This is a genomic window from Arthrobacter liuii (genome assembly GCF_014639275.1).
Taxonomy (GTDB): Bacteria; Actinomycetota; Actinomycetes; order Actinomycetales; family Micrococcaceae; genus Arthrobacter; species Arthrobacter liuii.
This window is the reverse complement of the sequence record NZ_BMFW01000026.1, coordinates 1-54,814: the sequence shown is the minus strand read 5'-3', so window position 1 is coordinate 54,814 and position 54,814 is coordinate 1. Positions and strand designations below refer to the sequence as shown.

The 54,814-nt window shown below is 62.6% G+C and carries 55 protein-coding genes; 18 read left to right on the top strand and 37 right to left on the bottom strand.

The features are described from left to right. Positions 1–115: 115 nt before the first annotated feature. The 5 genes from IEW19_RS18560 (at position 116) to IEW19_RS18540 (ending at position 3,676) form a co-directional block, all read left to right on the top strand. On the top strand, positions 116–1,777 hold the full coding sequence (locus IEW19_RS18560) for a sensor histidine kinase (protein WP_229748580.1): 1,662 nt from the start codon (positions 116–118) through the stop codon (positions 1,775–1,777). Positions 1,778–1,905: 128 nt separating this feature from the next. Continuing rightward, complete coding sequence (locus tag IEW19_RS18555) at positions 1,906–2,298, top strand: nuclear transport factor 2 family protein (protein WP_188573064.1); 393 nt, start codon at positions 1,906–1,908, stop codon at positions 2,296–2,298. A gap of 26 nt (positions 2,299–2,324) precedes the next feature. Beyond that, positions 2,325–2,615: an antibiotic biosynthesis monooxygenase gene (locus IEW19_RS18550; RefSeq protein ID WP_188573063.1), complete on the top strand. Its 291-nt coding sequence runs from the start codon at positions 2,325–2,327 to the stop codon at positions 2,613–2,615. Between the two features lie 137 nt (positions 2,616–2,752). After that, the gene (locus tag IEW19_RS18545; RefSeq protein WP_188573062.1) at positions 2,753–2,926 is read left to right on the top strand and encodes a CsbD family protein; all 174 of its coding nucleotides are present in this window, start codon (positions 2,753–2,755) and stop codon (positions 2,924–2,926) included. 123 nt (positions 2,927–3,049) lie between these two features. Beyond that, entirely contained in the window at positions 3,050–3,676 is a 627-nt protein-coding gene (locus IEW19_RS18540; protein ID WP_188573061.1) for a helicase-associated protein, read from the top strand. Here the strand turns inward: IEW19_RS18540 and IEW19_RS18535 are convergent. After that, positions 3,647–4,582 carry a DMT family transporter gene (locus IEW19_RS18535; protein WP_188573060.1) on the bottom strand — a complete coding sequence of 312 codons (936 nt, stop codon included), beginning with the start codon at positions 4,580–4,582 and terminating at the stop codon, positions 3,647–3,649. The genes IEW19_RS18540 and IEW19_RS18535 overlap by 30 nt on opposite strands. Here IEW19_RS18535 and IEW19_RS18530 point away from each other — a divergent pair. The 3 genes from IEW19_RS18530 to IEW19_RS18520 all read left to right on the top strand — a co-directional run bounded on the left by IEW19_RS18530 (position 4,581) and on the right by IEW19_RS18520 (position 9,356). Then, positions 4,581–5,993, top strand: a complete 1,413-nt coding sequence (locus IEW19_RS18530; protein WP_188573059.1) for an aminotransferase-like domain-containing protein — start codon at positions 4,581–4,583, stop codon at positions 5,991–5,993. The two genes, IEW19_RS18535 and IEW19_RS18530, sit on opposite strands and share 2 nt — an antisense overlap. A gap of 186 nt (positions 5,994–6,179) precedes the next feature. Next, positions 6,180–8,681 carry a hypothetical protein gene (locus IEW19_RS18525; RefSeq protein ID WP_188573058.1) on the top strand — a complete coding sequence of 834 codons (2,502 nt, stop codon included), beginning with the start codon at positions 6,180–6,182 and terminating at the stop codon, positions 8,679–8,681. 165 nt (positions 8,682–8,846) lie between these two features. Beyond that, complete coding sequence (locus tag IEW19_RS18520) at positions 8,847–9,356, top strand: AAA family ATPase (protein WP_188573057.1); 510 nt, start codon at positions 8,847–8,849, stop codon at positions 9,354–9,356. An 83-nt stretch (positions 9,357–9,439) separates the two neighbouring features. On the opposite strand, the gene IEW19_RS18515 is transcribed toward IEW19_RS18520, so the two are convergent. Continuing rightward, positions 9,440–9,856 (bottom strand): ankyrin repeat domain-containing protein, encoded by a 417-nt coding sequence (locus IEW19_RS18515; RefSeq protein ID WP_229748579.1) that lies wholly within the window; start codon positions 9,854–9,856, stop codon positions 9,440–9,442. A 2-nt stretch (positions 9,857–9,858) separates the two neighbouring features. Then, positions 9,859–10,218: a DUF2750 domain-containing protein gene (locus IEW19_RS18510; RefSeq protein ID WP_188573055.1), complete on the bottom strand. Its 360-nt coding sequence runs from the start codon at positions 10,216–10,218 to the stop codon at positions 9,859–9,861. A gap of 231 nt (positions 10,219–10,449) precedes the next feature. Between IEW19_RS18510 and IEW19_RS18505 the strand changes: the two genes are divergently transcribed. Continuing rightward, entirely contained in the window at positions 10,450–10,842 is a 393-nt protein-coding gene (locus tag IEW19_RS18505) for a hypothetical protein (RefSeq protein ID WP_188573054.1), read from the top strand. Between the two features lie 136 nt (positions 10,843–10,978). Here IEW19_RS18505 and IEW19_RS18500 read toward each other — a convergent pair whose 3' ends face one another. Continuing rightward, positions 10,979–11,437, bottom strand: a complete 459-nt coding sequence (locus tag IEW19_RS18500) for a hypothetical protein (protein ID WP_188573053.1) — start codon at positions 11,435–11,437, stop codon at positions 10,979–10,981. Positions 11,438–11,870: 433 nt separating this feature from the next. Here IEW19_RS18500 and IEW19_RS18495 point away from each other — a divergent pair, with 433 nt between their 5' ends. Together IEW19_RS18495 and IEW19_RS18490 are read left to right on the top strand one after the other, a co-directional pair. After that, the gene (locus IEW19_RS18495; protein WP_188573052.1) at positions 11,871–12,395 is read left to right on the top strand and encodes an RNA polymerase sigma factor; all 525 of its coding nucleotides are present in this window, start codon (positions 11,871–11,873) and stop codon (positions 12,393–12,395) included. Continuing rightward, positions 12,392–13,594, top strand: a complete 1,203-nt coding sequence (locus IEW19_RS18490; protein WP_188573051.1) for a muramidase family protein — start codon at positions 12,392–12,394, stop codon at positions 13,592–13,594. The genes IEW19_RS18495 and IEW19_RS18490 overlap by 4 nt, the downstream gene beginning before the upstream one ends. Positions 13,595–13,665: 71 nt before the next feature. Here the strand turns inward: IEW19_RS18490 and IEW19_RS18485 are convergent, their stop codons facing one another. Continuing rightward, positions 13,666–14,463 (bottom strand): hypothetical protein, encoded by a 798-nt coding sequence (locus IEW19_RS18485; protein WP_188573050.1) that lies wholly within the window; start codon positions 14,461–14,463, stop codon positions 13,666–13,668. Between the two features lie 202 nt (positions 14,464–14,665). On the opposite strand from IEW19_RS18485, the gene IEW19_RS18480 reads away from it, so the two are divergent. Further along, positions 14,666–15,034, top strand: coding sequence for a hypothetical protein (locus IEW19_RS18480; RefSeq protein WP_188573049.1), 369 nt, complete (start codon positions 14,666–14,668; stop codon positions 15,032–15,034). Positions 15,035–15,096: 62 nt separating this feature from the next. Here the strand turns inward: IEW19_RS18480 and IEW19_RS18475 are convergent, their stop codons facing one another. Continuing rightward, on the bottom strand, positions 15,097–15,486 hold the full coding sequence (locus IEW19_RS18475; protein WP_188573048.1) for a tautomerase family protein: 390 nt from the start codon (positions 15,484–15,486) through the stop codon (positions 15,097–15,099). A gap of 678 nt (positions 15,487–16,164) precedes the next feature. Here IEW19_RS18475 and IEW19_RS23975 point away from each other — a divergent pair. Beyond that, positions 16,165–16,287: a hypothetical protein gene (locus IEW19_RS23975; protein ID WP_268236296.1), complete on the top strand. Its 123-nt coding sequence runs from the start codon at positions 16,165–16,167 to the stop codon at positions 16,285–16,287. A 40-nt stretch (positions 16,288–16,327) separates the two neighbouring features. Here IEW19_RS23975 and IEW19_RS18470 read toward each other — a convergent pair whose 3' ends face one another. From IEW19_RS18470 to IEW19_RS18375, 21 genes are all read right to left on the bottom strand, one after another. Beyond that, on the bottom strand, positions 16,328–16,867 hold the full coding sequence (locus IEW19_RS18470; RefSeq protein WP_188573047.1) for a GrpB family protein: 540 nt from the start codon (positions 16,865–16,867) through the stop codon (positions 16,328–16,330). A 40-nt stretch (positions 16,868–16,907) separates the two neighbouring features. Beyond that, positions 16,908–17,042 (bottom strand): hypothetical protein, encoded by a 135-nt coding sequence (locus IEW19_RS23970; protein ID WP_268236294.1) that lies wholly within the window; start codon positions 17,040–17,042, stop codon positions 16,908–16,910. Positions 17,043–18,141: 1,099 nt separating this feature from the next. Further along, positions 18,142–18,477 (bottom strand): hypothetical protein, encoded by a 336-nt coding sequence (locus IEW19_RS18465; RefSeq protein WP_188573046.1) that lies wholly within the window; start codon positions 18,475–18,477, stop codon positions 18,142–18,144. A 156-nt stretch (positions 18,478–18,633) separates the two neighbouring features. Continuing rightward, positions 18,634–18,831 (bottom strand): hypothetical protein, encoded by a 198-nt coding sequence (locus IEW19_RS18460; RefSeq protein WP_188573045.1) that lies wholly within the window; start codon positions 18,829–18,831, stop codon positions 18,634–18,636. Positions 18,832–19,112: 281 nt separating this feature from the next. Then, the gene (locus IEW19_RS18455) at positions 19,113–19,760 is read right to left on the bottom strand and encodes a leucine-rich repeat domain-containing protein (RefSeq protein WP_188573044.1); all 648 of its coding nucleotides are present in this window, start codon (positions 19,758–19,760) and stop codon (positions 19,113–19,115) included. A 222-nt stretch (positions 19,761–19,982) separates the two neighbouring features. Then, positions 19,983–20,669, bottom strand: a complete 687-nt coding sequence (locus IEW19_RS18450; RefSeq protein ID WP_188573043.1) for a DUF2625 family protein — start codon at positions 20,667–20,669, stop codon at positions 19,983–19,985. A gap of 339 nt (positions 20,670–21,008) precedes the next feature. Then, the gene (locus tag IEW19_RS18445) at positions 21,009–21,935 is read right to left on the bottom strand and encodes an aminoglycoside phosphotransferase family protein (RefSeq protein ID WP_188573042.1); all 927 of its coding nucleotides are present in this window, start codon (positions 21,933–21,935) and stop codon (positions 21,009–21,011) included. Positions 21,936–22,082: 147 nt separating this feature from the next. Further along, the gene (locus IEW19_RS18440) at positions 22,083–22,307 is read right to left on the bottom strand and encodes a hypothetical protein (protein WP_188573041.1); all 225 of its coding nucleotides are present in this window, start codon (positions 22,305–22,307) and stop codon (positions 22,083–22,085) included. Between the two features lie 1,084 nt (positions 22,308–23,391). Further along, entirely contained in the window at positions 23,392–24,504 is a 1,113-nt protein-coding gene (locus tag IEW19_RS18435; RefSeq protein ID WP_188573040.1) for a hypothetical protein, read from the bottom strand. Positions 24,505–24,665: 161 nt separating this feature from the next. Continuing rightward, positions 24,666–24,866 carry a KTSC domain-containing protein gene (locus IEW19_RS24280; protein WP_373283624.1) on the bottom strand — a complete coding sequence of 67 codons (201 nt, stop codon included), beginning with the start codon at positions 24,864–24,866 and terminating at the stop codon, positions 24,666–24,668. A gap of 509 nt (positions 24,867–25,375) precedes the next feature. After that, positions 25,376–26,182 (bottom strand): hypothetical protein, encoded by an 807-nt coding sequence (locus tag IEW19_RS18425; protein WP_188573038.1) that lies wholly within the window; start codon positions 26,180–26,182, stop codon positions 25,376–25,378. A 390-nt stretch (positions 26,183–26,572) separates the two neighbouring features. After that, positions 26,573–26,899: a histone-like nucleoid-structuring protein Lsr2 gene (locus tag IEW19_RS18420; RefSeq protein WP_188573037.1), complete on the bottom strand. Its 327-nt coding sequence runs from the start codon at positions 26,897–26,899 to the stop codon at positions 26,573–26,575. 719 nt (positions 26,900–27,618) lie between these two features. After that, positions 27,619–28,854, bottom strand: a complete 1,236-nt coding sequence (locus IEW19_RS18415) for a hypothetical protein (RefSeq protein ID WP_188573036.1) — start codon at positions 28,852–28,854, stop codon at positions 27,619–27,621. A gap of 436 nt (positions 28,855–29,290) precedes the next feature. Beyond that, positions 29,291–30,265 carry a class 1b ribonucleoside-diphosphate reductase subunit beta gene (gene nrdF, locus IEW19_RS18410; RefSeq protein WP_188573035.1) on the bottom strand — a complete coding sequence of 325 codons (975 nt, stop codon included), beginning with the start codon at positions 30,263–30,265 and terminating at the stop codon, positions 29,291–29,293. 98 nt (positions 30,266–30,363) lie between these two features. Next, the gene (gene nrdE / locus IEW19_RS18405) at positions 30,364–32,484 is read right to left on the bottom strand and encodes a class 1b ribonucleoside-diphosphate reductase subunit alpha (protein ID WP_188573066.1); all 2,121 of its coding nucleotides are present in this window, start codon (positions 32,482–32,484) and stop codon (positions 30,364–30,366) included. 20 nt (positions 32,485–32,504) lie between these two features. Continuing rightward, positions 32,505–32,975, bottom strand: a complete 471-nt coding sequence (nrdI, locus tag IEW19_RS18400) for a class Ib ribonucleoside-diphosphate reductase assembly flavoprotein NrdI (protein WP_188573067.1) — start codon at positions 32,973–32,975, stop codon at positions 32,505–32,507. 110 nt (positions 32,976–33,085) lie between these two features. Continuing rightward, complete coding sequence (gene nrdH / locus IEW19_RS18395; RefSeq protein WP_043451057.1) at positions 33,086–33,331, bottom strand: glutaredoxin-like protein NrdH; 246 nt, start codon at positions 33,329–33,331, stop codon at positions 33,086–33,088. A 369-nt stretch (positions 33,332–33,700) separates the two neighbouring features. Continuing rightward, positions 33,701–34,222 carry a TspO/MBR family protein gene (locus IEW19_RS18390; protein WP_188573034.1) on the bottom strand — a complete coding sequence of 174 codons (522 nt, stop codon included), beginning with the start codon at positions 34,220–34,222 and terminating at the stop codon, positions 33,701–33,703. Positions 34,223–34,254: 32 nt separating this feature from the next. Then, positions 34,255–35,634, bottom strand: coding sequence for a class I SAM-dependent methyltransferase (locus IEW19_RS18385; RefSeq protein WP_188573033.1), 1,380 nt, complete (start codon positions 35,632–35,634; stop codon positions 34,255–34,257). After that, positions 35,631–36,362 carry a DUF1365 domain-containing protein gene (locus tag IEW19_RS18380; RefSeq protein ID WP_188573032.1) on the bottom strand — a complete coding sequence of 244 codons (732 nt, stop codon included), beginning with the start codon at positions 36,360–36,362 and terminating at the stop codon, positions 35,631–35,633. Before IEW19_RS18380 ends, IEW19_RS18385 begins: the two co-directional genes overlap by 4 nt. After that, the gene (locus IEW19_RS18375) at positions 36,359–37,756 is read right to left on the bottom strand and encodes an NAD(P)/FAD-dependent oxidoreductase (protein ID WP_188573031.1); all 1,398 of its coding nucleotides are present in this window, start codon (positions 37,754–37,756) and stop codon (positions 36,359–36,361) included. The genes IEW19_RS18380 and IEW19_RS18375 overlap by 4 nt, the downstream gene beginning before the upstream one ends. 96 nt (positions 37,757–37,852) lie before the next feature. Here IEW19_RS18375 and IEW19_RS18370 point away from each other — a divergent pair, with 96 nt between their 5' ends. The 3 genes from IEW19_RS18370 (at position 37,853) to IEW19_RS18360 (ending at position 39,951) form a co-directional block, all read left to right on the top strand. Further along, positions 37,853–38,770 carry a LysR family transcriptional regulator gene (locus IEW19_RS18370; RefSeq protein ID WP_188573030.1) on the top strand — a complete coding sequence of 306 codons (918 nt, stop codon included), beginning with the start codon at positions 37,853–37,855 and terminating at the stop codon, positions 38,768–38,770. A gap of 45 nt (positions 38,771–38,815) precedes the next feature. Then, the gene (locus tag IEW19_RS18365) at positions 38,816–39,322 is read left to right on the top strand and encodes a DUF2004 domain-containing protein (RefSeq protein ID WP_188573029.1); all 507 of its coding nucleotides are present in this window, start codon (positions 38,816–38,818) and stop codon (positions 39,320–39,322) included. Positions 39,323–39,426: 104 nt separating this feature from the next. Continuing rightward, on the top strand, positions 39,427–39,951 hold the full coding sequence (locus IEW19_RS18360; RefSeq protein WP_229748578.1) for a hypothetical protein: 525 nt from the start codon (positions 39,427–39,429) through the stop codon (positions 39,949–39,951). 89 nt (positions 39,952–40,040) lie between these two features. Here IEW19_RS18360 and metE read toward each other — a convergent pair whose 3' ends face one another. Both metE and IEW19_RS18350 read right to left on the bottom strand, forming a co-directional pair. Then, positions 40,041–42,383, bottom strand: a complete 2,343-nt coding sequence (gene metE / locus IEW19_RS18355) for a 5-methyltetrahydropteroyltriglutamate--homocysteine S-methyltransferase (protein WP_188573028.1) — start codon at positions 42,381–42,383, stop codon at positions 40,041–40,043. A 63-nt stretch (positions 42,384–42,446) separates the two neighbouring features. Then, positions 42,447–43,412, bottom strand: a complete 966-nt coding sequence (locus IEW19_RS18350) for a methylenetetrahydrofolate reductase (protein ID WP_188573027.1) — start codon at positions 43,410–43,412, stop codon at positions 42,447–42,449. Positions 43,413–43,971: 559 nt separating this feature from the next. Between IEW19_RS18350 and IEW19_RS18345 the strand changes: the two genes are divergently transcribed. Beyond that, positions 43,972–44,175, top strand: a complete 204-nt coding sequence (locus IEW19_RS18345) for a hypothetical protein (RefSeq protein ID WP_188573026.1) — start codon at positions 43,972–43,974, stop codon at positions 44,173–44,175. Here the strand turns inward: IEW19_RS18345 and IEW19_RS18340 are convergent. The 6 genes from IEW19_RS18340 to IEW19_RS18315 form a co-directional block, all read right to left on the bottom strand. Then, on the bottom strand, positions 44,172–44,960 hold the full coding sequence (locus IEW19_RS18340; protein ID WP_188573065.1) for a carbohydrate ABC transporter permease: 789 nt from the start codon (positions 44,958–44,960) through the stop codon (positions 44,172–44,174). The two genes, IEW19_RS18345 and IEW19_RS18340, sit on opposite strands and share 4 nt — an antisense overlap. A gap of 89 nt (positions 44,961–45,049) precedes the next feature. Continuing rightward, a complete protein-coding gene (locus IEW19_RS18335; RefSeq protein ID WP_188573025.1) occupies positions 45,050–45,931 on the bottom strand; it encodes a carbohydrate ABC transporter permease in 882 nt (293 codons plus the stop codon). Between the two features lie 2 nt (positions 45,932–45,933). Further along, positions 45,934–47,286, bottom strand: a complete 1,353-nt coding sequence (locus IEW19_RS18330) for an extracellular solute-binding protein (protein ID WP_188573024.1) — start codon at positions 47,284–47,286, stop codon at positions 45,934–45,936. 7 nt (positions 47,287–47,293) lie between these two features. Next, entirely contained in the window at positions 47,294–48,493 is a 1,200-nt protein-coding gene (locus IEW19_RS18325) for an ROK family transcriptional regulator (RefSeq protein WP_188573023.1), read from the bottom strand. 166 nt (positions 48,494–48,659) lie between these two features. Then, positions 48,660–49,826 carry a class I SAM-dependent methyltransferase gene (locus tag IEW19_RS18320; protein WP_229748577.1) on the bottom strand — a complete coding sequence of 389 codons (1,167 nt, stop codon included), beginning with the start codon at positions 49,824–49,826 and terminating at the stop codon, positions 48,660–48,662. A gap of 50 nt (positions 49,827–49,876) precedes the next feature. After that, on the bottom strand, positions 49,877–50,959 hold the full coding sequence (locus IEW19_RS18315; RefSeq protein ID WP_188573021.1) for an FAD-dependent oxidoreductase: 1,083 nt from the start codon (positions 50,957–50,959) through the stop codon (positions 49,877–49,879). A gap of 46 nt (positions 50,960–51,005) precedes the next feature. Here IEW19_RS18315 and IEW19_RS18310 point away from each other — a divergent pair, with 46 nt between their 5' ends. Then, positions 51,006–52,367, top strand: coding sequence for a class I SAM-dependent methyltransferase (locus IEW19_RS18310; protein ID WP_188573020.1), 1,362 nt, complete (start codon positions 51,006–51,008; stop codon positions 52,365–52,367). A gap of 70 nt (positions 52,368–52,437) precedes the next feature. Here the strand turns inward: IEW19_RS18310 and mctP are convergent, their stop codons facing one another. Further along, positions 52,438–54,114 carry a monocarboxylate uptake permease MctP gene (gene mctP / locus IEW19_RS18305; RefSeq protein ID WP_188573019.1) on the bottom strand — a complete coding sequence of 559 codons (1,677 nt, stop codon included), beginning with the start codon at positions 54,112–54,114 and terminating at the stop codon, positions 52,438–52,440. Then, the gene (locus tag IEW19_RS18300) at positions 54,111–54,488 is read right to left on the bottom strand and encodes a DUF3311 domain-containing protein (protein ID WP_188573018.1); all 378 of its coding nucleotides are present in this window, start codon (positions 54,486–54,488) and stop codon (positions 54,111–54,113) included. The genes mctP and IEW19_RS18300 overlap by 4 nt, the downstream gene beginning before the upstream one ends. Between the last annotated feature and the right edge of the window lie 326 nt (positions 54,489–54,814).

Below are 54,814 nucleotides of genomic sequence, written 5' to 3'. Positions count from 1 at the left end.
GGGGACTCTCATGATCCGGACCCCTCTGTGCCTGAACCGGCCTTGCTGTTGATTGCGCGCTGCGCGGGGTAGGTTTCGACGTGAGAGGCGATCAGGGCAAGGACAAGGGGAGGCCATGCTTTTTGAGCCGTTGTATGCGTACTACCGGACGCTGGGGCACAGGGGCCGGGCGGTGCTGTTTCAGCTTCCGCTGTCCACTACGATGCTGCTGGTTGTGGTCCTGACGATGGTCCTGCATCCGCAACTCGATGTGGGCGGCTCATTTTTGTACAGCCTGGGAATCCATGTTCTCCTGCTTGCCGCGTGCTCCCTGGTGCCGTGGGGCCGCCTCCCGGAACGGGCCGTGCTCATCATACCGGTCCTTGACTGCATAGCCGTGGGGATCTCCCGCGAGGCCGCCGACGAGTACCTCACCGTCCTGGGCTTCCTCCTGGTGTTTCCTGTCGTGTGGCTGGCGGCGGACCGGCGCCGGACCGGTGTCCTGCTCGCCGTCGTCGCCACCATCCTCAGCGCCGTGCTGCCCCCGGTCATTCTCGGTACGGGCTTCGACGGGCCGGACTTCATCCGGATCGTCCTGCTGCCCGTCATCCTCGGAGCAACCGCGCTCACCGCCCACGGAATCGTCAACGCCCTCACGTTGCAGCGGCAACAGCTGGAAGCCCAGGGCTGCGAGGTCCGGGACCTCCTATCTGCCAGCGAGGACCGGGAGCGGCTCCTCAACACGGTCATGGACACTGTGAGTGTCGGAGTCTGCGCCCTCGACGCCCAGGGCCGCGTCGTCCTTATGAACCATCAACTCAGCAGTCATCTGGGCCGAACCATCACGGGCACACCCACGCCCGATGATCACGCCGAGTTCCCCGTCTACGGCGCCGACCGGAAGCTTCCCCTTCCTATGGAGCGGCATCCTGCGTTCCGCGCCTCAAGTGGTGAGTCCTTCACGGACGAACTGATCTGGGCCGGCGACAGAACCGGTCAGAAGGCGTATTCCACGACATGCCGACTGATCGAGGGCACCAACGGCCAGCACTCCGGGGCGGTCCTCGCGTTTACCGATGTCACGGCGCTGGTTGAAGCACTGTCGGCCAAGGACCAGTTCGTCTCGAACGTCTCGCACGAGTTGCGGACCCCGCTGACGTCCATCCTCGGCTACCTGGAGTTGGGCCTGGCGGAAGAGGGCGTTGATCCCGAGATGGAGTTTTACCTGACAGTGGCCAGGCGCAACGCCGAACGGCTGCTGCACCTGGTCGGAGACCTGCTCACCATCGCCTCCGACGCCATCACCATTGAACCCCGTGACGCGGACTTGACCGAAGTCGTCCGCCACAGCGTCCAGGCCGCCCAACCCAGGGCCAAGGCCGGCGGCCTCACCCTGGAACTCCTCCCCAGCGGAACCGCGCCCGGCCACTTCGACCCCGACCGCATCACCCAGGCTGTCGACAACTTGATCTCCAACGCCATCAAATACACCCCGCGCGGCGGTACCGTCACCCTCCAAGTCAGCAACGACGGCCACGAACTCCGCTGCGAAGTCACCGATACCGGCGTCGGCATGACCGAGGAGGAACTGGATCAGGCCTTCACCCGCTTCTTCCGGGCCGCAAACGCACACTCCTCGACCATTCCCGGCGCCGGGCTGGGCCTGGCAATCACTAAATCCATCGTCGAAAACCACCGCGGCTACATCACCCTCTCCAGCAGGCCCGGAGAGGGCACCACCGCAACCCTGACCCTGCCGGCCGCCGATGCGGATGCCGCATCCATGGTGACCGCCTAGCACGTGGAATCCCCTACAGAGCACCGGGCGGAAGGGGAGAAATAGGGGGCCGCTCCCCCTCGACTGGTCACCTGTCCGGGCCTATTCTGTCCTCGCAAGATCCCGACAATGATGACGGAGGTGTCGACATGGGAGCACAGGAAGACACAGCATTGGTGCGGCGCGGCTATGAGGCGTTCACCGCCGGCGACATGGACACGCTCAGGGAACTGTTCACCGAGGACGCCGTCTGGCATATTGGCGGCACCGGGCCCCTGTCTGGAGACAAGAAGGGCCGGGACGCAATCCTTGCCTATTTCGGTGAGCTGTACTCACGCTCGAACGGCACTCTCAAAGTCACCCTGGACGACGTGGCCTCGGGCGACAAATACACGATCGGCGTCCAGTCGGGCCATGCGGAGCGCGACGGTAAATCCCTGGACCAGCGGATCGTCATCGTGTTCACGATCGCTGGCGGGAAGGTGACTGAAGTCCTGGAGGCGCCGGACGATACGGCCAAGGCATCCGACTTCTGGGCATAGCCAAGATCAGCACTGGAGGAAGCCCGATGTTCGCCAGAGTCAGCACCTACAAGACTGATCCCGCCGCCACGGCGGATGCACCCACGGAAGAGACAGTAAAGCGGGTCCTCGAGATCCCCGGATGCCGCGGGATCTACTTCCTCTACGCGAAAGACTCCCAGAAGGCGCTGTCCATCACCTTATGGGAAAGCGAGGAAGCCCTTGATGCCAGCCAGCAGGCCGCGAATGCCATCCGCTCAGACAGCAGCAAAGAGCAGAACAGCCAGATCGTTGACGTTGAACAATTCGAGGTCACGGTCAGCAGCATCAAGAATTGAGAATCGCCCGGGGTGCGACTTTCCCTTGCCCGGCGTCCTCAGCCGGAAGCGGATTACGCTTGCAATCCAAACCCTAAGCATGCTTACTGTTGGTGCAGCCGAATGCGAACGGCTGCCGAACCAGAGGAGGAAACACCATGGGACTGGGCGACAAGATCGACAACGCTGCCGAGAAGGCAGGCGGCAAGGCCAAGGAGACGGCCGGCACCGCAACAGGCGATGAAAGCCTGCGCACCGAAGGCCAGGCTGACCAGGCCAAGGGCGATGTGAAGCAGGCCGGCGAAAAGGTCAAGGACGCCTTCAAACACTGACAGACATCACGGGAAGGGCGCGCTCAGCGAACGGGGCGCGCCTTTTCTGTGTCTCCGGAGCGATCGTCTTTCTCGCGTAGCGTAGGGGCAACGACAATGGGGGTATCTCGTGGAGGTTGACCGATGACGCAGATCAAGCGCCGTGCACCGGACCCCGAGTGGGTGCAGATGTACCGGCAAGGTATCCCGACGCCGAAGATCGCTGCGGGCGCTGGAGTCGCAGAAACCACCGTCCGCTACCACCTGGCCATCGCCGCCAATCAGGACCCGAAACTGCGCGCGGAGCACAAGGCCGCCCTGCCGCCGGCTCCCCCGCAGGCGACTGCTGCCGGCCGGCGGAACCTGGAGGACGTCCTGGCCTTTTACGCCGTTGAGGGCCGACTGCCCGTCCACCGTCGCTCCCAGCGGGAGTCCGCGCTGGCAGGGTGGCTGGCCTGGCGGCGTCAGGAAGCCGACAACGGCAGCCTCTCCCCCGTCTACGCCGACGCCCTGGACGCCATTCCGGGCTGGCGGACATACCCGACCAAGCGGGACGCCGACGCGGCCCGGTGGAAACAGCGGCTGGGCCAGGTGGACGCCTATCTCAAGGCTGGCAACGAATGGCCCCGGCACAACAAAACCGATGACCGGGAAGAGCGCACCCTGGGGGTCTGGTTGCACACCCAGCGCATCTTTTACCGGACGCTAAGGCGGCCCTCCAACCACTACGATCCTGGTTCCTCAGCGGGGTGCCGGCGCGGGGCCAGCTAGTCGTAGTCGAACGGCGACACCGGCGCAGAGGACGACGGCGGTGCCTCCGAGGATTGTGGCCCAGGTGAGTTGTTCGTGGAGTAGAAAGGCGGCCCATAGGATGCTGAGGACGGGTTGGGTGAGTTGGACCTGGCTAACCTGTGCCATGGGGCCGATGGCGAGCCCGCGGTACCAGGCGAAAAAGCCAAGGAACATGCTCACGACAGCCAGATAGGTGAACGCGGCCCACTCGATCGGGGTCCCGCTGGGTGGTTGCTGCGCTAGGGCTGTGATGGTCAAGCCGAGCATCAGCGGGGACGCGATCGCGAGTGCCCATGAGACGGTTTGCCATGCCCCGAGTTCACGGGCGAGTAGGCCGCCTTCCGCGTATCCGATGGAAGCAGCCAGGACGGCCGCGAAGAGCAGCAGATCTGATGAGGTGAGGTGTGCGAGGCCGCCTCCCTGGAGCGCGGCGAACCCGATCGCCACGATGGAGCCGACAGCTGCCAGAACCCAGAACGAGATTGGTGGTCGTTCTTTGCCCCGGATGACTGCCATGACGGCAGTCGCAGCGGGCAGGAGTGCGATCACCACAGCTCCGTGACTGGCCGGTGCTGTCGTGAGGGCGAAGGAGGTGAGTAGGGGGAAGCCGATGACGATACCGCCGGCGACGACGGCCAGTCGTATCCATTGGACGCCGGTGGGGAACCGTTGCCGGGTAATGGCCAGTGCTGGGATAGCGAGGGCTGCGGCGATCACTGCCCGCCCTGATCCGATGAATAAGGGTGAGAGCCCGCCGACTGCTACACGGGTGAAAGGCACGGTGAAAGAGAACGCGAGAACGCCGAGCAATCCCCAGGCGAGTCCTGCCCGAGAGGCTGGTAGCACGGCCGGCTTTTCGAGAGTAGCGCTACTATTAGGGTTCATGACTAACGATAGCAGTACGAGAATCGTGGTGGCTCTGCGGGAGTGGATCGCAATCGCTCCTGCCGGCGCGAAGCTTCCGTCGACCCGCTCGTTGGTGATCCGTTATGAGGCCAGTCCCGTCACCGTACAGAAAGCACTGCGCACCCTGAGCGGGCTGGGACTGATTGCGAGCAGACCCGGAGTTGGTACCTTCGTTCGGGCCGTCCGCACCGCGAAGCCCTCGGATTTTGGCTGGCAGACCGCTGCACTCGGATCCCCGCGCAACCGATTCTCCGCATCGCCGGCGACGATGCGGCCCACACCAGCTGACGCTATCGCTCTTCATGGTGGATACCCCGACCGGGATCTGCTGCCTGAACGCCTTATACGTGCTGCCCTGGCCCGGGCGGGACGCAGTGACGCCGCGTTCACGCGTTCTCCCGTCGCTGGTTTGCCTGAGTTGCAGTCGTGGTTTGCCTCCGAACTGGCTACTGCTGCCCCTGTCGGAGTGACTCCGCCCCTGGCCGGTGACGTCATCGTGCTTCCCGGCAGTCAGAGCGGGCTCAGCTCGATCTTTCGGGCGCTGGTCACTGACGGCCGGCCGCTGCTGATCGAGTCGCCTTCCTACTGGGGTGCGATCCTCGCAGCAGCACAGGCCGGTGTCCGCCTGGTCCCCATCGCCTCCGGCCCCACTGGCCCTGACCCGGAAAACGTCGCCCAGGCGTTCGAAGAAACCGGTGCCCGAGCGTTCTATGTACAACCGAACTACGCCAACCCGACCGGAACCCAATGGTCGGCCGGGGCCGCGCGCCAGATACTTGACGTGGCCCGGACCTATGGTGCGTTCCTCATCGAGGACGACTGGGCCCACGACTTTGGCATCACCACCGACCCAACACCGGTAGCAGCCAAAGATGACAACGGGAACGTCGTCTATATCCGTTCACTGACCAAAAGCGTGTCACCCGCACTCAGGATCGCCGCGATCATCGCCCGCGGACCGGCCCGAGAACGGATCATCGCTGACCGGGCTGCCGCGTCCATGTACGTCAGTGGAGTCCTACAGGCCGCTGCCCTGGACATCATCACTCAGCCCGGTTGGCAGACTCACCTCCGCGGTCTCCGTCAGCAGCTCCGGTCGCGACGGGACCTGCTCGCCGACAGCCTCACCCAGCACGCGCCTCTCGCGCATATCACGGCCATCCCACCCGGCGGATTAAACCTCTGGGTCCGCCTCCCCGACACGACAGACCTGCCCTCCTTCACCCGTGAGTGCGAGTCAAACAACGTCCTGGTTGCTCCCGGTGGCGAATGGTTCCCCGCGGAACCCACAGGACCCTTTATCCGCCTCAACTACTCCGGCCCAAATCCTGGCGCCTACCCGGAGGCAGCTCGCATCATCGGCCGAACCCTGGAAAAAGCCAACAACTAGGGGACGAACGTCCATGCGCTGGTGCGGGCGTCGGCCCCAGAAATAATGAGAAACACGCCCACGAGGGCCAGTAGCAAAAGAGCGATGCTTACCTGGTGTGCGCCTACAAGGCGATGGGCGTAGCAAGCTCTGCGTCGCGCGCTGGCAGGCAGCGCTTTTTCAGTTCACCATGTTCAATTGGTTCTCGTGGAACCTCTCGAAGATACCTACACCAATGCCACCGTCATCTTGCGCCCGGCGCGGGTCGCTGTTCTGTTCCGCGGCGGTGATCATTGGCGCTCGTCGGCTCGCTTGGCAATCTCTGTTACCGGAAAGTATTGGGGTGGAGCTGGGTTCATTCTTGTCCCTTTCAAAGATGACGGGACGGTTGCCCCCGAAATTATTGACGTTGTTGCAGCTTATGATCCTGACCACGTAGTTACCGTGCGCCTGCCGCGTAGAGAGATGGAGCGAGTAAATCCGGGGTTTATCGCCCTTCGCTCCGAGGATGGCAAACTTCTCGTCGAGGCTGAGGAACGCAGGTCCTATCTGACTCGCCCCGATGTTATTGACCTGCCTATACAGGACTCCGTGGCTTTGAAGGCCCGGGCTTTCGTGGCGGCGGCGTGTACCCCGTTTCGTTACGGCGATCCGGGTGAGGTTCAAAGTGAGAGCATCGAACACTTGGATTTCGAGGTGGGCCCACGACCGGGCCGCCTCATTGCCGCGGCGCGTCCGATGCCCTCTGAATCGGTCGTTCTTGCCGGTTCGGAGACTTGGACGGGGTCGGGGTCGCTCTCCCTCGCGATCCGCACAGGAGTGCTGCCCTACGCGCTCGAGAAAGACCAGAATGAGCGCGAAGAACCTGATGAGGCCCAGATGATGAGGCTCGCTCTCGACCCCGAAAGGTGGTCCAGGAAAGCGCCAGGTGATCTCGTGGAGAGAATGAACGTAGGCGGGGCATCAACCGGCGAAAAGACATTTTTTTGGTGTGACGAGCCGGACGGCGGCTTAACCTCACTGCGGTACCGCTTTTCGATCGACGCCGGCGCCGTTGTTGTTGGTGACACCGCTGAGGATTTCGCGCTGGCTTATGCCTACGAGCGGCTGCTCGGCTTTGGCGTCTGGCTCAGCTCCGAGATGCTGACGAACGAAACCGTTGCCCGCACAATCCGGTTAGAACTCGCAAATGCAGGGATGCGTGTCCAGGGGTGGGCCGGCCGCCTCCTATTGTCCTCAAGCTCACTCGATAGAGCAGAATTGACGGGGCTTACGGAGGTGCTGTGTGGGGACAGCTGGGAGGCTAACCCCTTCCCTGATGCTTCTACGGACGCGATCGGAAGAAGCAAAAGTTTGCCTGACGGGGTAGAACTTGGCGTGCCTGAACTCCGTCTAGGGCTCCATCAAATGGCCGTGGCGGAGCCGCCTGAGACGCAACTCTCTGTCCCTGTCTCGGTTGCCCAGGACGGCACCACGTTTATGCGTGCACCGCTCGCAACCCCGCAGCCCGCGGCACTAATAAGGCCAAAGAACGGACCAGTGAGGCCGTACTGGTATGTAGGCGTGAACTTCTGGGAGACGTCAATGCCACACGGTCGAGGAGTCCCACAGATTTTCGTTCAACCAGAGCGGCAGCCTTTCATAAATAGCGGGGTCAGGAGCAGCAGGGACGGGTTTGTCTTCCACTCCCAAGCCGGGGGACTTATTGGAGCCGGGGCCTCCTTGACGAGCCAGATTTCACAACCCAGGCTCAAGATTCTTGGCATGCAACCTTGGGTGCAAGCCATGGCTAATCAGGCAGGTCTTGAGGCAAAGTCATCTGTCCCTGGAATGCATGCCCAGCTCCTGGCCCGTCGGCTCGGGGGAAGGCAGGCATTGGCTGAGATGGTTTCGGGGCCGTTTCACCCTGCACTTAGAAGGTTCGCGTCAGGCGATCCGAAAAAGCCGGCCGAGCGTACGAGCAAAGTCTTCCCTCTAAGGGACGGAGTTGCACTCGGGTACGACCCATATCCAAGGTTTGAAGCGCTGTGCAGGTGCGTTCCGGGACTGCGAGATGAGGATGTGCGAAGTTGGATCGATCAGCTTGCACAGGCCGATCTCCTCCGGCGTGGATTTATCCTTGATTGCTCCGACTGCACGCGGCCCTCGTTCGTGGGGATCGATCAGATCGGGCAGCGTTTTCTCTGCGTCAGGTGCTCTGCAGTAAATGAGCTGACAGCTACACGGTGGAACAATGACGGCAACGAGCCTGCCTGGTTCTACGACCTACATGCATCGTTTAGGGAGCTTATGACGACCCACGGGGATGTTGGGCTGTTCGCAGCACAACACCTGAGACGGGGAACCTGGGAGTACTCAGACACTTCGGAAATTGAGTTCCTCGCCGCCGGCACTGGCAAACCGGTGGCAGAAATGGATCTGATTGCGCACGTCAACGGTGAAGTCGTGGTCGTTGAAGCGAAGTCCAACGGGAAATTGGGAAACGGCCCAAGAGAGGCACGCTCAGCGGCGAAAAAGAAGATCGATATTGCGTTGGCCCTGCACGCAGACAAAGTTCTTCTCGCCACTACAAGGCCAAGGATGGCAAACTCGGCAAAACAGATGCTTCGCGAGGCTGCAACACTAGCGGGAGCTAGGAATTTACGAATCGATGAAATAACCGGTCTCGGACCGGAACTCTTTGAGACAGAGCCGACATTCGATATTTGAGTTCGCGAACAGCTTTGAAACTTCGCCCTTAGCCCGACCGCATACTCATCCGGCGTCAAGACCCTGCCCGTAAGCCGGTCCCTCACCGCCCCTCAGGTAAAGAAAGGATCCGTTGACGGATCAGTGGCAGAGGATTCCGCTGGACTTCCTGAGAGGATCGGGTCTATGGATTCGATCTTCGTGAATGGAACAGTCGGCGTGGGAAAGTCAACCCTCGCGGATGCGCTCAGCGCAGCTGAACGGGGTAGCCACGCCGTCATCGATCTTGACGCCATTCGAAAACTGAGGCCAGCGCCGAGCGCGGATCGGTTCAACCACGAGCTCGAACTGCTCAATCTCAAAAGCCTCGCCGAAAACTACCGAGCTGCGGGCGCAAAACGATTCATCGTCGCAGGGGTCATCGAGGAAAAAGCCGAACTACCTCGTTACATTGATGCACTGGGTTCTGAAGGATTGTTTGTCTGCCGTCTCGTGGCTCGTTCCGACGTCTTGAAGGCACGTTTGCGCTCCCGCCATCGTGAGGATCCTGAAGGACTGATATGGCATCTCAATCGGGTCGGCACACTTACGGACATTCTTGAGGCTGCAGGAATTGATGACCTGGTAATAGATTCCTCGGACATTCCACCTGCGGAGCTTGCCGCGGCTGTTCGACGAGCAGCCGGTTGGGACTAGACCCACCAGCGCCCACATCAGGGACGCGTTGAGGGATCCCTCAGCGTGCCAATGAGGGGGCTGTCAGGAATGCCGCCAGGCTGCTATTCGGGTATGTCCTGGAAGTACTGCGCTACGTCGTAGTTGCCAATGAGCCTTGCTAGGCCGACCGGCGTCTGCCCGCTTGCGTTGACGTGCAGCGGGTCAGCGCCGTGGGCACGGAGCAGTCCGATCAGCTCACCCCGACCTTTGGAATTAAATACGGCGATCCAAAGTGATGTGTTGCCGAAGACGTTCTCCACGTCGACCTTTGCTCCTGCATCGATCAGAGAGGCAGCCGCCGCAGGGGCGAATTCCTGCGCTGCGAGATGAAGCGGCGTGAAGCCCTGGCGGTCCACAACGTCAGGCGATGATCCCGCGGCCAGCAACCGTGCTATTGCCTCGGCATCGTCTTCCAGCGCAGCGTAGTGGAGTGGAGAACGGCCGGCAGGGTCCACCCGGTGCCTCGGCTCGTTGTCCACGTTCATTCCATATTCTCGATAGCGCCAAGTCGGGTGCGCACTTCCGCTGATCTGATGTCATAACCGGTCGCCCGAGCACCTGTCCAATTGAGGCCCACGAGAATCCCGTCACCCTCGAGGCCGTCGATCCAGCGGGTGCGCCACGCGTCCAAGCGGATGGCCATCGGTTCGAAGTCCCTGTAGTCGGGGACATTCGCGATAACGCGCTCTGCTCTGCTCCGAAGGGACCAGAAAGGCATGCTGCGATCACCATCCCCGTTGAGCGGGGCCGGGAGGCCCCCTGCATCGCGGATCGCCCACACCTCACCGTTCTTGACGATCTCTTCGTAGAAGACAGTTGCATGCGCTGCGCTGACACTCATTCCCACAGCCTATGACGCTAGGGAGGCCAGCAAGCAGCCCACGAAACCCTCATAGGCGCCGGACCGTGGACAGGGCCAAGGCGGCCCGGTGAAGGATCCCGAAATGGAACCCTGTTCTGGTCCATACGGTTCTCATTGCTGGGCACGTTGCCATCCGTCGGCGTCCAAGAGGGTGCCTCTGCCCGGCGCAGCCCCTTATGGCACGCAAGAATAGAGCCTAGGCTGACGTTCGTGGAGGACACCGATAACGGCATCTTTGCTCGGGGAGTGCGATACGAGTTCATCGGCGGGGGCTACAGCAACTACCAGTTTCAAGCCGGCACTCCCTGGCTCCGTTTCGTCGTCACCCCGGAGCAGCTGGAGTTTCACGGACGCGGCCTGAACCTTTTCCGCATCGGCCCTTGGATTGTGCCGCGGAGCAAGGTCAAGGAGGTCTTCTCTAAGCGCCGGCACCGCCTGTTCCCGCCCGTCATCTGGGAAGTCGAGATTGTCACCGCGGACCCAAGTGTGTGGTTTACCTTCTGGTCGCCCCACGATTCCGGTCCGGTCCTCCTCTCGATGGAGGAATGCGGTTATCCCGTGGACTGGACCCCGCACAACTGGGTAGGCATGCCGATCGAGTGACCTGGCGAAGCTTTCGTAACTTCATTGTCCCTAGACAACGAATTCTGCTGAAAGGCTTCAGCCTGGCGTGGACCGTGCGTAAGCCGATCCCCACAGGGCGGGTGAGCCTTTCTTGCTATGACCAGCCCTCGACGGACTACCAATCCATCAACACTTCGTGCGCCGTCTCCACAATCTTGTTGGAAATATCCTCCCGGCTTTGCGGCATGTCGTCCCAGTCGTCACGAAGGACAACCAAATAGTTCAACTCCGCGGGCTGCCCTAGTTCGTGCCAAGCATGGCCCAGAATGAGATTTGCCCCGTTGTAGGGTTCGAGGACGCCGGCAACGATTTGTTGGAGCCAGTGCCGAACCAATGCGCGCCGGGCTTCGCCGTCGTCCTCATAGGGCTTGCCCAACTCCTCCCGGACCTGGACCCATAAATCAGCGGCCCCACGTGGGTCATTCCGTAGGTGTCCGGCCAGTTCGCGAAGCGTGGGAGAGTCATAGCCCTCAACAAGCAAATCCGCCGCTACATCCGGATAGTTCTCGCTGGGTACCAACCCCACTTGGTCGCGCAAGAACATCAGGCGCACATTTCCAGTTTCCTGTTTCATGGGAAAACCCTAGTCCCGGTGCCGCCCGGCCCCTCACCTCCGGAATGAATGTCCCACAGGGTGATCGTTGAGGGGCGGTCAAGGATCTTCTAGCGAACAGCAAAAGTCGCGTTTGCCATCTTCAGTGTGGATAGCGGCGTGCTCAAGCGGTATGACTTGCAGGGTTAGGCTCTGAGCAGTCGCAGCGGCGAGTGGACCGTCGGACCCAAGATCCCAGTATGCGTCGGCGGCGCATACCGGTGGAGAGCAGGCAACGAGCCGGGCAGTCGTTCCTTGAGCGCTCTCGCCTCGGCTGGCCTGCCGGCCCGGAAACGTTCTCGCCTCGGCTGGCCTGCCGGCCCGGAAACGTTCTCGATCTGCGGAATTACGTGCAGCATTCAAATTTTTTCGAAATTCTCGTTACAGTTTGCTGGCTGCCGGACATTAACAGGGCATGAGCTTGCAAACGATGGGGGAACGCGTGGATCCGGAGAGGGAAAACCGGTTCCTAGCCGCTCACGCAGCGACCCATGACCGCATCTACCGCTATTTCCGCCGCAGGACGGAGGGTGCCGCTACTGCCGAGGACCTGTGCGCGGAGGTCTTCAGGATCGTCTGGGAGAAGTCCGCGCACGGTGATGACCTCTCGGCGATCGTCCTCTTCGGCGTGGCCAAGAACGTTCTCCGGAACCATGACAGGTCACAGTCCCGATCGGCGGGACTTATCGGAGCGTTGCGTTTGGAGCGCAGCCATGAAGCCCGTGTGGACGAATCCGTCGTCCTGGAGGCCATCGAGAACTTGGCTCCGAAGGAGCGGGAAGTATTACTGCTGACGTACTGGGACGGACTGAGCGCCGTTGAAGTGTCCCAGCTCCTCAACACATCGGCGACTGCCGTGCGGATGCGCCTGCACCGGGCCCGCAAGGAACTTGGCCGCCTACTTCAGAAACAGTCAGTGTCAGAAGGAGCAGCAGAATGAGCCACGACCAATCCGTCGCCGGGCTGCTCTCAGCCGCCGATCCTGCCCTCACGGTCACCGAGGACGAACTGATTCGCAGCCGCCAGCGGTCCCTGTCGTTCGTAAACTCCGAAGTCACCCACCTGACCACAGGGGGATCCATCCACGACTTCCACCGCGCACCCGCCAAACGCCACTGGGGACGTTTCGCCGTCGCCGGGCTCGGCGCAGCGGCAGTCGCGGCAAGTGTCCTGGTCGGCTCGACCATGGCATCACGTCCGGACGACAATGCTGCGGCACCCTCAGCCACGTCAACGGCGCGGACGACACCCTCCAACGCGGCGAAGACTTCCCTGACGGGGGAAACGGTCACCGATTCCTTTGGGAACGTCGACTACTACACCACGGACCAGGGCGACACATTGGCGGGAGTTGCAGCAAACTTCCACATCACTGAGAAGGAACTCGCGGAATTCAATGAGGTCCAGCCCGGAAGTGCGCTGCCTCCGAACACGAAGCTTCGACTGATCCCGCCCCCCGGTCCGATCAACGGGGCGAAAGGGACTGCCACCGTGGATGCGAACGGCATCCCCATCAGTTACACCATCGAACCAGGTGACACCCTTGCCGGGATCACCTACCGGTTCGGAATCACCGACAAGCAACTGGCCGAAGCAAACAAGGTCGCGTTCACCTACGAGAAGGGCAATACCTACTTCGTGCGCGCCGGGAACCACATCCAGCTGCAGAAAAACCCTGTCGACAGCAGATCCGGCCGAGGAACGAGCGTCAACAATTCCTTCGGCCAAACCATTTACTACACCACCGTCGACGGAGACTCATTCGACAGCATCGGCTACCAATTCCGGTGCACCACGGACCAGTTGCTCCGGTGGAACACGACCCTTTCAGCAGACCGTCCCATCCCCGCGGGAACCAAGATAAGACTCATGCCCGGCGAAGTCACGGTCGAGGGTGCGCACGGCACCTTCACCGTGGACGCCGACGGGATTCCTCTGACCTACACCACGGCACCTGGGGACACCCAGACTCAGATCGCCTTCCGCTTCGGAATCCCCTCGATCGCGGATCTGGCATGGGCGAACCGCCCGCTCACCGGCACAGGCAGCGTCTGGTACACCTTCGCGGACCTGACCTCCGGGGAGCTGAACCCGGGCCAGACCATCAGCCTCAACCTGACCAAACCCATCCATCAATAACCCGTCGAAGTCACAGAACATGCCGTTGCGCACTGACGACCCTCATTTCCCCACGCCCGATGAAGGATCCCTCACCGGACGGAAGAGGGGGCGCACTCCTGCTGCGGTTCGGTCCAGTCCACCGTCTCGAGGAGGGGATCGTTTCGGACCCTCGTTATCAAACGTTCGGGGCCGCTTACTTTTGTGGCCTGGAGGTCGTAATCAGTTAGGACGAACCAGGTGCGGTCGGCCGACCACCAGTTCGTGGGGGTAAACCGGTAGTCGTAGTCATTCCGTTCCAGGAGCGTCGGAAGTGTGCCCAAGCGGCCCTTCCAGAGGTGATAAAGGTCTTGGGGGTCCATTCCCGTCGGCAAGCCGGCCATGAAAGCGAAGCACTCCATGTCCCTGCCTGTCGCTTCGAAAGAGGCGATCGCGCTGATAAGCGCTTCGAAACTGGCAAGATCCATCGACCCTTCCGGCGGCGGCTGGATGGAAAGGGGCCAGGAGCCGGACGGGAACCAGCGGTAGCCCGGGGGTGTCAGGTGGGGGCCAGTTAGGGTGCGCCCTTCTCGGGCCAGATAATCCGCCCAGGTCAGCCGTGACCAACCGGGGCCGGGGTTAGAGGTGTACCCGAGGGGGATGCCGACGTCAATGGTCATTTCGTCCATATTGACGTCGCCGATCATCGCCGGCTCGGCTCCAGCGGTGAGTCGGCGCCGCTTCAGGTCCTCGTAGGTCCCCGGTTTGTGGAGTCGAGGATTTTCGTACATGGCGTGGAGCACCCAAACCGATGCCGGCCAGCCTACTGGATCCAGGCCGGTGCAGACGTCCATATCTGGCCGTTCAAGCAGCCACGCGAGTTCCCGCTCCTGATCCGTCACGCGCTTCATCTGTGCACGCGAAGGCTCCGGGCCCGCGCTCACCTCCCACATCCCATGCCGAAAGCATAGAGGACCAAGATGCGCACGGTTCGCTGTGCCCGTTAGCCGATCCAACACCGGACGCCGTGAGGAAATCGTGACCAGCCCTAGTATTGTGGCGCTCTTTCCCGCGGCATACTCTTGAGCCTGCTCGGGATTGGGGTGCGATCGAATGGCCGGAAAAATCAGATTCTCGCTGCTGGCTGTTACGCTATTGGCCGTCCTGGCTGCGTGTGCAGGTCCTGCCACCCCGGTGACCGAAGCCTCGCCGGAGTCGCCGGCGCCTACTGCGTCCGGCATGGCAACCATGCTTTACACCCACTGCGGAATCAAGGAATTGCGCGTCGACGACACATTCTTCCTCGCCGAAACACCACTGGATGACGGCCAGGGCAATCCCCCTCCGGGATGGGGGAACCCTTATCAGGCCGGCACTGTGACCGTGTCCGGCTCAAAAGCTGTATTTCGGGATGACAATGGCCACATCATCACTTTCCTTGCTCGTCCGGGTGCGACAGCATTTCTCAAAGTCTGTTCCTAGGAGCAGATGGGCGGCGCGGTAAAGGATGGCTCACCGGAGGCTCCCGGCCGAGCTGCTGCTGGTCAGACTTCGACCTTGTACCCAAGAGCGAGGTCAGCAGCGTTCACTCCTCTGATACCCCAGTTCACTTTTGGTGTCTCAGAGATAGTGATCTCAAGACTGTGCGGCGCGATTCCCGCTTCCGCATCAACGCGCTGGAATAGCTCAGCGATCAGCATGCGTTTGGCATCGATGGATCGACCCTCGAACATGGAGATTTCGATAATCGTATAGTCGCTGCCGCGGTCTTCGGGGTGGATGAAGTCGGCATCGTCAAGAGCAATAAAGCGCTGGAAACACTTCTCGGCCGGATATTCGAGAGCAATCATGATCGCTCCATGAATCGCGTTCCTCAGAGCTGTCCGCCGCTGGTCAAGGCTCTCTCGATGCCCATAAACGATAATTTGTGCCATGCGAGCACGATACTGGAAGCAAGCTCCCCGTTGCCCTTAAGGCGATCCTTCAGTGGACCGTTCACCCACGTTCAGCCGGGAATGCCTGCTGATTCATAGTTTCCTGCCACGACGGTCCCACTCTGCCCTCTGACTTTCCTCATGGTCCCAGAAAGTGGCATCGTTCCGGCGGACTCGGAGAAGGTAAAGGAAATAGACCGCATTAACCAGGACGGCTGCGGAGTAGATCCATAGTGCCGCGATGTCCCTATCAACTGCAGTGAAGCCCCGGATTGCCAGGACGGAGAAACAAAGAACCAACAGGCCCGATGACCAGGCGGAGAGACGCCAACTGCCACGCGTCATTCTCGGCTGAAGACGCTTACCCTCCGGCTGTGACATGGCCGCAGCCTACAGCAGCAAACAGTGACACGATAGGCCGCCCATTCACGGCATTCTTCTGGACAAACGTGCCGCCCGTAAGCCGGTGGATCGACGGACACTCGTGTTCGTTCAGGGATGGCCAGATGGGGTGCTCAGAGCGGCAGAAACGCTCGGCTACCCAGTGCGCCACTAGACATGATCAACGCCGCCGAAAAGATCGAACCGAACGTGCCCTTACGGGATCGTAAAACCTGACAAAAGAAAGTTGCATTACGGGACAGCCGGATTGCTGATGCCTAGCGGGGCCATGCGTGCTTGAGCTGGTACCTGCAGTTGGAACTCCAGATCGAGGCGCTTCGCAACCAGCGTGCCGCCATGGAGCTTGCCGCAGATCCTGACGCCTATTCGCGTTTCCGCGAAATGTACCCGGGTAGCTAGCTGTAACGTCCACCCAAGCCGTTCGTTTAGAAGCGTTCCCTCAGCGGCTTTCTTCAGCCCAGCGCCTTGCTTCGACCATGAGGGATTCGACGATCGGCTGTTTCCGTTGCACGTATCCATCCCGATCATCATGAAATCGGTCAGCCAGTTCGAGCTTTGCGCGTTCGTATCTCACGGCGGCATCGGGATGGGCGCGAAGGTAGTCACGAAATCTCAGGCGCTGAATCCAGGTGTTCGAGCCGAGCCGCATGACGTGTACATGGTCCGTGCGATGGTCTGCGATTATCCGCTGCAGGAAAGCGTGGTCGGGATCCTCGGCAAAGGAGGCCGGAACGTACTCGAATCCCAACCGGGTGAGCGATCCGACGGCGGCCGGCGATAATGCGGCTGCCACGTCGGGTACGCCGACGGCCACATCGATCGTGTCCTTTGATGACAACCCGTGCACGCTCGTAGACCCGATATGTTCGATGGATGCGCCGTGGAACACGGTTGAGAGCAGTGTCCGGGTGCGGAGAAACCGATCGGACCAGCCCGTTTCGAAGGGAACAATTTCCACCACAGCATTCGCCCTGGTCATGCAGCCACGATACTGCCTCAGTGCAACATGACACTCTTATTTATTCGACGACGTCTTCAGTTAGCCGGGTGGGGTTGATGTCGGTGAGGGATCCCTCAGCGGGCACCCCGCAGGTGATGGTGCTCATCGCCGGATCATTTCCTAGGTGGTCCTTCTGCCCGGCGGAGCCAGCCAATAAGAAACATGATGCCCAACACCAGGTAAAGAATCCCAAGGGCAATTCGCCAAGGGCCGGCCGGTCCATCTAGACCTGTCAAAGCGGCTATCAGCCAAGCAATACCGAGGACGAGCCACCCGAAACCCAATAAGGGAAACAGCCTCCGTTTCGGTCGAGGAGCAACCCCTTCGGAGGCACTTTGGCCTGCGTCCTCACCAAATCGGTCCTCTGGCATGCGCGAACTCTACCGACGATGCCACGCCGCAGTCTAGGAGTTGATCATATGAACGGAGGGTCTGCGAGTTCTTCAACGAGAACCGACTGGAGCGCTGGGTCTTTGTGAATTGTGCGCCGTGATCTTGCCCGTAAGACGATCGGCTTACGGGACGAGAATCAGGGTCCTGTGGGACGCCGTAAGCGACAAATCACGTCCAATATTTTCCAGCGCCGGTTAGTCTGCGGGTATGAAACCCCGCGGAATTCTCATCGCTGCTCTCGTCCTGGTGGTTATCCGTGGTTTCCGTAATTGTGGCTTGGGCAAGTTTCGGTGACGGCCCAAGCCCGATGAGCACTATGGCGCTCATTAGCGCACGGTGACTGGCTAGGTGCTTGTATCCGGAGCGTCTTGGGATGAACGCCTCTCCAATTCGTTGCGTTCACGCCTTGCAGCGACAGCTAGCGGCGTCATTATGGCGACTATGGGCAAGGCCCATATGACCATAGAGGGCCAGAAGCCAAGCCAGCCCCGTGTGAGCGATGACCCGACCATCGCGACCCAGAAGAGCCAGAAGCCGGTCCATAGAAGCCGTTTCAACTTCGGCGTACGAGTCCCCTCGTCATTGCTCATGGCACACCGTAGCGTCCCGATTCTTAAAAACGATCCCCCTTTGTTCATACCGGAGTGTAACCACGAGGATGCCGCGGGCAATAGAAGCCGAGGTTTTACTGCCGAAGCACCCATAGGGCCTGCACCGTAAGCCGGTCGATCATCGTGCCCCAAAATCCCTCCGCGCCGTCCCACGTTGTGACTCGCGCCGATAAATGGCGGTGTTTTTGCGGCGCTGTTTGGCGCATGGTTCAGCGCGAAAGGGGATCGACCAACGGGGATCCTGGGTCTTTAGAGCTGGAAGGTCAACTGGGCGTTGGCAGAGGAAAGCGTCAGCGGGGAGGTGAGATCGAGGCCTGCGTCCAAGGAATAAGAGAAGTCGACGAGCCCGAGAAAAAGTCCTGAAGACGAACTACTCTGGACCATCGGCGCTAAGGCGCCGTGATTGTCTGAGAGCGTAAGCCCTTCGCCTGCGATTGCCGGAAAGACTGCACTTGCGTGATGTCTTCCTGGGATCATCTCCGTCGATCGCACGCGAATAAGAATGTCGGTGTCAGTTGTCTCCAGGGTCTGCACGGTGAATTCGATCCCGCTCTGACCCAGAACCTTCGGCATGCTGGCGAACATGCTCGAATCCTACGTCTATGCCCGGCCAATGTTCGATCGCAGCTGCAGGACGGCGTGTGAGGATCCCTTATAGGGCCGCCGGCAACAAGCTCCCCTGGGGCATGTGTACTCTGGAGCGGCGTGTGGGCGCGTCGTTGTATGAACTGAGCAGCCGCTTCATTGCTCGTGGCTGGAGCGTCTTACTGCTTTTGCTTTCCTGTCGACGATGTAGGTGCTGACGACAATTAGCAGGCCGCCTAAGCCGGTAAAGACTCCTGACAGGACATTCCCTTCGGGCCTGAGCATGTTGAACAAGCCCGCCAGGATGCCGAAACTGCCAACGACCAGAGCAATGACGTAGCGGGACTTCTTCATGTCCTAAGTATGGTCCCACTCCTGCAGCGCACTGCTGGCTTGATCCATTGTTGAGCAGCTTCAGGCGCCCACTCTTCGTTGTTCACACAAAGGGACGCGTTATGCCCACCCGTTCACACCCAGTGCCCTTTAGCCGGTGGCCGACCGTGCGATTCAGAGCACGGTTATGGATCCTCTACCGTGCTGGCCGAAGGTTTGCTTTGATGCGGCTCTCAAGGAGGCCGTCTTCCATTCACCCCTCTTCTAGCGAAGCAAAGACGCTGGACTGGACTTCTGCTGGATCACGGGTTCTGCTCGAACCAATCCGAAGCACTCAAAGCTTTAGCTTTTGGGCGCCCTACTCGATCAACGACCGGAACCCAGGTCATGGCCGGTACATCTTCCGCGAACCATTCAAAGGCCTTCAGCGAAGGGTGGGCAGCAATCGCCTCCGGATCAGTACCACCCAAAGCGACTTCTCTCGTAAGCATCAGTTCCTCCAGATGCGGCGCCTCCAGGAGCGGACCCAACCCGACCAGCCCTTTCATCGATCCAATCTCGACGCGTTTGAGACGCAGAAGGTTAGCGAGCGAAGGAAGAGTCCGTACTTGTGGCAGTCCGTAAAGGCTCAACAGCCGAAGATTCGTTTGAGCACTTAGAGCCGACAGATCGTGCAGACCACGGATCTGATTGACAGCAAGGTAGCTCAGATTAGAGCAACCATTAACGACGTCGATGGACGCCCCAGAACCCCCGCGGAGGTCTAACCACTCAAGCTGAGGTAGCGAGGCCAACAAGTTCGAAGGCATCTTTACCGCCCAGAGGGTCAGGCGACGGACACCTGATAGCCACTCCAGATCGGAGAGGTCGAGCGATGCGTGGTCGATCCACACGTCGTCCTCGGAGCGCCACTTGGCAGCAGACTGAGCGGACTTCCGTTGAGCAACCATGACTCGAGTATGCCGCAGAACCTCACGCCAAGACGCACAGAGACTGCCCGTGAGTCCGCGGGGACTAGCAAGAAGAGAACAGACATTGCTATTACGATTCGGGCCACACGCCTTCACAGAAGAACGCGAACGGACGGGACCATCACCAGCTCAGAATCGTCCCGCTGGCCGGTCGGCGTGCGCCCGGTGGAGGATCGCTCACCGGATGCCAGTTGGCGGCCCTTATTCTGATCTCGCGCTGAGGCTTTTGGCCATGTGTTCGTTCAGATAGAGCAGTTCCCGGAAGGGCACGGCTTTTCTTGCCGCCGTCGCAATGTTCCGCCCCTCTTCCGTGAAGAGGAACGGGTAGACGCTGATGCCCTCGTCGAGGGACAGAGCGGCGACCTCTTCTTCCCATCCCGGCCATCGCAGCTCGCAGTAGAACTCCGTAGCTCCGCCCCTCACGAGCCACTCGACGAATGCCGTGTGGCCAGCTCGCAGGGATGTCCACTCCAGAGTGTCCGGACCCCAATAGCAGACTTCACCTGGCTCGGCAGGAAGATCATGGTGATTGATAGCGAAGACACCACCCAGAACGTCGTAAGCGATGACGAGATGACCTGGGAGCGCTGCACGATGATCGGGATCACCTAAAGCGTTTACTGTAGCGATGTCCTCGATTCCATTGGCGCCAGCGCCGAGAACGCGCACCCATCCGTGATCGATCACGATAGCCGCGCAGTTCGACGCAATTGCTCCCAGCGTCGACGCGGCTGTCACCTGTAGACGGAAGAGAACGTTCCTTTTCGACGTGTCGTCCGCTAACAACACTTTGAAGTCGACGACCGCGCCAGCCAAGAGCGTTTCCAGCCACGGCCACGCGGGAGAATCGACGCCAAGAAGCTCATCAGCAGATCGTGTTGGAGTCATAAACAGATGCTGTCACAGGTGGCGCTTGCCCGGTTGCCGCCGACTCCCGGAAGGACAGACCAGCCGCACACGTTCCGGCGGCGCGCTGATCCCCTCCATCCGCACGCTGAAGGATCCATCAAGGTGCACGCCATGTGGACGGTATGAGCCAACATTTAGTGCAGCCAGGCTCGGCCGCGTACGCCGAAGACTTTGGCGATTGCTGTTCGAAATCCGGGCCTCCGGGCTTAAGTATGTAGACCCGATCCCGGACCACTGCGGGGGTCTGGTCCAGGACCACCATCCTGCGGACCAGAGCCGTGAATTCGGCTCAGATCCGTGGCCGCCCGGGTGCTATCGCTAGTTGCGCCAGCGCTGTTGGATCCAGCCTAGGGTGCTTTTGTTAGAGAACTCACGACGGCGCTTTAGCTCGGCTGGAACATCGTGGGTGAGCGTGGCAGCGTGCCGCCAATAGCTGGCCAGAATGGTTAGGAATGCGTCAACAGCCTCCGGATCCGCTTTCTTAGCCAGTGCGCTTTGGTGGAATAGGCGCTCCAGATTTGTTGACCCGACGTCGGATTCCAGAAGCAAGCACACGACATCAACCCAGCCTGGACCTATGCACGCCCGGCCCCAATCAAGGACGGAGATCTGCCCCCATTCGTCTATTTTTAGGTTGTCGTGCCTCAAATCGAAATGAAGCAGCGTTTCCCCCTGGACCAGGTTCTCCCATGAGCTTTCGAGCCGGGCGAGCTCCGAAAGATGTAGCAGTTCCCACTGGTTCAGTTCCTCTACGGACAGCAGCCCACAGGATCCAGTCGTTAGGAGCTGGGACCATGTTGAACAGCGTCCCCTCATCCGGTCAGCGACGGTAGGCAGACTCGCCACTGGGCTCGGCGTGAGCCGGGGCGAGAACTCATCCAACATGTCGATGACACTCAAGAGTTGATCGCGTTGCCACGGTTCTTCTGGTGTTTGCCCCTCGGCGGCCTCGAACACCAGAACCACCCAACCATCCAGCGATCCGTCGAACAGCAACCGCGGCGTCCTGACTTTAGAAGCAAGCGCTCTGGCCACACGCGCCTCAGTGATGTAGTCGGCCGCTGGCGGCGAATCCAGGGGAACGGCCTTCACGAAGAACTCATCCTCGGAGACAGTCAACAGTCCGGTCACCCCACCGGAATATCCACCAATTGTGGACGTAAAGGTGAGCGTCTCGTCTTTGAGTTGCTTCCGCAACCAGTCGTGCACTGCCAATGGCAGCCGACTCCAGTGATCTTCGTCCACGAAGTCATGCAATCAGGCCTGGTCGATGACTTCAACAGGTCCAGGTGCATCATGTCGCCCTCATCCAGCGGGGCTGGCAGTAGATTGCGAGATCGCTCCGCTTGCCTGCGGCTTGTTCAGCGATCCTTCACCGAACACCTCGGCGGCCTACCCGAGCATCGTGTGGAGAACTATCAACAACACACCTGCAACAAAGAGCAGCGCGCCGAACAGCGTGCCCAACAGTTCCATGCCCCGCAGCTGCTCAGCTTTGTCTCGACCGGGAAGGATTTTGAACTTCTCCGTAATCAGGAATACCTGATAAGCCGCTATCCGCTTACGGAAGACAAACCAAGCGGCGGCCACCAGCACGAAAACTACGGCTTCACCCATTCCCACCCCCCGAGATGATTAACAGGTTCAGCCAGGCCAGAGCCGGCCCCTCCCACTGGTCCACCCAGTGTTGCAGACCTCGTGTCTAGAAGACGTACGCTTGCCGATCCCCCAGCGGGCACACGGTCACGGACATCAAATGACGGACCTCTTTGCGATCCATGCGGCAATTGGAGACCACTCCGTGGGCGGACGATTCCTCGGGTAGGTACTCCAGTGTCGTTGGGCGTATGACGATCGCCGCGAGTGGCCTCATGAGTACTAGTCAGCCTCCCCTATTCAGTTCCTTGCTGGACGGCCACGTCGTATAGCCGAGCTTCCGCTCCGCCCGGTAGGGTCGGGCCGCAAACACACAGATCAGGATCATGGCGATACCAGGGACGACGATCAGTACAAGAACAATGGACACAAGCCATTCTGGAGGTCGACCTATGGTCACAGATGAGATCGCAATGATTGCCATGACCCCCAAAGCTGCAAGCAAACCAACCGATAGGCGCCTCAGAATTCGCCATAGATAGCCGGCCGGTGGCTGGATCGGAAGGGTGTCCCACTCGTGAGGGTACGCAATCTTGATTGCTTCTGAGTCATCCCAGATCTTTGGCACGTCTTCTTTAGCCCTCCGTCAGGGTCAGGTAGTGCTCAAAGCATATTCGTATAAGTCAGTGGGCGTGCGGCGATTCTTACGCTCCTGAAGTGATTGCGAGTGGACCTATGTCGCAAGCAACTGAGCACTCACAGGGGGGCAGCCTATGGGTGTCATTCCTTAAGCCCAGGGTCATCGCTGGGTTCATTTCGGTGTCCGCGGCCCCACTGGGCTTTGGAATAAAAGGCCTTGCCGAGATAAGTCCGCGAGGGATCCCTTACTGCGCGTCATCCGTACTACTTCTCTAGGATGCCTTCGGTTTATTGCCGCTGGTCTTCTTGGCGGTCATTCCCTTCGTGCCTTTAGCCTAGAACTCCTCAAGGAACGGTGCCTCTCCTATCCAACACCGGATCTCTGATACTGGGTGCAGGGTTCGTAGGAGGATCCTCAACCGGACAGTCTCAAGGATGTTCAGCGGGCTTGAGAGTATCGCTCAAGTTAGCCCACGCCGCTTGCCCTAGGCCCAGGCCTCCTTGGCTCTTTCGTCGAGCCGACGTATGGCGGCTGCATCATCACGGGCAAATTGATATTTGCGAGCACCTTACGCGCCCGAGCAATCATGTACTCCCACTCGGCGGGTTCGGCCCACTCGGGCCGCTCGAGATCCATCCACGGCTCCCGAAGGACCTCGCCCCCACGGCGGGCAAAGGTCTGGACCGCCCCCGTTATCTCACTGGGAAAGCTATCCGCAGGCGCGAGGATACCTCGATAGACATGTTCGATTCCAACGCTGGTCAGCGCCCAATTGCCTGGACCCATCTCGATCAATTGGCCCTTGAGCTTGCCATCGTTCCTCTTCGAGTCGAATGCCAAAGTAAGCGCGGTCGTAAGCCTGTCGATTGTCTCCGGCCAGAAGACTTTCGAAGCCACGTCCTTGAGATCGGCATTCTGGAGCTCCTTCATCATGTAAGCGCCGAATTGCTCCGACGTCGCCCCAGGTTGCCACGCGTACTCCGTCGGCCACGGGAACCTGCCGTCCGGCCGGTCCTCTAGGACGGTCGCCTTTATCCGAAGGACGTCCCGGCGGCCGTTTCCCACCGGGGTGGCGTAGTGGAACCCGACCACGACACTTGGGATTCCCTCCGATGCCGGGACTGTGACACCACGGAAGGGATCGATCGTGCGTGCCCTGTTCGCAGCGACTAAAGCGCCCGCGATCGTGTAGAAGTCGGGCCGGCCACTCATGGTTACGACCGCTTCATCTTCGGCGTCCATGTACTGCCTGAACAGCGCCTGCGAGCTCTCCACGCGTTCTTCGAGTTCTTCAACGCGGGCATCGACCCGGGCTTCGATTTCCTCTGTCGCCGCCTCAATCTTCCTCGTCGTCGCCTCGATGTAGTTCTTGCGCAGACGCGGCTCGATAAACCCAAGGAGACTGGAGAGGGCCACGGCTGAGCCGATGTTGATCAAGGCCGACTGCCACAGCCCGGTCTGGGCTGAGCTGTCCGCAGCCGCGATCGTAATACTTAAGACCGCACCGCCGATTAGAAGGGTCCCGAGGATCCACGGGAGGTTCATCTTGGTCTTTTTAGGCTCGCCACGAGATGTCATGCGTTGCCCCTTCCCGCAGTCCCTGAACCGCGCGCCCCTGCCCTTCCTCAATCATGAAAGCTCGGCCGCCCACCACGGCTGCCCTAGGAGAGCCTTGCCGCAGCTGCGCATCTCGGTATGCGGATCGTCGTTTGGACAGGCAAACATTGGATATTTCAGGTTCAGCCGACGCGGTTGCAACGGTGCTCTCTGACCAAGCGACCTAAACGGCGCCAGGGGTTGGGGAGAAGCATGCTCTCGACTAGTTCGGGCGAGACGCCGTAGTAGTCGTAGACGCCGCCATTTTTGAACTCAACCCGCATCGTCGCTGTGAGTCGGTCGTAGCCAACACTTCGGACGTTGGTGGACACGACAGGGGTCATGTTCATGGCTTCCTCCCAAGAGCCCCGCAGGCGGACCTAACTTCCACGTTCGTAATTACCTGAATGTGACTATCATCTCGAATCTGTTGACAACAGGCAAACTAATGAGTAGCAGGGTCAGGGAAGTCGCTTGAACAGTTGCCCATAAGCCGGTCCGTTGGCGTGCGGACGGGAAGGGATCCTTCGCTCGGTTCCGTATTTGGCCTCTACACGTACGTTTAGCCCGCACGATGAAATGCACGGTTACGGTGCCCTAACCGCTACATTCCAGACCGCCTCGAAATCCCTAGGGTACGAGACGTCTCACGGACGAGGCCGGCTTTCACTTGCAGCTCGTCGGCGACTTGCTAGATCGTCAGGAATCGGCGCGTGGATTCATCAGTAAATGGTAACCCCATGTGCCGACCCCGTAATCAATCAGCCGAGACAGGCTTCCCAGGCTCGATGAAGGCGCTGTGCATCGGTGGAGTTGGCCTCAGCATGGTCCGTCCATGCCAACACCCCTTGTTTCAGCGCGCTGGCAGCCGGGCGGCAACGGGCCAGATCAGGCCTAGGCTTTCGCCCCAGTGCCCGGGAAGCGCCACTAGGACCTTGCCGCTGCCATCCCCTGCCAGACGAAGAGAGAGTGTGCTTCCGGGCGCCGGCACGGGGAAGAAGCTGATGCCGCGTGTGCCAAACCTCATACCGATGGCAGAGGCTCCTTCGATGACAAGTTCAATAGCCAGACCGCCCGGTTTGAGGGACGCGGACCGGACAACGCCGGTGACCTCCTGCCACGGAGAGGCTCCGAGGCGGGTCACCTTCCGCAGCCTGCGGACCGCTAGCACTGCCCACAGGGTACAGCCGGCAAGGGGGAAGCTCAGCAAGAACCCGGTGAATCCGACGGTAAAACCGCCGGCGCACTGGCACAGGGGCAAATGGACCCATCCATGGTCGTCCGGGGAGTAGCTCATGGTGACCACGGAACCGATGGCCGGCGCTTGTCTACAGGGGTCCCCGAACGTAACGTGATTGCGCTGTGGGCGACCATCGATGACAGAGCTGAGCCCGAGATCGCAGTCTACGTATTTCGCGACGAATTCGCGCTGGCTGACCACGGTGGCATCGACATGCGGCCAGTTGCCCCAGAACGGCTGGCCGATGTGCCAGATGATCCCTAGGGCCGTGCAAGCGAGGATGATGAGGACGATTACGGCGATCCTGGCTCTTCGTGCCATCCGTCGGCGAAGGTTGTCGACATCCCGCGCAGGAGTCTCCCCGAACGGCTTGCCGGTAACGGTTAACTCAACGCCAGGCGCGAAAAGGACGGTGCTCATATTCCCCCGTTACCGTGCACCGGTCGGCGCAACTATCGCGAGTATAGCCTTATGACTTCGACGCTATTTGGCGGCGTTTCATAAACGTGAATTTGCCCAGAGCGACGGAGTGAGAGCTTGGCCTAATCCCACGCCAATATCCTGAATGCTTAGAGCTGAAATCGTCTACGAGACACTTTTTTCTATGGCTGCTGGACTGCTGTGAATAGCGGAGTCATCGGAATCGTTTTTAGCAGCGCTACATAGCATAGCCCGCAAACCACCTTCCGAAGAACGGTTGCTGAATGCATAAGACCTGCCTGCGAAACTGTCCGGTGAAGGCGCACTAGACGCACGCTGTTCAAGAGCCAGGAGACACTCGACGTTTGCTGCGCGCGCTGGCCGCCCAGTTCAGCCAAAGCTAGCCAGGTAGCGCTTTACGACGTCCTCCCTGACGCGTCCACGGGCGTTGACCTCGATGCCTTTCTCGGCTGCCCAGGCCCGGACGGCCTTTGTGTCAGCCGACGCAGCGAGACGATGAGCCCTAGGAGTCTGCCTAGTTCCGCTGGTCTTACGGCTGGCGTCTACGAAGCGGGCAAGCAGACTGCGCAGCAGGTCAGTGTTTCGATCCGCAAGGTCGATCTCATAGTCGCTGCCATCGAGAGCAAAGCGTACGGTTTCTGTCGCCTCGGATCCGTCGAGGTCATCAACAAGTTCAATCACAGTGCGTGAAGCCATTCGATGATTCTATCCAATCACCAGACGGATCCCAGCCAGCAAACATTAGCAATTGTTAAGGTCAGGAAAATGTTGTCCCGGAATTGTTAATTTTCAGCGCTCCTGGACAACAACAGGGGGTCAGGTGCGCGTTCACAGCCTGGGGCTGAAGTAGGGCACATAAATTGACACGACCGTCATGAGCACCACGTCATCAATGCATGTTTCCGTGCTACCCCCAGCTGCTCTAGCTCCACCAGCAGGTGCAACCAAAGTACTGCCTGTTTACAACTACTTGGCAAACCGCCAACAATCTTAGAGCGTGACCGCCCCGCCACTATGAATGGGACCGAGAAGCCCAGGAGGCGCCACCAGCATCGCCCAAGGGACTTTTACCTCCTAGACACTCCTCGCAGGGTTCCAACCCACCAGGCTCATGACCAAAGACGATGTTGTCGCGGACCTGGCCGAAGAAGAGAAGTCGCATGCGAGCGATCTCGCGTTCCCGTCGATGGCCTTGCAGCCTATGCGCGCTCCCCTATGCAATGTTTCTCGTGCAGGAACTGGCCTCGTTCGAGGACGCCGATGGGAAGACAGTCGCCACGATCGTCCTGGACACTAACGACGAACATGGTGCGACGATCCTCATCTCTCTGCCCTCGGTCCGAGGCGCGAGCAGCACGCATCCGGGCGGACGGTACAGGGCTAGGTCGACGGTGCACCTGAAGTGGATGCCCCCATTACATGCGAGTCCTTAGCTCTTCGAGTCTCTCACCTTGCAAGTCAGCCCACCCAGCGCGGATGGCGAAGAGGAAGAAGCCTTCGACGGCAGAAATAGCGGTCTCTACGAGGGCTTTCTCTTCCAGAGTGCCGTTGTCGCTGTGCTTGATCTTCTGCAGACGAGCACGAGTCTCATTGAGGCCGGCGGCGGCCAGACGATGAAATGACGACGCCTGTTCGACAATTTGGCCTCCATGGGCGAAGCAGAGGGCTTGAGCTCGCTTAGTCGGGCGCAGGTTTCCGGCCTTACCCTCGAAGGTCATTTTCGTCTCGCCAGGGTAGTACGTAGCGGTCCACTCCAAAACATACGCTTCGCTGAAGGCCTGACGGAGCAGGCGGTCAATGAACTCGATCAGAGAGTTCGCTGCTTGGGAGCACCCGTCGTCTGATGTCGCTAGCGCCTGACGAGCCCCAGACATTTTTCGTGACAAAGCGGCACTGACCTCTGAGATCTTGTCTTGGGAGATTCCAGACACAAGGGGACGAACCTGATTCGCGAGCGTTTCAACGTCGATCTGGTAGGTGCGAGCTTCCTCATCCCTCATGGGGACGTCCTTGAGCGGCAGGTCATGATCCAAGATGCGGTCGAGCTGAGCGTCAACCTGATACGCGATATTCAATGCTGAGCGCTCCAAGAGGTCCAGGCCACCAATCTCGCGCATCTGATGGGGTGTAAGGAACACGACGCAGTCATCGAGCGCCACGGCCACTGGAGTCAGGGAGCGAAAGAACCTCCGAAATGCAATGACAAGCAGAGCCCCATCGCTTCGCAACGCAGATTCGATCTTGTCATATGCAGCAGCACCCGCAAGACGTCGAAGGAACGTTTTTCCTTGGGGTGACGAGACGAGCTTGGTCCAGCGAGGCAGATCACCAACGAGCAGGCCTTCAATGCGAGAAACCCCCAGCATGAATATTTCTGTGTCAATAGTGGGAGGCAAGTATTCGTCTATGAAGTCCAGACGCTCCTGCCAAGGCCTGCCATCGTGGTCATCCATGACATGGCGAATAACCAAAACAAAGACTTCCAAGTACGCGATGACCGCGTCCGGGATTCCGATGACCTTACGAACCCGCGGATGGACCTCCCGCAGCGCCTCAGCCAGCGCAGACTTGTGGCAGACGCCAGTACGAATCTGGGCGCGCTTTACAGGATCGGTTTCCGTTTCACTTGGGTGATGTGTAATATTTTCCAAAGACACTATGCTCCTTAAGTGTGCGGAACACGACCAGACCTGAGAAATCGCTCGTGTCCCCGAATGGACCCCGCCGATAATGCGGGGTCTTTTTCTTGCTGTTTACTTCGCCAGGAGTCCATCCGAGTAACTTGGGACCGCGGTCCTCTTGGCAAATACGAAACTCACTCTATGGTTCTGGGCCTCATCTTGCTTGCCATCTACGGCGAAATGTGGCCATCCCGCTGGAGTCTTGCCACGTTCCGTGAAGCGAGGCCATCTAAATCGGGAAAAGGACCACGTCCCATGGAGCGTGGCCATCCCAATTGGGAATTGGCCACGTTCCAGGAACCTCACAGGGAATCGCCAACTAGGGCAGTTTTTCGCCAAAAACTTAGGACGGAATCGCCGACTAGTCGGAAAATCGCCAACTAGCCTCCGATCTCACAAAGGGGTCCTAGAAGTCCCAGTCCTCGTCTTCGGTGTTGACGGCCTTGCCGATCACGTATGAGGAGCCGGAGCCGGAGAAGAAGTCGTGGTTCTCGTCGGCGTTCGGGGACAGTGCCGAGAGGATGGCCGGGTTCACGTCCGTGACGGACGCCGGGAACATCGCTTCGTAGCCCAGGTTCATCAGGGCCTTGTTGGCGTTGTAGTGCAGGAACTTCTTGACGTCTTCTGCCAGGCCCACGCCGTCGTAGAGGTCGTGCGTGTACTGGACCTCGTTTTCGTACAGCTCGAAGAGCAGCTCGAACGTGTAGTCCTTGATCTCCTGGCGCTTCTCCTCGGAGACCTTCTCAAGCCCCTTCTGGAACTTGTAGCCGATGTAGTAACCGTGAACGGCCTCATCGCGGATAATCAGGCGGATCAGGTCGGCCGTGTTCGTCAGCTTGGCGCGTGAAGACCAGTACATCGGCAGGTAGAAGCCCGAGTAGAACAGGAAGCTCTCCAGCAGCGTGGACGCCACCTTCCGCTTCAGGGGATCGTCGCCCTGGTAGTAGTCCATGACTATCTGCGCCTTCTTCTGAAGGTTCTCATTCTCGGTGGACCAGCGGAACGCCTCGTCGATCTCCTTGGTGGAGGCCAGCGTGGAGAAGATCGAGGAGTAGCTCTTGGCGTGCACCGACTCCATGAACGCGATGTTCGTGTAGACGGCCTCTTCGTGCGGGGTCAGCGCGTCCGGGATCAGGGAGACAGCGCCCACGGTGCCCTGGATGGTGTCCAGCAAGGTCAGGCCGGTGAACACGCGCATGGTGAGCTGCTGCTCCGCCGGCGTCAGCGTGTTCCAGGACTGGACGTCGTTGGACAGGGGCACTTTCTCGGGCAGCCAAAAGTTGTTGACCAGGCGGTTCCAGACGTCGACGTCCTTGTCGTCCTGGATCCGGTTCCAGTTGATGGCCTCGACGTGGTGAAGCAGCTTGACCTTCTCGGTCATGTCATCCCCTAAATGTTGGGTGGGTTTTCTCTAAGTTAAAGCGTACGACGGCGGGCGGGCACCCGCCGTCGTACTGGCCTATTTAGTTGAAGCTACAACTAAAGCATGCAGCTAACGCAACCCTCCACCTCAGTCCCTTCCAGCGCGAGCTGGCGGAGGCGGATGTAGTAGATGGTCTTGATGCCCTTCTTCCAGGCGTAGATCTGCGCTTTGTTGATGTCGCGCGTGGTGGCGGTGTCCTTGAAGAACAGCGTCAGGGACAGGCCCTGGTCCACGTGCTGGGTGGCGGCGGCGTAGGTGTCGATGACCTTCTCGTAGCCGATCTCGTACGCGTCCTGGTAGTACTCCAGGTTGTCGTTGGTGAGGTACGGCGCCGGGTAATAGACGCGGCCCAGCTTGCCTTCCTTACGGATCTCGATCTTGGACGCCACCGGGTGGATCGAGGAGGTGGAGTTGTTGATGTAGGAGATCGATCCGGTGGGCGGCACAGCCTGCAGGTTCTGGTTGTAGATGCCGTGCTCCATGACCGAAGCCTTCAGCGCCAGCCAGTCAGCCTGCGTGGGGATGTGCACGTTCTTGAAGAGCTCCGCAACCTTCTCGGTCTGCGGCACCCACTCCTGCTCCGTGTACTTGTCGAAGAACTCGCCGGACGCGTACTTGGACTTCTCGAAGCCGCCGAAGGTCTGGCCGGTCTCCATGGCCAGCAGATTTGAGGCACGGACCGCGTGGTACACCACCGAGTAGAAGTAGATGTTGGTGAAGTCCAGGCCCTCTTCAGAGCCGTAGTGCACCCGCTCACGCGCCAGGTAGCCGTGCAGGTTCATCTGGCCCAGGCCGATGGCGTGGCTCTGGTCATTCCCCTTGGCGATGGACGGCACCGAGGTGATGTTGGACATGTCCGACACCGCCGAGAGAGACCGGATGGCCGTCTCGATGGTCAGGCCGAAGTCCGGGCTGTCCATGGTCTTGGCGATGTTCAGCGAGCCCAGGTTGCAGGAGATGTCCTTGCCGGTGTCCGCGTAGGACAGGTCATCGTTGTACGTGGTGGGCTGGGAAACCTGGAGGATCTCCGAGCACAGGTTGGACATGATGATCTTGCCGTCAATCGGGTTGGCCCGGTTCACGGTGTCCTCGAACATGATGTACGGGTAACCGGACTCGAACTGGATCTCGGCGAGGGTCTGGAAGAACTCGCGGGCCTTGATCTTGGTCTTCTTGATCCGGGAATCGTCCACCATCTCGTAGTACTTCTCGGTGACCGAGACGTCGGAGAACGGCATGCCGTAGACGCGTTCCACGTCGTACGGGGAGAACAGGTACATGTCCTCGTCCTTTTTGGCCAGCTCGAACGTGATGTCCGGGATGACGACGCCCAGGGAGAGGGTCTTGATGCGGATCTTCTCGTCCGCGTTCTCGCGCTTGGTGTCCAGGAACCGGTAGATGTCCGGGTGGTGGGCGTGCAGGTACACGGCACCGGCACCCTGGCGGGCACCGAGCTGGTTGGCGTAGGAGAAGCTGTCTTCGAGGAGCTTCATCACGGGGATGACGCCGGAGGACTGGTTCTCGATCTGCTTGATGGGCGCACCCACCTCGCGGATGTTAGTCAGCGCGAACGCCACGCCGCCGCCGCGCTTGGACAGCTGCAAAGCGGAGTTGATGGAGCGCCCGATCGACTCCATGTTGTCCTCGATGCGGAGCAGGAAGCAGGAGACCAGCTCGCCGCGCTGCTTCTTGCCCGCGTTCAGGAACGTGGGGGTGGCCGGCTGGAAGCGGCCCTCGATGATCTCATCCACCATCTGCAGGGCAAGCTGCTCGTTGCCGCGGGCGAGGTGCAGGGCCACCATGCAGACGCGGTCCTCGTAGCGCTCCAGGAAACGCTTACCGTCAAACGTCTTCAGCGTGTACGAGGTGTAGAACTTGAAGGCGCCCAGGAACGTCTCGAAACGGAACTTCTTCTTGTAGGCACGGTTGAACAGCTCACGGATGAAGTTCATCGTGTACTGGTCCAGCGTCTCGCGCTCGTAGTACTGGTTCTTCACCAGGTAGTCGAGCTTCTCCTCCAGGTCATGGAAGAACACGGTGTTGTTGTTAACGTGCTGCAGGAAGTACTGGTGCGCGGCCTCGCGGTCGGCGCCGAACTGGATTTCACCATTGGGACCATAGAGGTTCAGCATGGCGTTCAGCTCGTGGTAGCCGAGGCCCTTGTAGGCGGCGGGCATCTCGGGCTTCTGGGCCCTGGTTACTTCTGTGTCTGCGACAGTCGTGTCCAAAACGTATCCAATCCTTGGTTGACCCGGGTGACGTCTTCCGGCGTTCCCATAAGTTCGAATCTATAGAGGTGGGGTACCTGGCATTTGGCGGCAATAATGTCACCTGCCATGCAGTAGTTGTCCCCGAAGTTTGTGTTTCCGGCACCTATTACCCCGCGCAGCAGTTGCCTGTTCTGCGGGTTGTTGAGGAACCGGATGACCTGCTTGGGAACGGATCCTTCTCCCCCGGTGCCGCCGTACGTGGGCACCACCAGCACGTACGGCCGGGTGGCGAGGAGGGGTGCATCCTTTGCATAGAGCGGGATCCGGGCCACCTCACGGCCAAGCTTCGCGACGAAGCGGCTGGTGTTCTCGGATGAAGACGAAAAGTAGATGAGCTGGCTTCCGGTGGGAACCAGCCCGGTTTCCTTTTGGGGACCGGCCGGCGGGGACACCTCCACGCGCTGAGCCGCGTGGGTCGGTAAAGCAACGTGGTTACGCTGTGCTGCTGGTGCCGCCATGGGAGTCACCTCAGCTGGTTGATGGTTGCCGGCAGGAAAAGCGGGAACTCCTAGGCCACGGAGGTAACGGCGGAAAGGGCCAGTTCCTCGATCTTGTCGGGGCGGAAGCCTGACCAGTGGTCCTGGTCCGTGACCACAACGGGAGCCTGCATGTAGCCCAGTGCCTTCAGGCGCTCGAGTGCCTCGGCGTCCTGGGAGATGTCGACGCTCTGGTAGGTGATGCCCTTCTTGTCGAGCGCGCGGTAAGTGGCGTTGCACTGAACACAAGCAGGCTTCGTGTAAACCGTTACGGTCATTGTCCCTGTCCCCTTAGTTAAACTCTTTGCTGGTGCGGTGTCCCCGTCCAGCTGTAGATAGATACTACATGTAGTGCAGACGCCTCTTTGGAACCCCAAGATGATGTATTACAAGTATGTCATTTAATGCACCGTTAATCCACAGGCAAGGGCTGGAAAAATGCCCGGGATCGCGGGTTTTTTGCGGGCTGGGTCCACACCCTGTGGAGTAGTTAGCCACATATGCACAATGCGCGTGTCGTGATCGCCCGGCGTGTCGCCGTCCTGCTCCACCCATACGAAAGGGGTCCGTGACCACTACATGTAGTGGTCACGGACCCCTGGATCCCCGTTGGGCAGGCTGCTAGACCCGGCAGCTGCGTCCGCTTCCTACGGCTTGGCGGGATTGAGCCGGGCGATCGCGGTGGACAACGCGCTGGCGAAGCAGCACCACACTGCGTAAGGCGCCAGCGAAACTCCGGCAGCACGGTTCAGCCGGTAAGTGCGCCGCACCAAATCAGCGCTGCTGGCTGCAAGCACCGCGGCCTCCGCCGCTGCCAGCCACGGCCGGCGTGCACGCCAGAAGAACCAGCTCCACGACGCATTCAGGATCAGGTTTGCGGCCAGTGCGCGCCTGTACATGCGCAGCTCCCGGGCGTGGTCCTTCCCGACGGGGCCGGGACTGTCGGCGGCAGCGTCCAGTTCCACCGCCCGGTCCAGTGCGACGGCGGACGTCACGGCCAGGTCCGCATACAAGGCAGTCCACACCACCGGAAAGGCAAGGGCCGGGGGCTGCCAGTCCGGCTTTCGCAGCTTCAGGTACCAGTTGCTGTCCGGATCCGTGGCAGCCCCACCTGCAGCGGCTGTGCCGACCGTGGCCGCCGTCGTCCATCCCAGTGTCTTCAGTTTCATGGCTGATCCTCCGCTTCCTTACCCAAGGCAAACTACAGCTGGGCCTCCCGTCGGTCCAGCACGATCTGCTGCACGTCCAGGTAACCGGACTGGAACCCGGCGCGCGAGTAGCAAAGGTAGAAAAGCCACATCCGCTGGAACACGGCGTCGAACCCCAGCTCCCCCACTTCCCGGGACCGGGCCAGGAACCGTTCCTCCCACAGCCGAAGGGTGGCCGCGTAGTGGTCGCCCATTCCCATGCGTTCCCGCACCCTGAGGGTGGTGCGCTGCTGGGTCACGCTCTCGATGGCCCGGACGGACGGCAGGAAGCCGCCGGGAAAAATGTACTTGTGCACCCACGTGTAGGCGTTGCGGGTGGCCAGCATCCGGCCGTGCGGCATGGTGATCGCCTGGATAGCCACTTTCCCTCCGGGGGCCAGGACGCGGTCGATGGTCTGGAAGTAGATTGGCCAGTACTCGTACCCCACGGCCTCGATCATCTCGACGGACACCACGGCGTCGTACTCGCCTTCCACCGCACGGTAGTCCTGCAGGGCAACCGTCACCCTGTCCGCGAACCCGGCTTCGGCGATGCGTTCCTGCGCCAGCGCCTGCTGCTCGCTGGACAGCGTGACGCTGTACACGGTGGCGCCGCGGGCTGCGGCACGCAGGGCGAGCTCGCCCCAGCCGGTACCGATTTCCAGCAGCCGGGTACCTTCGCCCACGCCGGCCTTGTCCAGCAACCGGTCGATCTTTGCCTGCTGGGCCTCCGCCAGGACATCCCACGTCACGGCGGACAGCGGCCCGGCCTTCCCGGGGAACAGCGCCGACGAGTAGCTCATGGTGGAATCCAGGAAGTTGGAGAACAGCTCGTTGGAGAGGTCGTAGTGCCGGGAGATGTTGCTCCGTGTGTTTTGTTCGGCGTTGCGCTCCTGGCGGGGCGTCCGGGGCAGGTACAGCGAGCGCAGTTTCTGCAGCGGCAGGGGAATCAGGGTGTCCACCGAGGCGGCGAAGACTTCGAGCAACGCGGCCAGATCCGATGCCTCCCAGTCGCCGGCCATGAAGGATTCGCCCAGGCCGATCAGGCCGTTGTCGCCGATCCGCGTCTCGAAGGCCCGGGGCCGCACCACGGTCATCACGGGAGCGTCCGGCCCACCGGTCCCCAGCACCGAGCCGTCCGGATATTCAACGCGCAGCGGCAGCCGCTTGACCGCACCCTTGAACAGCAGGCCGGCAGCCTTGCCGGCCGCAGCAGCCTTCACGCCCGACGGCGGCTGGGCAACACCGGGCCACAGGTCAGGATCGATGGTGGCGGGCGACGCCGGCACTCCGGTTGCGCCCCATGCTGCGGGAGCGTGCCCGGCGGCTTGCTGTCCGGCGGCCTTGTTTTCGACGTTGGCTGCAGTAGCTCCGTTGTCGTCAGTCATTGTCATTGAACTGCCTCCTGTGAGGGGTGATGTGGTCTGGCAACGACGGGCAGGCGTCTTGCCCAGAGTTTAATGCCCTGGACCCGGATCAGGGCGGATACCAGCAGCGGCGCGGCAGGCACGGTCAGGGCCGCGGCCAGGATGTTAGGGATGCTGGCAGGCCTCCGCCGGCCGTCCATGGTGGCCACGAAGGGCCGGTGCCCCTCACGCTCCAGGATGATGGACACCGCCAGCCGGTCCCCGGGTGCCGGAAGCTTCATCCGGTACTGCCCGTCGACGTCGTTAAAAGGTGATACGTAAAACGCCTTTGGGACTGACGCGCGGCCGGAGGTGTCGGTTCGAAGCAGGTAGCAGTGCCGCTCCCCGTAAGTGTTGTGGACCTCGGCCACCACGCACTGGAGTTCCCCACTTGAGCGGTAGCACCAGAACAGAGTGAGTGGATTGAAGACGTAACCAAAAACCCTGGCGCTGGTGAGCATGTGGATGGGACCGCCGTCGGGCTCTAAGCCCTGGGTCCGCAGGTACCGCTCCACATTGGACCGGATGCCGGCGTCCGGATCACCCAGGTGGTCTCCTGCGCGGAACACTGCGAGTGGCCGCAGCAACACAGGCAGGGGCGGCAGGTCATCCACATCCACGAACCAGCTGTAGCTCCGGTAAGTGAAGGCATTCTTCAATGGGGTGCGCCGCACGTGGGCTATGGACGTGCGGTAGATCGAAGGCTGCATGGTCATGCAGGCTCCGCGGCCAGCAGTTCCCGCTCCCCCTCGCCGGCGGAACCGCCGGAATCAGCGGCCCGGGCCACCGGCCACGTGCGTCCCAGTTTTTCCGCGGCCCGCACCCCGGAGAGGGCGCCGTCCTCATGGAAGCCCCAGCCAAGGTACGCTCCGGCGTAGGCAATCCGGCCGTTGCTGAGCGCCGCGATGGCCTGCTGGGCCTTCAGGGAATCAGGGGTGTACTGCGGGTGTTCGTACACCATCCGCTGCAGTACCGCGCTGTCCGCGATCAGCCCGGACTCGCCCAGACTCACCAGGTAGGGCCGGCCGCCTGCCGTTTCGAGCCGCTGCAGCCGGGTGAGGTCGTAGCTCACCAGCACCTTGTCCGGCCGGGCGTCGCAGGCCGGGAGCCGGTAGTTCCAGGACGCCCTGGCGTTGCCCGCCGAGGGCAGGACGGCGGGGTCCTGGTGGAACACTGTGTGGTTCACGGAGTAGGGCATGCCTCCGAGTGCTTCCTTCTCCTCCGGGGTGGCGTCGGCGAGGAACCCGAGGGCCTGCGCGGGGTGCGTGGCGATCACGACGGCGTCAAAGTCTTCCAGCCCGTTGGCCGTTGCGAGCTCCACGCCATCGGGCAGGCGCCGGATGGCGGTGACGGGGGTGTTGAGCCGGACATCCGCCAGCGTTGCGGCGAGCTTTTCGACATACCTTGCCGAGCCGCCGGTAACAGTCCGCCACTGCGGCGAGCCCTTGATGCCCAGCATGCCGTGGTGGCCCAGGAACGTGAAGAGGTACCGCGCCGGATAGGCCAGCGCCGTGGTGGGATCGCAGGACCAGACGGCACTGACAACCGGGGTCATAAAGTGGGAGATGAAGTAAGGGCTGAACTTCTCCCGCGCCAGGAACTCCCCCAGCGTCAGTTCCGGCACCTCCACTTCGTCGCCGACGGCCGACGGCGGCGCGGTCCTGAGCAGTTCCCTCGCCTTCCGGTAAAAGCGGGTAACCTCCAGCAGCATCAGCAAATAGCGGCCGCGCAGCAGGCTGGAGGGTTTGGCGATGATTCCGCGGGCGCCGTCGCGGGCACCGGCGTATTCCAGTCCGCAGCCGTCGCAGCGGATCGACATGCTCATCTCGGAGTCCTGGGTTTCGACGCCAAGCTCGGCGAACAACCGCAGCAGGGTGGGATAGGTCCGTTCGTTGTGCACGATAAAGCCCGTGTCCACCCCGATGACGCTTCCGTCAGGCTGGGGCATGTCGTGGGTGTGGGCATGGCCACCCAGCCGCGAATCCGCCTCGAACAGGGTGACGTCGTCCTGCCGGTTAAGTACGTACGCGGCAGTCAATCCGGCCACGCCGCTGCCGATTACGGCGATGCGCCGCCGGCCGCGTGGACTTGCTGCTGGGTCAAGTGACACTTCATGCTCCTCTGCTGAACATTTGCCGCTGTGCTGGGTATACAGAGGGCAATTCGGCGCGGTCGCGGCGGCGGATGGGTGCAGTACTGTGAACTGGTGGTAAATCCCGTGCACCTGAAGACCCTCCTGGAGGTGACGCGGCTGGGCTCGTTCGCTGCCGCAGCCGCGACGCTCGGCTATACGGCCTCCGCTGTCTCGCAGCAGATGTCCGCCCTGGAGCGGGAAACGGGTGTCACCCTCTTCCAGCGGTCGGCGCGCGCCGTGATCCCTACGGAAGCCGCCGTCGTCATGACCCGGCACGCTGCAAAGGTGCTCACGGACATCGAAGCGCTCATGGCCGCCGCCTCAAGGACGCAGGACACCGAAAGCCAGGAACTGCGCCTGGGGATCTTTCCCAGCCTGGCCACCTACGTCCTGCCGCGTATCCTCAAAAACCCGGCGTGGAAGAAGCTCGGTATTGACCTGCGCGTGTCCGTGGCGGAACCAGGCCAGACCATCCAGGGGCTGCGCACCGGCGGCGACCTGGACCTGGCCGTGGTGTTCCAGGTAGGACAGACCGGGTTCGCCTGGCCCAACACCATCAACCGGCAATGGATTGGCGACGACGACTTCCGGGTGGTGCTGCCTGCCGGCTGGGGCTTCCGGGCCGATGCGAAGGTTGCGGCCGACCATCTGTCGGAGATGCCGTGGATCATGCACCATCCCGGCACCAGCGACGCGATGGTGATCGAACGCCTGTTCGCCGGCTGCAACCTGCATCCCCGGGTGGTGGCCCACAGCGACGACTTCCATGCAAGCCTGGAGATGGCTGCCGCAGGGCTGGGCGCGGCGCTGGTTCCCGAGCTGGCGTTGCGGAACAAACCGGCAGGCGTAGTGGTGCTGGACGTGCCCGAGATCCGGCTGGCACGGAACGTTTTTGCGCTGCTGATCAATGACCGCAAGACCGCCCGGGTGCAGCTTTTCGTTGATTTGCTGGCTGAAACCCTGGCAGGCATGCGCACCGCGGTGAATTAGGTCCGAACGCTGGAATGGTCTTCACTTCAGGTCTATGTTGAAACTATGAACAAGGTAGCGAGCCAGCACTTTGGGGAGATCGAGCTCAACCACGGCAGGGAGCATCTGTTCGCCGCCAAGCATGAGCTTCGCGGCCATCCGCTGGAACTCGACCTGAACATCAAGGCCCATGACCACTTCGATGAAGCAGCGCTTCGCAAGGTTGAGTACCGGCTTCGCTTCCTGCCCGAGCTGGTGGACGAGGTGCGCGAAATGATCGCCGAGGAGCTTGAGCAGGAAGGCACCAGCCCGCAGGAATACCTGCACTTCCACTGCAACGCTCTCAAGGACGAACACCTGCACAAAGTGTTCGGCGTCCAGGACCGGAGCCAGCTCACCAACGAGGTCTTCCTCAAGGCCCTCAAGCTTGGCCACGTGGGCATCTTCCCCGGCCAGCCTGAGCGCTATTTCGTCATGGATTTCACCCTCGGCGAGCACTTCACCGATGAGGTCCTGGTGGCATCCGCAGACCAGGATGGCGTGGTGGACGACGAAATAGTCTGGGAGTCCTGAAGCGGGCGCTCCAACAATGCCCGGGGACTAAAAAGGTTGGTGGGTTCACTGCCTATGCCAACAGCGGCATTTGGACCGCTGTGCACCTGGGGCAGTTCGTTGGCATGGCGCTGGTATGCGCGGGACTGGTGTCCCTGTGGGCCGCCCTCGGCGTCCAGCAGCACGCGCTGGCCTGGACCGCACGCTTCGGTGCTCTTTGTGCCGCTGCTGCCGCGGCACTTTACGCAGTCCTGCAGGCGGTGGACGGGGTGGCCCTGAAACAGGCGGTGGACGCCTGGGTTGCTGCCCCGGAGCCGGAAAAAGCGGCGCGTTTCGCCGCGGCTGAGGGCATCCGCTGGCTCGAATGGGGTGTGCGCAGCTACCACAGCATCCTGCTGGGCAGCGCGTTGGTGCTCTTGGGTGTTGTTGTCGGCGTGACCCGTCACGTTTCGCGGACCATCGGCTGGCTCATGGCGCTGTCCGGGCTGGCCTACATGGTGCAGGGATGGATCATCGGGGACTCGGGCTTTTCCGCAGCCAACGCCTTGCCCACGCTGGCCGGCATCGTGGCAATCGCCGCCTGGACCGCCTGGCTGTTTGTCAGCGCCGTACGGATGAAAAATACGACGCCGGCGGGTCACCCGCGGTGACCCTGCCGCGTTCGCTCGCTTCTCAAGGTCCGGTGCGCCGGGCGCACCGGACCTTGAGCCTCTGCGAGCTCACTTAGTCGCGCATCGTCTTATTTCACTGTTTCCAGCAGGCCTGCTCGGACCACCTGGGTGGCCCTGACCAGGTTTCGCAGCGACTCCTCGGTCTCGGCGTAGCCGCGGGTCTTCAGGCCGCAGTCCGGGTTGACCCAAAGCTGGCGGGCCGGAACGTGCTTGACGGCTGTGCTGAGCAGCCCGGTGACCTCCTGCTCGCCGGGAACGCGCGGCGAGTGGATGTCGTAGACGCCCGGGCCAACCCCGCGGCCAAAGCCATGGGACTCGAGGTCGTGGACAACCTCCATGCGGGAGCGGGCGGCCTCGATGGACGTCACGTCGGCGTCCAGGCCGTCGATCGCGTCGATGATGACGCCGAACTCCGAGTAGCAGAGGTGGGTGTGTATTTGGGTGGCATCGGCGGCGCCGGCGGTAGCCAGGCGGAACGAGTCAACGGACCACGTCAGGTAACCGGCCTGGTCTCCCGTGCGCAGGGGGAGCAGTTCGCGGAGGGCAGGCTCATCCACCTGGATGATCTTGATGCCGGCGGCTTCGAGGTCGGCGATCTCGTCGCGCAGGGCCAGGCCAACCTGGTTGGCGGTCTCGCCCAGCGGCTGGTCGTCGCGGACAAAGGACCAGGCCAGGATGGTGACCGGACCGGTGAGCATGCCCTTCATCGGTTTGCTGGTCAGGGACTGGGCGTATTCAGCCCATTTGACCGTGATGGCGGCCTTGCGGGTGACGTCGCCCCACAGGATGGACGGGCGCGTGCAGCGTGAACCGTAGGACTGGACCCAGCCGTGGACGGTGACGTCGAAGCCGTCGAGGTTCTCGGCGAAGTACTGCACCATGTCGTTGCGCTCGGGCTCGCCATGCACCAGGACGTCGTAGCCAAGCTCTTCCTGCAGGCTGACGACGCGTTTGATTTCGTCCTTCATAAGCTGCTCGTACTGCCCGTCGCTCAGCTCGCCTTTGTTGTTGCGGGCGCGGGCCGAGCGGATTTCCGAGGTCTGCGGGAAGGAGCCGATGGTGGTGGTGGGCAGCGGCGGCAGGTGCAGCGCCTCTTCCTGGGCGGCTTCGCGGACTGCGTACTCGGAGCGGCTGAAGTCGGCGGCAGTCAGCGCTTCGGTGCGGGCCCGGACGTCTGCGCGGCGGACGCCTTCTGCCGTGGCACGGGAAGCGATCACGGCGGTTGCTTCGTCGATGGCGGCCTTGGCGGAGGCCGGGTCCGCCAGGTAGGCGGCAAGGGTTTTGACCTCTACAGCTTTCTGGTCGGAGAACGCCAGCCAGCTGCGGAGCTGCTCGGACAGCTGCGTTTCCTCGGCAACGTCGTGCGGGACGTGCTGGGTGGAGGTGGACGTGGAGACGGCCACCTTTCCGGCGGCAGCCTTCAGTTCGTCCAGTTTCGCGGCAGAGGCAGCGAGGTCGTTGCGCCAGATGTTGTGGCCGTCAACGACGCCGGCAACAAGGGTCTTGTTGCCCAGGCCTGCCAGCGCGGCGGCGGAGGGAACCGTGCCCTTGAAGACGTCGATGTGGAGGGCGTCGATGTTGGTGGCAGCGAAGGTGCCCAGCTGGCCCTCGAGTGCACCGTAGGGGGTGGAGACAAGGATTTGCGGGCGGTCGGCCGCAGCGGTGAGGACCTCATAGGCGCGGGCAACAGCTGCTTCGACGTCGGCAGCCGGGATGTCCTGGTCCACCACCAGGGCGGGCTCATCGAGCTGGACCCAGCCGGCCCCTGCGGCGGCGAGCTTTCCGAGCAGCTCGACATAGACGGGCAGGATGTCCTCGAGGCGGGACAGCGGCGCAAAGCCGGCAGGGGCGCCGTCCGAAGCCTTGGACAGGAGCAGGTAGGTGACCGGGCCAACAATGTACGGGCGGGTCTCGATGCCGTTGGCCAGGGCGAAGGCGAACTCGTCAACCTTGGCGGTGGAGGCCAGGGTGAACGCGGTCTCCGGGCCGATTTCCGGCACCAGGTAGTGGTAGTTGGTGTCGAACCATTTGGTCATTTCCAGCGGCTGCTGTTCCTTGTTGCCGCGGGCCAGGGTGAAGTAGCCGTCGATGTCCAGCTTGCCCTCAGCATTGAGGAGCTTGCCGAAGCGGGCGGGAACCGCGCCGAGGTGGGCGGTGGTGTCCAGGACCTGGTCATAGTAGGAGAAGGTGCCCGGGACGGCAGCGGCTTCTGTCAGGCCAAGCTCCTGCAGGCGCTTGGCGGAGGCCAGCTGGATTGCCTTTGCCGCGGAGTCGAGTGCGGCTGCGTCGATCTTGCCGGCCCAGTAGGCCTCGACGGCTTTCTTGAGTTCGCGGCGGCGGCCGATGCGGGGGTAGCCAAGGAGCGAGGCGGACGGGAACGGGTTGTTTTTGGGCGCGGTCAGGTCAGGCATGGAGATCTCCTGGAAAAGTTGGAGTTTATGAAGATGGTCTGTTGATGCTGCGGCTGAAGATGCTCAGCTGGCGAGCTGCGGCCGGGCGTTGGCGGCCCGGCGCTGGCTGAATCGGTTGTGGCGCGGCAGGGCCAGCTTGTCCAGAACCTCCAGCGCACTCTGGTGCTCATTGAACGTGTAGAGGTGGATGCCGGGAGCACCGGCGTCCAGGGCGGCATTGGCGAGGTCCACGGTGGCGTCGACGCCGACATGGAGGCGTTCGATGTCGTTGTCGGCCGCGGCGAGCCGTTCCATCAGCTCGGGTGCCGGTTCCACTCCCGCCAGTTCCCCCAGGCGGTTCAGGCGGCGGACGCTGGTGAACGGCATGACACCGGGGATGATAGGGATGGTCACACCGGCACGGCGTGCGCGGGTGAGGAGATCGGCGTACTGCCCCGCCTCGAAGAACACCTGGGTGATGGCGAAGTCCGCGCCGGAACGCTGCTTCGCGAGCAGCACCTCGACGTCGTGCTCCTCGCTGGGTGACTCAGGATGCCGGGTGGGGTACGCAGCCACGCCAACGGCGATCTTTCCGGCGCAGAGCAGGGCTGTGCGCCGCTGCTCCACCCGGCGGATGAGGTCGATCAGGTCCTGGGCGTACCGCAGCGATCCCGATGCCGGCTGGCTGCCACCCTTGGGAAGATCGCCGCGCAGGGCAAGGATGCCCCGCACCCCGATGTCCAGCAGTTGGCCGATGATGGCCGCGAGTTCCTGCGGGGCGTTTCCCACGCAGGTCAGGTGGGCAAGCGGCCGCAATGTGGTTTCAACCAGGAGGCGGTTGATGAGCTCGACGGCGGTGTCCCGGTTGGATCCGCTGGCGCCGTAGGTCACGGAGACGTAGTCCGGTTCGGTGGCTTCCAGCTCACGGATGGTGGTCCAGAGCGTCTCCGCAGCTGCGGGCGAACGGGGTGGGAACAGCTCGTAGGACAGCGCTACAGGAGCGGTGTCGGAGAGGTTGGGATGGGTGTCAATAAGGCTTGGTGGTGACATTTGCGTCCTTGGCTTTGGGCCATTGGGGGGCTGCCTGACCGAAAGGAACAGGAAAGACCGTCAATGAATTTGAGTTTGGGGAACACGGAGGGACTCCACGAGGACGCAGCCGCGACTGTTACGCCTGGAATGAAGTAGTCCGTGAGCAAATGTCAGGCCCACATGGGGGCACCCACACCCTCCGACACGGAGGATCGCTGACACGTTACTGAGGTAACTTGCCTACGACTCTACGAGAACCAGCAGGGCGGGTACAAGCCGGCGCCGAATTAAGACGCAGTTTTACAGGATGTTTCCTCGCGCGGCAGAATTTCCTTCGCTGGGGTGGTGCCCGCTACCAGGGACGCTCAGGGCCGCTCCATTGCTGCTGTCCAGGTATTCTTCACGTTCGTGTCCGCTGTTCCGCTCGCGTTCGGCCTCCCGTGCACTGTCCTGGAGTTGGTCCAGCCGCGGTGGCCGGGCGGGCCGTGTCCCGCCCCCCATCCTATCCAAGCCGCCGGTCCGAATCCGGCAATGGGGACCCCTCCCCTTTGCTACGGAGCGGGTCTATCCTTTTGCCATGATTGAGCTTCCAGCCAGCTACAAGGAGTTCCTCGCCGACAAGAGCCAGCTGTTCATCGACACAGTCAGGCCTGTCCTGATGCAGTCCGCGGCGGAGAAACTGCACGGCGTCCGGGTGGTCTACAACCCCGGGTCCACCGGCCACCAGGCGCACCTGGACGACACCCTGCCTTTCGGTGTGGTGCTTGAGGACATCGACTAACCCCGCACGGCTCCCGACAGGGCCAGCGAGTTGCCGGACCCGCGCGCCACGACGGCATAGAGGGCCAGGACGGGAACCGAATAGAGGATCGAGAATGCGGCCAGCTGGCCGTAGGCCACTGCCCCGTGCTGGCCGAAGAAGCTGAAGATCGATACCGCTGCGGGCTGGCTGCCCTCGGACAGCAGGAGCACGAACGGGACGAAGAAGTTCCCCCAGGCCTGGATGAACACGAAGATGAACACCACGCCCAGGCCCGGGCCCATGAGTGGAAGCACGATTGAACGCAGGCCCGCCAGCCTGGAGGCGCCGTCCACCCAGGCCGCTTCCTCCAGCGCCAGCGGCACGGCATCGATGAAGTTTTTGGTCATCCAAATGGCCATGGGCAGGCTGGTGGCGGCCAGGAACAGCACCGTGGCCGGCAGGGAATCCAGCAGCCGGAGCTGCACGAACAGACCGTAGACCGGCACCATGATGGCGGTGATGGGCAGGCAGGTCCCGAACAGAATCCCGTACATGAAGGGCGTATTGAAGCGGGATCGGTAGCGGGACAGCGGGTATGCGGCGAGCACGGCCGCGGCCACTGTCACCACCCCTGTCCCTGCGGACAGCAGGAGGCTGTTCCATAACGGCCGGAACAGCAGCTCCGGGGTGAGGACGGCGGTGAAATTGTCCAGGCCGGGCTGCTGCGGCACCTTGGTGGCGTGTCCGGCCGCCGGGTCCAGGGAACCGAGGACCAGCCACAGCAGCGGCAGCAGGAAGCACGCACCGATGAACAGCAGGACCACGTCCGCCCACGTGCTGCGCTTAGGGTGGCTGGGGCGCGGTTGGCTTTCCTTCTGGCGCGGGAGCCGTTGCCCCTCCTGTACCGGGGCGGTCACGGCCTCTGCTCCTTGAGCAGGCGCAGATAGGCTGCCCCGAACACGCCGCCGACGAGGATGAGGATGGAGGCGACGGCGGTGCCGTAACCGATGTCTCCGAATTTGAAGGCCTCCTGATACGCCAGGACCGGCAGCGTGGTGCTGGCGTTGGCCGGGCCGCCGGCAGTCATGACCCAGATCAGGGTGAAGACAGCCAGGGTCTGCAGCGTGACCAGCATCAGGTTGGTGGCGATGCTGCCCCGGATCACCGGCAGCGTAATGAACGCCAGCCGCTGCCAGGCGCCGGCGCCGTCCATCTGCGCGGCTTCGGTCAGCTCCGCCGGGACGCCATTGAGCGCAGCCCGGTACACCAGCATGGAAAAGGCGGTCCCGCGCCACACGTTCGCCACCACCACGGCCACCATGGGAAGGGCATAGAGCCAGTCAGTTTCCCCCAGCCCGAACCGGCCAAGCAGTTGGTTGAGCGTCCCGTCGCGGCTGAAGAAGGCATAGGCGGCGAACCCGGCCACGATTTCCGGCAGGACCCAGGCGGCCACGACCGCGGTGCCAACAGTGGCGGAGACAACCGGACGTGCCCGCCGCATCAGGACCGCAAGGGCCAGTCCCAGCACGTTCTGGCCCAGGATGGCGGAACCGGCCACGAACAGGACAGTCAGCGCGAGCGAGAGCGGAAAGACCGGGTCCTGCAGCAGCCGCTGGTAGTTGTCCAGGCCCACCCACTCGGGGTTCCTGGCGTGCCGGCCGGTGAGTCCTGCGTTGGTGAGCGAGGCGTGGAAGGCCCACAGGACAGGGCCGGCGAGAAACACGAGCAGGAGCACGACGGCGGGCAGGACCGGCAGGTAGCGCAGCACGTGCCGGGTGCGGTGGTTGGCGGGCACCGCTACTTCCGGATCGTCTTGTCGCCGCCCACGATGCCGGCCACCGCCGTGTCATAGTCCGCCGCGGCCTGCTCCGGGGTCCTGCTGCCGGTGATGACGGCCTCGGTGGCTTCCTGGACGGCAGCGGAGATGCGCGGGTAGTCGGAGGTCGCGGGCCGGAACCTGGTCACGGCCACCAGGCCGGACACGTCCTTCACGAACGGGTTGGCGGACTGGTAGCCGGGGTCGGCGGCGACGTCGGTGCGGACGGCGATCTGTGAACTGGCCACCGTGAACGCCAGCGAGTTCTTCGCGTTGAGCGCGGTGGTGAGGAAATTGAAGGCGAGGTCGGGCTGCTTGGTTTCCGCACCGACGGCAAGGGTCCAGCCGCCGGACATGCTCACCGCACCCGGGGCCGCGCCGTTCTGCGTGGGGAACGGGGCCACGCCCATGTCCTCCCCATATCCCGGCCATTCGTAGCTCCCGCCTTTTTGCCAGAACGACGGCGCGTAGGAGCCTTCCACGGTTGCCCCAAGTTTCGCTTTGGGGAACCATCCGCCGAACACCTTCTTCCAGACGTTTGGATCCAGTTCGGCCGGGGGCACGGCCAGGTTGTCCTTGTAGAGCGTTTCGAGGAAGGTCAGCGAATCTTTGAAGCCGGCCGACCCCACAACCCATTTTTTCGAGTCCTGGTCATAGAGGCTTGTTCCGGTGCCGTACAGGAGCTCGTAGAACCCCTGCATCACCGTCCCCTCGCCGGTGCCTTTGCCGGCATACATGTTGAAGGGGATTACGTCCGGCTCGGAAGTTTTGATCTTCCTGGCGGTGTCCAGGATGTCCTGCCAGCTGGACGGGCGCCACGGCAGCGCAACCCCGGCAGCTTCAAAAACCTTCCTGTTGTACCAGATGGCCCGCGTGTCGGTGCCCAGCGGGACCGCGTACGTACCGCCGTCGTTCGCCTTGCCGGCTTCCTTGGCGCCGGCGTCGAACCTGGTCCAGTCCCCCCACCCCTGCAGGCGGCTGTCCAGGTTCAGGAGGTACCCGGCGTCCACGTCGGAGCGGACCTTGAAGGTGTCTTCGTAGAAGACGTCCGGGGCCGTGGAGGGCGACCGCAGGGCCAGGGCGAGCTTGGTGCCGTAGTCGTCGTCGTTCGCCTGGATGGGCTGCAGTTCAACCCTGACGCCCTGGTTCGCGGCTTCAAACTCCCTTTTCGCATCCTGGAACATGGTGTCCAGGGCCGTGAACGAGTCTGTCTTCTGGTAGGCCACCTTGATGGTCCTGTTTCCGCTGGCAGGATCGGCAGGCGTGCAGGCCGTGAGGACCAGCACCGCGGCGGCCAGCAGGGACACCATCACCTTATAAGCCCGTCGAGGCATGCTGTGGTCAGCTTTCCAGCAGGAGCCGCTGGGCCCGGGGCGCGAGGGTATGTTCGAGGACCAGCGAGGCCGCGCCGATGGCTCCCACATCCTCCCCTACGCCCGTGCCCACAACCTCGATGGGGTGGATCAGACGGGCGGCGCTGTTGGCGTCCAAGAGCGGCGGAACCAGTTCGAGGTAGCGCTGCGACAGGCAGGTCCAGAAGGGGCCGCCGAAGACCACGCGCTCAACGTCGAGGGTGTTGGTGACCACCGAGACGGCCCGGGCAACCAGGACGGCGGACTTGTCCAGGATGGCGGCGGCACGTTCGTCTCCTGCGTAGGCACGTGCGCACAGCTCAGAGAAGCTCTGCTGGATTTCGGCGGCGGTCCTGGCCCGGGACCCCTCCAGGATTCCGGCGGCCTCCGCTTCCGCCACCAGCACCTGGGGGATGCAGGAGGACTTCACGCAGCCGCGCTGGCCGCAGTCGCAGGGCGGTCCGTCGGGGTCCACGATGATATGGCCGATCTCGCCGGCGTTGCCTGAGGTGCCGCGGACAACTTCATCATTCAGGACGATGCCGCAGCCGATGCCGGTGCCCATGTACATGAACACGAAGCTACCGGCGCCGCTGGGACCTCCCGCCCACGTTTCCGCCACGGCCGCGCTGGTCACGTCCTTGTCCACCAGCACCGAGTAGCCGGTGGCCCTGGCCAGCGCATCACGCAGTTCCACCCGGTCCCAGCCGGGCAGCAGCGGTGGATCCACCACGGTGCCGTTGTCCAGGTCGATGGGGCCCGGAGCAGCCACGCCCAGGCCTGCGATGCGGCTGCGGTCCACGCCCGAATCTGCCACGAGCTGGTCGATTTCCGCGGCAATGGTGGCAATCACGGCGGAAGGATCGTTTCCGCCCGGGGTCTTGATCCGTGAATGCCTCACCACCGCCCCTACGAGGTCCAGCACCACCAACGTTGTCACGGCGGGGTCAAGGTGGACCCCCAGGGCGTACATGCCGCCCGGATTGAGGCGGAGGATGGTGCGGGGCTTGCCGGGGCCGCTGCCCTCCTTGCCCGCCTCGACGATTAGGTTCTGGTCCAGCAGCCGCCGGGAAATATTCGAAATGGTCTGCGGGGACAGTCCCACGATCTGGGCGAGCTCCACCCGGCTCAGGCCGCCGGACGTCCTGCGGATTGCGTCGAGGATGACGGTGAGGTTGAAGTCCCCCATCTTTGGCAAGTTGGTTCCGCGCCTCGGAGAGGATTGGCGGATCTCAGACACGGTTTCCCCTAAACGTCTTCGGCTACCTGGCGGTGGTGATGCTTGAATCGTACGTTAAGCGTGCGCCCCCGCCCATATGTGCCTGAAGCGGCGCGGCGCGGGGTTTTTCCTCTGGTCAGCGGGAGGTGCGCGTACTGCGGGTGACGGTGAACTTGGAGTTCCGGCCCTCCACCACGGTGGGTCCGACGTGCCGCTCCATGGCCGGCAGGTAGTCCAGGTGCCGGTTGTAGACGGTCCACAGCTCGCCCCCGGGAGCCAGGACGCGCGCCGCCGCCTCGATCATCTTCAGCCCCGCACCGGCATGGACGCCGGCTCCAACGTGGAAGGGCGGGTTGAGCAGCACAAGGTCCACGGCGCCATCGGGGAAAGTGCCGAGCGCATCGTCCTGCAGGACGGTGATCCGGTCCGCCAGTCCGTTCGCCCGGGCAGTGGCCAGGGCGGACTGCACGGCGGCGGCCGACTGGTCGGTGGCCGTCACGGCAGCGGCCGGGAACAGCCGCGCGTACATCGCGGCGAGGATTCCGGTGCCGCAGCCCAGGTCCACGGCGTGCCGTGCCGGCTTCATTGCGGGCAGGAAGGTCAGCAGGAATCGTGTGCCAATGTCCAGCTTTGGCCCGGCAAAGACAGCGCCGTGGGCGGCCACGTCCAGCTCCAGTTCGGTAAGGTGCGCCACCACCGGGAAGCGCGGGGGCGCCACGGCGGTTTTGGGGCTGCTGGCAAGGAGTATCCGCGATTTCTGCCGCGCAAGCTGCGGCTGCACGGAAACGAAGTACCGTTCAAGGACCGTGTTCATGCCCGGTGACATGTGCTTCACCCGGCCCCCGGCGAGCAGCCGGACGTCCGGGGCGGCGTAGCGGGCCACGGCGGCAGCGACTTCCTCCAGCTCCGCGAGCGTCTTGGGAAGCTGCAGGAGGACGGTGTCCGCTCCGGCCAGCAGTTCGCGCCCCAGGGGCAGCTGGATGAAGCCGGGAGCGGGTACCTGATCTGCCGCCCCGTCAAACGCGGCCGGCAGTTCGGCCGCGTTTAGCTGCAGCGCGCGTTCCCCGGTGACCAGGTCCTGATGAACGCGCAGCGTGGCCGGGGCAAGTAATGCGGACGCGCCGAGCGTCAGCGCCCCGTAGCGGTCGCCGATCACAGCCACGGCGCTGCCGGCCCGGCCAAGCTGTACTGCCGTCTCCAGCAGCAGCCGGTCCGTGGCATCCCAGGCCTGGAGGTTGGGGGCCTCGACATCGGGCCGCCGGCGCAGCACGGAGAAGATGTCCGCCAGGATGTCTGCTGCCACCTGTGTCCTGCCGCCTTCTGTTGCCCTCGCCGGCCCCGGGGCCCGGGGCATCACCCCCACGTTACCGGTTCCGCCGCCGTCGCCATTCCGGGCAGCTTCAGGATCGCAGCCACTGCCGCCCGTCCGGCCCGATTGGCGCCGATGGTGGACGACGACGGGCCGTAACCCACCAGATGGACGCGCGGCTCGGCTGCCACCTGGGTTCCGTCCATGGCGATCCCGCCGCCGGGTCCGCGCAGGTGGAGCGGCGCGAGGTGTTCCAGTTCGGCCCTGAAGCCCGTGGCCCAGAGGATGGCGTCGGCCGCCAGGAGGCTGCCGTCGGCGCGGCGGACTCCGCCAGGTTCGATGGAGGTGAACATGGGCTGCCGGTTGAGCGCGCCCCGTTCCCTGGCTGCGCGCAGGGCAGGAGTCCAGATGAGGCCCGTCACCGACACGACGCTTTGCGGCGCAAGCCCCTTTCGAACGCGCTCCTCCACCAGCGCCACGGCATCGTGGCCGGCCTTGGCGTCAAACGGAGCGTCGCGCCAGACCGGTTCCCTGCGCGTGAACCAGCTGGTAGTGGTGATACGCGAAATTTCTTCGAGCAGGCCGACGGCAGAGATCCCGCCACCCACTACGATTACATGCTTGCCACGGAACTCCTCCGCCGAGACGTAGTCGGCTACATGCAACTGCCTCCCCCGGAACGAAGCCTGGCCCGGGTAGATGGGCCAGAAAGGGCGGGTCCACGTTCCGGTGGCGTTGATGAGTGCCCTGGCGCTCCAGTCCCCGTCCGGTGTTTCGACCCGCAGCCGCCCTGCTGGATTGCCATCTTCGCGCCTGACAGCCCGGACCTTGACGGGCCGGCGGACGGAGAGTCCCAGCCCGGCCTCATAGCTTGCGAAGTAGCGGGTCAGGAATGTGGAGCTGGGTTCCGCGGGATCCACCTCCGGTTTGGGGATGCCCGGCAGGTCGCTGATTCCGTTGACGGTGGCCATTCGCAGGCTCTTCCAGCGGTGCCGCCACGCGCCTCCCGGACCTTCCTCGGCGTCGAGCACGGCGTAGTCAAGTCCGCGGCGCTGGAGGTGGTAGGCGGCCGACAGGCCGGCCTGGCCCGCCCCGATGACCACCACATCGGTTGGGTCAGGAATCACTCCCCCATGATAGTCGTGGAGGGCAGCCCGGCCTTAGGGTGGGCGCATGGATAATGCAGCAGCCGCAAGGACCGGAACTGAAGCCACTGGGCATGCCGCCAGGCTGGAAAAAGCCTTGGGGGTGGTGCTGGGGACGGGGCAGATACCCCTGCGGCTGCGGGCGTGGGACGGCTCGGAAGCGGGACCCGCAGGAGCACCGGTCCTGGAATTCAGGTCCCGACGGGCCCTCCGGCGCATACTCTGGTCGCCGGGGCAGCTGGGGCTGAGCAGGGCGTACGTGGCAGGCGAAATCGACGCCCCGGGTGACATCTTTGCGGCCTTCACGGCCTTGAGTTCGGCAGGCAAGTTCGCGGAGCCCGGTCCTTTCCGCCCGCCTTCCGCCAAGGAGCTCTGGCTGCTGCTGCGCACCGCGGTCCGGCTAGGCGCCCTTGGCCCCAACCCTGCGCCGCCGCCCGAGGAAGCGCGCGTGGCTAAGAAGGGCATGATGCACTCCCGCCGGCGGGATGCTGCTGCCATCTCGCATCATTACGACGTCGGCAACGACTTCTACGCCCTGGTGCTGGGACCGTCGATGGTCTATTCATGCGCTGTGTGGCCGGACGACGCCGCCGAACGGCCGGCCGCAAGCGGTGCGACCGCAGCGGACGGGACGCTGGATACCGGCCTGGACGCCGCGCAGGAGGCCAAGCTGGACCTGGTCTGCCGCAAGCTGGGCCTCCAACCCGGCATGCGGATCCTTGACGTGGGGTGCGGCTGGGGCAGCTTTGCGATCCACGCTGCAGCCAGGTACGGCGTCAGTGTGGTGGGCGTGACGCTCTCCACGGAACAGGCCGGCCTGGCCCGGAAGCGCGCGGCGGAGGCCGGCCTGACGGGCAGCGTGGAGATCCGGGTACAGGATTACCGGGACGTGCAGGACGGTCCGTTCGATGCGATCAGTTCAATCGGGATGTCGGAACACGTGGGGCGGGCGCAGATGCCTGCCTATGCCGCCGCGCTCTTCGGGCTGCTCCGCCCCGGCGGCCGGCTGCTGAACCACGCCATCTCCTGGAACGCAGGCCCCACCAGCCCCGACCCTGACTCGTTCATCCCCCGGTACGTTTTTCCCGACGGCGAAATGATCAGCCTCGGCGAGATGGTGGACGCCCTCGAATCAGCCCGGTTCGAAGTCCTCGACGTGGAGGCCCTGCGCCGCCACTACGCCCTGACCCTCCGTTCGTGGGTGGGCCGGCTTGAGCAGAACTGGGAGGAAGCGGTGCAGCTGGCCGGCGCGGGGCGGGCGCGTGTGTGGCGGTTGTACATGGCAGCCAGTGCCATCGGATTCGAGAACGGACTCACCGGGGTCAACCAGGTCCTGGTGCGCCGGCCCGGCGGGGAAGAGCCGCCGCTCCGCCGCAGCGCCTGGCTGTGATGAGGCGCCCTCCTGCCGGGACGTCACCCGGCAGGAGGACGGCCTGGGCCCGGGAGGACCCCGGGCTTGCCTAGGCCACCGGGGAGGGGCCGCCCGGCTGGGTGAAGTGCTGCGTCTTCTCGATCTGCACCACTTTGGGGTCAGTTTCGTCGGCGGCGTAGTCGGTGGGCCGGGTGAGGTCCTCGCCTGTCCGGACCTTAAGGGCCCGCAGCACCAGGGTCAGCACGGCAGCCACCACCAGGTTCAGCGCGAAAGCCGACACCGCGATGTAGACGCTGAAGTCAGTTCCCGGGATGGGCGCCACGGAACCGCCGAAGTGCGCCTTGGTCACCGGGTTCACCACGTTGTAGGCGGAGACGGTGCCGAAGATGATGCCGACCGCCCATCCGACCAGCAGCGCCCACCGGTCGAACCACCGGGTGTACAGGCCGGCCACCACGGCCGGGAAGGTCTGCAGGATCCAGATGCCCCCCAGCAGCTGCATGTTGATGGCCGCGGACTGGTCCATGGCGATCACGAAGACCAGTGCGCCCACCTTCACCACCAGCGAGACGATCTTGGACACCTTCGCCTCGGTTCTGGCATCGACGTCAGGCCGGATGAAATCGCGGTAGATGTTGCGGGTGAACATGTTCGCTGCCGCGATGGACATGATCGCTGCCGGCACCAGGGCCCCGATGGCAATGGCGGCCAGCGCGATCCCGGCAAACCAGGCCGGGAAGTGGTCCAGGAACAGTTGCGGAACCACCAGCTGCGGATTGACCGATCCGTCCAGGTCGATCGGCTTGGTACCCGCTTTGATGGCCGCGAAACCGAGCAGGGCCAGGAAGCCAAGCATCAGCGAGTAGAGCGGCAGGATGGCGGCGTTGCGGCGGATGGTGTTGCGGGCCTTCGAGGCCAGCACGGCCGTCACCGAGTGCGGGTACATGAACAACGCCATCGCCGAACCCAGCGCCAGGGACCAGTACGCAGAGTAGTTCGCCCCACCTGGGATAAAGACGCCTGCCGGCTTGCCTGTGGACTGGTTCACCGTGCCCAGCTTGGCCTGTGCCGAGCTAAAGATGCTGTCCCAGCCGCCGAACTTGATGGGCAGGTAGATGACGGCCACGATGACGGCAAGGTAGATCAGCAGGTCCTTGACCACGGCGATCATCGCCGGTGCCCGCAGGCCCGACGTGTACGTGTACGCGGCCAGGACCACGAAGGCGAGAATCAGGGGCAGGTCGGTCAGCAGGACGTTGCCGGAGCTCCCCAGGCCCAGGACGGTCAGCACGGCCTTGATACCCACCAGCTGGAGCGCGATGTAGGGCATGGTGGCCACAATGCCCGTGACGGCGACGGCCAGGGAGAGCCAGCGGCTGCCGTAGCGGCCGCCGACGAAGTCCGCGGAGGTGACGTAGCCGTGGCGGTGGGATACCGACCACAGGCGGCTCATGATGATGAAGATGATCGGATAGAGGACGATGGTGTACGGGACGGCGAAGAAGCCGGTGACCGCCCCCGTAGCCCACATCGCCGCCGGCACTGCCACGAAGGTGTAGGCGGTGTAGAGGTCCCCGCCCAGCAGGAACCAGGTGATCCAGGTACCGAATCCACGGCCGCCCAGCCCCCATTCGTCCAGGCTGTGCAGCCCTTCCACATCCGTGCTCCGGCGCCACCTGGCGGCGAGGAAGCCCATCACGGCCACGACGACGAAGAGCAGCACCACAATGATCAGGGCGGTCCAGTTGATCTCGCGTCCGTTCATGGCCGGTCCCCTCCCAACCCTGCATCGGCGGAGGCAGCGTCCCCTGATGGTGGGCCTCCCGCACGCGCCTCGGCCCGCCGTCGTCGGTCCTCCTTAGTGACCAGCCAATACGCCGTGCCGGTCAGTATGGCGGAAATTGGCACCCACAGCAGCTGGTACCAGTAGAAGAACGGCAACCCTGCCAGCCGCGGCGCATCAAAAGAGTACAGCTGCGGCATCAGCGGGAAGAGGATTGCGGCGGCCAGCAGGATACCGGCGCCGATATACGGGGCGGGCCTGGCCGGCCCGCGGATGGCGGTGTCACGCGTCAGGCGTGATCCGTTTGAAGCAGCTTCGCCGTTGGGGCTGTAGCCGGAACCTTCTGCGTGGGACATCTGTGACCTCCTCGTCAGCCTGTCCCGCGGCCCCGCTTTTGGGTCGAAGCGGCTAAGCGGCGGGACGATGCGCCCTCCATCTCCAGTTGTACCCCGCTTTGACCTGCGCGGGAAGAGTTTTCACCGGTAGCCCTGGTACAAGGCACGTTTCCGGCGGGAACGAAAATGGGAACCATCACCAGGTGATGGTTCCCATTTTCGGCCCTTCGCAGATGAGCGTGGTTAGGGTCGTCTGACGCGAGGGCGGCAGCGTGTCCTGATGCCGCTGCGGCGTGGTGCGGGAGGAGAGGGGTCAGGGCCTCTTTGAATTGGTAGCGACCAAGCTT

What these genes read in the sequence shown, in the direction of transcription:
- IEW19_RS18560 (WP_229748580.1), top strand. Translation starts at nt 116, where the DNA reads ATGCTTTTTGAGCCGTTGTATGCGTACTACCGGACGCTGGGGCACAGG.
- IEW19_RS18555 (WP_188573064.1), top strand. Translation starts at nt 1,906, where the DNA reads ATGGGAGCACAGGAAGACACAGCATTGGTGCGGCGCGGCTATGAGGCG.
- IEW19_RS18550 (WP_188573063.1), top strand. Translation starts at nt 2,325, where the DNA reads ATGTTCGCCAGAGTCAGCACCTACAAGACTGATCCCGCCGCCACGGCG.
- IEW19_RS18545 (WP_188573062.1), top strand. Translation starts at nt 2,753, where the DNA reads ATGGGACTGGGCGACAAGATCGACAACGCTGCCGAGAAGGCAGGCGGC.
- IEW19_RS18540 (WP_188573061.1), top strand. Translation starts at nt 3,050, where the DNA reads ATGACGCAGATCAAGCGCCGTGCACCGGACCCCGAGTGGGTGCAGATG.
- IEW19_RS18530 (WP_188573059.1), top strand. Translation starts at nt 4,581, where the DNA reads ATGACTAACGATAGCAGTACGAGAATCGTGGTGGCTCTGCGGGAGTGG.
- IEW19_RS18535 (WP_188573060.1), bottom strand. Translation starts at nt 4,582, where the DNA reads ATGAACCCTAATAGTAGCGCTACTCTCGAAAAGCCGGCCGTGCTACCA.
- IEW19_RS18520 (WP_188573057.1), top strand. Translation starts at nt 8,847, where the DNA reads ATGGATTCGATCTTCGTGAATGGAACAGTCGGCGTGGGAAAGTCAACC.
- IEW19_RS18510 (WP_188573055.1), bottom strand. Translation starts at nt 10,218, where the DNA reads ATGAGTGTCAGCGCAGCGCATGCAACTGTCTTCTACGAAGAGATCGTC.
- IEW19_RS18500 (WP_188573053.1), bottom strand. Translation starts at nt 11,437, where the DNA reads ATGAAACAGGAAACTGGAAATGTGCGCCTGATGTTCTTGCGCGACCAA.
- IEW19_RS18495 (WP_188573052.1), top strand. Translation starts at nt 11,871, where the DNA reads ATGAGCTTGCAAACGATGGGGGAACGCGTGGATCCGGAGAGGGAAAAC.
- IEW19_RS18490 (WP_188573051.1), top strand. Translation starts at nt 12,392, where the DNA reads ATGAGCCACGACCAATCCGTCGCCGGGCTGCTCTCAGCCGCCGATCCT.
- IEW19_RS18485 (WP_188573050.1), bottom strand. Translation starts at nt 14,463, where the DNA reads ATGAAGCGCGTGACGGATCAGGAGCGGGAACTCGCGTGGCTGCTTGAA.
- IEW19_RS18480 (WP_188573049.1), top strand. Translation starts at nt 14,666, where the DNA reads ATGGCCGGAAAAATCAGATTCTCGCTGCTGGCTGTTACGCTATTGGCC.
- IEW19_RS18475 (WP_188573048.1), bottom strand. Translation starts at nt 15,486, where the DNA reads ATGGCACAAATTATCGTTTATGGGCATCGAGAGAGCCTTGACCAGCGG.
- IEW19_RS18470 (WP_188573047.1), bottom strand. Translation starts at nt 16,867, where the DNA reads ATGACCAGGGCGAATGCTGTGGTGGAAATTGTTCCCTTCGAAACGGGC.
- IEW19_RS18465 (WP_188573046.1), bottom strand. Translation starts at nt 18,477, where the DNA reads ATGTTCGCCAGCATGCCGAAGGTTCTGGGTCAGAGCGGGATCGAATTC.
- IEW19_RS18460 (WP_188573045.1), bottom strand. Translation starts at nt 18,831, where the DNA reads ATGAAGAAGTCCCGCTACGTCATTGCTCTGGTCGTTGGCAGTTTCGGC.
- IEW19_RS18455 (WP_188573044.1), bottom strand. Translation starts at nt 19,760, where the DNA reads ATGGTTGCTCAACGGAAGTCCGCTCAGTCTGCTGCCAAGTGGCGCTCC.
- IEW19_RS18450 (WP_188573043.1), bottom strand. Translation starts at nt 20,669, where the DNA reads ATGACTCCAACACGATCTGCTGATGAGCTTCTTGGCGTCGATTCTCCC.
- IEW19_RS18440 (WP_188573041.1), bottom strand. Translation starts at nt 22,307, where the DNA reads ATGGGTGAAGCCGTAGTTTTCGTGCTGGTGGCCGCCGCTTGGTTTGTC.
- IEW19_RS18435 (WP_188573040.1), bottom strand. Translation starts at nt 24,504, where the DNA reads ATGACATCTCGTGGCGAGCCTAAAAAGACCAAGATGAACCTCCCGTGG.
- IEW19_RS24280 (WP_373283624.1), bottom strand. Translation starts at nt 24,866, where the DNA reads ATGACCCCTGTCGTGTCCACCAACGTCCGAAGTGTTGGCTACGACCGA.
- IEW19_RS18425 (WP_188573038.1), bottom strand. Translation starts at nt 26,182, where the DNA reads ATGAGCACCGTCCTTTTCGCGCCTGGCGTTGAGTTAACCGTTACCGGC.
- IEW19_RS18420 (WP_188573037.1), bottom strand. Translation starts at nt 26,899, where the DNA reads ATGGCTTCACGCACTGTGATTGAACTTGTTGATGACCTCGACGGATCC.
- nrdF (WP_188573035.1), bottom strand. Translation starts at nt 30,265, where the DNA reads ATGACCGAGAAGGTCAAGCTGCTTCACCACGTCGAGGCCATCAACTGG.
- nrdE (WP_188573066.1), bottom strand. Translation starts at nt 32,484, where the DNA reads ATGCCCGCCGCCTACAAGGGCCTCGGCTACCACGAGCTGAACGCCATG.
- nrdH (WP_043451057.1), bottom strand. Translation starts at nt 33,331, where the DNA reads ATGACCGTAACGGTTTACACGAAGCCTGCTTGTGTTCAGTGCAACGCC.
- IEW19_RS18390 (WP_188573034.1), bottom strand. Translation starts at nt 34,222, where the DNA reads ATGAAACTGAAGACACTGGGATGGACGACGGCGGCCACGGTCGGCACA.
- IEW19_RS18385 (WP_188573033.1), bottom strand. Translation starts at nt 35,634, where the DNA reads ATGACAATGACTGACGACAACGGAGCTACTGCAGCCAACGTCGAAAAC.
- IEW19_RS18380 (WP_188573032.1), bottom strand. Translation starts at nt 36,362, where the DNA reads ATGACCATGCAGCCTTCGATCTACCGCACGTCCATAGCCCACGTGCGG.
- IEW19_RS18365 (WP_188573029.1), top strand. Translation starts at nt 38,816, where the DNA reads ATGAACAAGGTAGCGAGCCAGCACTTTGGGGAGATCGAGCTCAACCAC.
- IEW19_RS18360 (WP_229748578.1), top strand. Translation starts at nt 39,427, where the DNA reads ATGGCGCTGGTATGCGCGGGACTGGTGTCCCTGTGGGCCGCCCTCGGC.
- metE (WP_188573028.1), bottom strand. Translation starts at nt 42,383, where the DNA reads ATGCCTGACCTGACCGCGCCCAAAAACAACCCGTTCCCGTCCGCCTCG.
- IEW19_RS18350 (WP_188573027.1), bottom strand. Translation starts at nt 43,412, where the DNA reads ATGTCACCACCAAGCCTTATTGACACCCATCCCAACCTCTCCGACACC.
- IEW19_RS18345 (WP_188573026.1), top strand. Translation starts at nt 43,972, where the DNA reads ATGATTGAGCTTCCAGCCAGCTACAAGGAGTTCCTCGCCGACAAGAGC.
- IEW19_RS18330 (WP_188573024.1), bottom strand. Translation starts at nt 47,286, where the DNA reads ATGCCTCGACGGGCTTATAAGGTGATGGTGTCCCTGCTGGCCGCCGCG.
- IEW19_RS18325 (WP_188573023.1), bottom strand. Translation starts at nt 48,493, where the DNA reads ATGGGGGACTTCAACCTCACCGTCATCCTCGACGCAATCCGCAGGACG.
- IEW19_RS18310 (WP_188573020.1), top strand. Translation starts at nt 51,006, where the DNA reads ATGGATAATGCAGCAGCCGCAAGGACCGGAACTGAAGCCACTGGGCAT.
- mctP (WP_188573019.1), bottom strand. Translation starts at nt 54,114, where the DNA reads ATGAACGGACGCGAGATCAACTGGACCGCCCTGATCATTGTGGTGCTG.
- IEW19_RS18300 (WP_188573018.1), bottom strand. Translation starts at nt 54,488, where the DNA reads ATGTCCCACGCAGAAGGTTCCGGCTACAGCCCCAACGGCGAAGCTGCT.